Source organism: Solimonas variicoloris DSM 15731, assembly GCF_000382285.1.
Lineage (GTDB): Bacteria > Pseudomonadota > Gammaproteobacteria > Nevskiales > Nevskiaceae > Solimonas > Solimonas variicoloris.
In genome coordinates this window covers 1-54,174 of record NZ_KB907940.1, presented here as the reverse complement: position 1 = coordinate 54,174, position 54,174 = coordinate 1, and the positions used below count along the sequence as shown (strand labels likewise).

The 54,174-nt window shown below is 69.7% G+C and carries 54 protein-coding genes (1 of these 54 only partly in view); 29 read left to right on the top strand and 25 right to left on the bottom strand.

Features of this window, described 5'->3' with window-relative positions:
* Window positions 1-315 carry the 5' portion of an accessory factor UbiK family protein gene (locus H149_RS0115385; protein WP_245540540.1) on the bottom strand. It extends 93 nt beyond the left edge of the window, so the window shows 315 of its 408 coding nt (coding positions 1-315); the start codon lies at window positions 313-315; its stop codon lies beyond the left edge, outside the window.
* Window positions 316-400: 85 nt separating this feature from the next.
* Between H149_RS0115385 and glnK the strand changes: the two genes are divergently transcribed.
* The 4 genes from glnK (at window position 401) to H149_RS0115365 (ending at window position 3,290) form a co-directional block, all read left to right on the top strand.
* Window positions 401-739: a P-II family nitrogen regulator gene (glnK, locus tag H149_RS0115380; protein WP_020650661.1), complete on the top strand. Its 339-nt coding sequence runs from the start codon at window positions 401-403 to the stop codon at window positions 737-739.
* A 17-nt stretch (window positions 740-756) separates the two neighbouring features.
* Entirely contained in the window at window positions 757-2,301 is a 1,545-nt protein-coding gene (locus H149_RS0115375; RefSeq protein ID WP_026353216.1) for an ammonium transporter, read from the top strand.
* A gap of 177 nt (window positions 2,302-2,478) precedes the next feature.
* Window positions 2,479-2,817: a P-II family nitrogen regulator gene (locus H149_RS0115370; protein ID WP_020650659.1), complete on the top strand. Its 339-nt coding sequence runs from the start codon at window positions 2,479-2,481 to the stop codon at window positions 2,815-2,817.
* Window positions 2,818-2,942: 125 nt separating this feature from the next.
* On the top strand, window positions 2,943-3,290 hold the full coding sequence (locus H149_RS0115365; protein ID WP_020650658.1) for a DUF4124 domain-containing protein: 348 nt from the start codon (window positions 2,943-2,945) through the stop codon (window positions 3,288-3,290).
* A gap of 83 nt (window positions 3,291-3,373) precedes the next feature.
* Here the strand turns inward: H149_RS0115365 and speE are convergent, their stop codons facing one another.
* On the bottom strand, window positions 3,374-4,225 hold the full coding sequence (speE, locus tag H149_RS0115360) for a polyamine aminopropyltransferase (protein ID WP_020650657.1): 852 nt from the start codon (window positions 4,223-4,225) through the stop codon (window positions 3,374-3,376).
* A gap of 140 nt (window positions 4,226-4,365) precedes the next feature.
* Here speE and speA point away from each other — a divergent pair, with 140 nt between their 5' ends.
* The 3 genes from speA (at window position 4,366) to H149_RS0115345 (ending at window position 7,895) form a co-directional block, all read left to right on the top strand.
* Entirely contained in the window at window positions 4,366-6,270 is a 1,905-nt protein-coding gene (gene speA / locus H149_RS0115355) for a biosynthetic arginine decarboxylase (RefSeq protein ID WP_039749165.1), read from the top strand.
* A gap of 102 nt (window positions 6,271-6,372) precedes the next feature.
* Window positions 6,373-6,822 carry an SRPBCC family protein gene (locus tag H149_RS0115350; protein WP_020650655.1) on the top strand — a complete coding sequence of 150 codons (450 nt, stop codon included), beginning with the start codon at window positions 6,373-6,375 and terminating at the stop codon, window positions 6,820-6,822.
* Between the two features lie 44 nt (window positions 6,823-6,866).
* A complete protein-coding gene (locus H149_RS0115345; RefSeq protein ID WP_020650654.1) occupies window positions 6,867-7,895 on the top strand; it encodes a DUF72 domain-containing protein in 1,029 nt (342 codons plus the stop codon).
* Here the strand turns inward: H149_RS0115345 and argH are convergent.
* Entirely contained in the window at window positions 7,892-9,277 is a 1,386-nt protein-coding gene (argH, locus tag H149_RS0115340) for an argininosuccinate lyase (protein WP_020650653.1), read from the bottom strand. The genes H149_RS0115345 and argH overlap by 4 nt on opposite strands.
* 116 nt (window positions 9,278-9,393) lie before the next feature.
* Between argH and H149_RS0115335 the strand changes: the two genes are divergently transcribed.
* The 6 genes from H149_RS0115335 to H149_RS0115310 all read left to right on the top strand — a co-directional run bounded on the left by H149_RS0115335 (window position 9,394) and on the right by H149_RS0115310 (window position 15,268).
* Window positions 9,394-10,479, top strand: coding sequence for a sensor histidine kinase (locus tag H149_RS0115335; RefSeq protein WP_020650652.1), 1,086 nt, complete (start codon window positions 9,394-9,396; stop codon window positions 10,477-10,479).
* A gap of 41 nt (window positions 10,480-10,520) precedes the next feature.
* Entirely contained in the window at window positions 10,521-11,264 is a 744-nt protein-coding gene (locus H149_RS0115330; RefSeq protein ID WP_020650651.1) for a LytR/AlgR family response regulator transcription factor, read from the top strand.
* An 83-nt stretch (window positions 11,265-11,347) separates the two neighbouring features.
* A complete protein-coding gene (gene hemC, locus H149_RS0115325) occupies window positions 11,348-12,274 on the top strand; it encodes a hydroxymethylbilane synthase (protein WP_020650650.1) in 927 nt (308 codons plus the stop codon).
* A complete protein-coding gene (locus H149_RS0115320; protein ID WP_020650649.1) occupies window positions 12,271-13,041 on the top strand; it encodes a uroporphyrinogen-III synthase in 771 nt (256 codons plus the stop codon). The genes hemC and H149_RS0115320 overlap by 4 nt, the downstream gene beginning before the upstream one ends.
* Window positions 13,038-14,084, top strand: a complete 1,047-nt coding sequence (locus H149_RS0115315) for a uroporphyrinogen-III C-methyltransferase (protein WP_020650648.1) — start codon at window positions 13,038-13,040, stop codon at window positions 14,082-14,084. The genes H149_RS0115320 and H149_RS0115315 overlap by 4 nt, the downstream gene beginning before the upstream one ends.
* Complete coding sequence (locus tag H149_RS0115310; RefSeq protein WP_020650647.1) at window positions 14,081-15,268, top strand: heme biosynthesis HemY N-terminal domain-containing protein; 1,188 nt, start codon at window positions 14,081-14,083, stop codon at window positions 15,266-15,268. Before H149_RS0115315 ends, H149_RS0115310 begins: the two co-directional genes overlap by 4 nt.
* A 127-nt stretch (window positions 15,269-15,395) precedes the next feature.
* On the opposite strand, the gene H149_RS0115305 is transcribed toward H149_RS0115310, so the two are convergent.
* Together H149_RS0115305 and H149_RS0115300 are read right to left on the bottom strand one after the other, a co-directional pair.
* Window positions 15,396-16,289, bottom strand: a complete 894-nt coding sequence (locus tag H149_RS0115305; protein ID WP_211213616.1) for an alpha/beta fold hydrolase — start codon at window positions 16,287-16,289, stop codon at window positions 15,396-15,398.
* Complete coding sequence (locus H149_RS0115300; protein ID WP_020650645.1) at window positions 16,286-17,197, bottom strand: hypothetical protein; 912 nt, start codon at window positions 17,195-17,197, stop codon at window positions 16,286-16,288. The genes H149_RS0115305 and H149_RS0115300 overlap by 4 nt, the downstream gene beginning before the upstream one ends.
* 268 nt (window positions 17,198-17,465) lie before the next feature.
* On the opposite strand from H149_RS0115300, the gene H149_RS0115295 reads away from it, so the two are divergent.
* The 4 genes from H149_RS0115295 to H149_RS0115280 all read left to right on the top strand — a co-directional run bounded on the left by H149_RS0115295 (window position 17,466) and on the right by H149_RS0115280 (window position 20,574).
* The gene (locus tag H149_RS0115295) at window positions 17,466-17,867 is read left to right on the top strand and encodes a DoxX family membrane protein (protein ID WP_083931029.1); all 402 of its coding nucleotides are present in this window, start codon (window positions 17,466-17,468) and stop codon (window positions 17,865-17,867) included.
* Between the two features lie 69 nt (window positions 17,868-17,936).
* A complete protein-coding gene (locus H149_RS21255; protein WP_020650643.1) occupies window positions 17,937-19,022 on the top strand; it encodes a sensor histidine kinase in 1,086 nt (361 codons plus the stop codon).
* On the top strand, window positions 19,019-19,771 hold the full coding sequence (locus tag H149_RS23350) for a LytR/AlgR family response regulator transcription factor (RefSeq protein ID WP_020650642.1): 753 nt from the start codon (window positions 19,019-19,021) through the stop codon (window positions 19,769-19,771). Before H149_RS21255 ends, H149_RS23350 begins: the two co-directional genes overlap by 4 nt.
* Window positions 19,772-19,878: 107 nt before the next feature.
* Complete coding sequence (locus tag H149_RS0115280; RefSeq protein WP_020650641.1) at window positions 19,879-20,574, top strand: hypothetical protein; 696 nt, start codon at window positions 19,879-19,881, stop codon at window positions 20,572-20,574.
* Window positions 20,575-20,592: 18 nt separating this feature from the next.
* On the opposite strand, the gene H149_RS0115275 is transcribed toward H149_RS0115280, so the two are convergent.
* Complete coding sequence (locus H149_RS0115275) at window positions 20,593-21,612, bottom strand: 2Fe-2S iron-sulfur cluster-binding protein (protein WP_020650640.1); 1,020 nt, start codon at window positions 21,610-21,612, stop codon at window positions 20,593-20,595.
* Between H149_RS0115275 and H149_RS0115270 the strand changes: the two genes are divergently transcribed.
* Window positions 21,611-22,519, top strand: a complete 909-nt coding sequence (locus H149_RS0115270; protein WP_020650639.1) for an NAD-dependent epimerase/dehydratase family protein — start codon at window positions 21,611-21,613, stop codon at window positions 22,517-22,519. The genes H149_RS0115275 and H149_RS0115270 overlap by 2 nt on opposite strands.
* On the top strand, window positions 22,519-22,926 hold the full coding sequence (gene mscL / locus H149_RS0115265; protein WP_020650638.1) for a large-conductance mechanosensitive channel protein MscL: 408 nt from the start codon (window positions 22,519-22,521) through the stop codon (window positions 22,924-22,926). The genes H149_RS0115270 and mscL overlap by 1 nt, the downstream gene beginning before the upstream one ends.
* 20 nt (window positions 22,927-22,946) lie before the next feature.
* Here mscL and H149_RS0115260 read toward each other — a convergent pair whose 3' ends face one another.
* Window positions 22,947-24,185 (bottom strand): SGNH/GDSL hydrolase family protein, encoded by a 1,239-nt coding sequence (locus tag H149_RS0115260; RefSeq protein WP_020650637.1) that lies wholly within the window; start codon window positions 24,183-24,185, stop codon window positions 22,947-22,949.
* 136 nt (window positions 24,186-24,321) lie between these two features.
* Window positions 24,322-25,806 (bottom strand): DUF3336 domain-containing protein, encoded by a 1,485-nt coding sequence (locus H149_RS0115255; protein ID WP_020650636.1) that lies wholly within the window; start codon window positions 25,804-25,806, stop codon window positions 24,322-24,324.
* A 65-nt stretch (window positions 25,807-25,871) separates the two neighbouring features.
* Between H149_RS0115255 and H149_RS0115250 the strand changes: the two genes are divergently transcribed.
* Entirely contained in the window at window positions 25,872-26,363 is a 492-nt protein-coding gene (locus H149_RS0115250; RefSeq protein WP_020650635.1) for a DUF456 domain-containing protein, read from the top strand.
* Window positions 26,364-26,378: 15 nt separating this feature from the next.
* Here H149_RS0115250 and H149_RS0115245 read toward each other — a convergent pair whose 3' ends face one another.
* Window positions 26,379-28,127 carry a lytic transglycosylase domain-containing protein gene (locus H149_RS0115245; RefSeq protein WP_020650634.1) on the bottom strand — a complete coding sequence of 583 codons (1,749 nt, stop codon included), beginning with the start codon at window positions 28,125-28,127 and terminating at the stop codon, window positions 26,379-26,381.
* A gap of 172 nt (window positions 28,128-28,299) precedes the next feature.
* On the opposite strand from H149_RS0115245, the gene pip reads away from it, so the two are divergent.
* Window positions 28,300-29,247, top strand: a complete 948-nt coding sequence (gene pip / locus H149_RS0115240) for a prolyl aminopeptidase (RefSeq protein ID WP_020650633.1) — start codon at window positions 28,300-28,302, stop codon at window positions 29,245-29,247.
* A 10-nt stretch (window positions 29,248-29,257) separates the two neighbouring features.
* Entirely contained in the window at window positions 29,258-30,679 is a 1,422-nt protein-coding gene (locus tag H149_RS0115235) for an FAD/NAD(P)-binding protein (protein WP_020650632.1), read from the top strand.
* Window positions 30,680-30,740: 61 nt separating this feature from the next.
* Here the strand turns inward: H149_RS0115235 and H149_RS0115230 are convergent, their stop codons facing one another.
* From H149_RS0115230 to H149_RS0115215, 4 genes are all read right to left on the bottom strand, one after another.
* A complete protein-coding gene (locus tag H149_RS0115230; protein ID WP_020650631.1) occupies window positions 30,741-32,267 on the bottom strand; it encodes a DHA2 family efflux MFS transporter permease subunit in 1,527 nt (508 codons plus the stop codon).
* A 10-nt stretch (window positions 32,268-32,277) separates the two neighbouring features.
* Complete coding sequence (locus tag H149_RS21245; protein ID WP_169518363.1) at window positions 32,278-33,375, bottom strand: HlyD family secretion protein; 1,098 nt, start codon at window positions 33,373-33,375, stop codon at window positions 32,278-32,280.
* A gap of 4 nt (window positions 33,376-33,379) precedes the next feature.
* Window positions 33,380-33,835 (bottom strand): MarR family winged helix-turn-helix transcriptional regulator, encoded by a 456-nt coding sequence (locus H149_RS0115220; RefSeq protein ID WP_020650629.1) that lies wholly within the window; start codon window positions 33,833-33,835, stop codon window positions 33,380-33,382.
* Between the two features lie 124 nt (window positions 33,836-33,959).
* A complete protein-coding gene (locus tag H149_RS0115215) occupies window positions 33,960-34,427 on the bottom strand; it encodes an Lrp/AsnC family transcriptional regulator (protein ID WP_020650628.1) in 468 nt (155 codons plus the stop codon).
* 144 nt (window positions 34,428-34,571) lie between these two features.
* On the opposite strand from H149_RS0115215, the gene phhA reads away from it, so the two are divergent.
* From phhA to maiA, 3 genes are read left to right on the top strand one after another with little or no spacing between them, the layout of a single operon-like run.
* Window positions 34,572-35,429: a phenylalanine 4-monooxygenase gene (gene phhA / locus H149_RS0115210; protein ID WP_020650627.1), complete on the top strand. Its 858-nt coding sequence runs from the start codon at window positions 34,572-34,574 to the stop codon at window positions 35,427-35,429.
* Window positions 35,430-35,465: 36 nt separating this feature from the next.
* The gene (gene hppD, locus H149_RS0115205) at window positions 35,466-36,563 is read left to right on the top strand and encodes a 4-hydroxyphenylpyruvate dioxygenase (RefSeq protein ID WP_020650626.1); all 1,098 of its coding nucleotides are present in this window, start codon (window positions 35,466-35,468) and stop codon (window positions 36,561-36,563) included.
* Between the two features lie 44 nt (window positions 36,564-36,607).
* Window positions 36,608-37,252 carry a maleylacetoacetate isomerase gene (gene maiA, locus H149_RS0115200; RefSeq protein ID WP_020650625.1) on the top strand — a complete coding sequence of 215 codons (645 nt, stop codon included), beginning with the start codon at window positions 36,608-36,610 and terminating at the stop codon, window positions 37,250-37,252.
* Between the two features lie 173 nt (window positions 37,253-37,425).
* On the opposite strand, the gene H149_RS0115195 is transcribed toward maiA, so the two are convergent.
* Genes H149_RS0115195 through H149_RS0115185 form a run of 3 tightly spaced genes read right to left on the bottom strand, consistent with a single transcriptional unit; the run spans window position 37,426 to window position 39,827 of the window.
* Entirely contained in the window at window positions 37,426-37,968 is a 543-nt protein-coding gene (locus tag H149_RS0115195; protein ID WP_020650624.1) for an acyl-CoA thioesterase, read from the bottom strand.
* Window positions 37,969-37,976: 8 nt separating this feature from the next.
* A complete protein-coding gene (locus H149_RS0115190; RefSeq protein WP_020650623.1) occupies window positions 37,977-38,324 on the bottom strand; it encodes a carboxymuconolactone decarboxylase family protein in 348 nt (115 codons plus the stop codon).
* Window positions 38,325-38,360: 36 nt separating this feature from the next.
* Window positions 38,361-39,827 (bottom strand): WS/DGAT/MGAT family O-acyltransferase, encoded by a 1,467-nt coding sequence (locus tag H149_RS0115185; RefSeq protein ID WP_020650622.1) that lies wholly within the window; start codon window positions 39,825-39,827, stop codon window positions 38,361-38,363.
* A gap of 137 nt (window positions 39,828-39,964) precedes the next feature.
* On the opposite strand from H149_RS0115185, the gene H149_RS0115180 reads away from it, so the two are divergent.
* On the top strand, window positions 39,965-40,723 hold the full coding sequence (locus H149_RS0115180; RefSeq protein WP_154654844.1) for a hypothetical protein: 759 nt from the start codon (window positions 39,965-39,967) through the stop codon (window positions 40,721-40,723).
* Here the strand turns inward: H149_RS0115180 and H149_RS21240 are convergent.
* Complete coding sequence (locus H149_RS21240; RefSeq protein ID WP_020650620.1) at window positions 40,666-41,625, bottom strand: bile acid:sodium symporter; 960 nt, start codon at window positions 41,623-41,625, stop codon at window positions 40,666-40,668. The two genes, H149_RS0115180 and H149_RS21240, sit on opposite strands and share 58 nt — an antisense overlap.
* 131 nt (window positions 41,626-41,756) lie before the next feature.
* On the opposite strand from H149_RS21240, the gene H149_RS0115170 reads away from it, so the two are divergent.
* A complete protein-coding gene (locus H149_RS0115170) occupies window positions 41,757-42,554 on the top strand; it encodes an SDR family NAD(P)-dependent oxidoreductase (RefSeq protein WP_020650619.1) in 798 nt (265 codons plus the stop codon).
* Window positions 42,555-42,633: 79 nt separating this feature from the next.
* On the opposite strand, the gene H149_RS0115165 is transcribed toward H149_RS0115170, so the two are convergent.
* The 4 genes from H149_RS0115165 to H149_RS0115150 all read right to left on the bottom strand — a co-directional run bounded on the left by H149_RS0115165 (window position 42,634) and on the right by H149_RS0115150 (window position 48,309).
* Window positions 42,634-43,446 carry a phytanoyl-CoA dioxygenase family protein gene (locus H149_RS0115165; RefSeq protein ID WP_020650618.1) on the bottom strand — a complete coding sequence of 271 codons (813 nt, stop codon included), beginning with the start codon at window positions 43,444-43,446 and terminating at the stop codon, window positions 42,634-42,636.
* 19 nt (window positions 43,447-43,465) lie between these two features.
* Window positions 43,466-45,925: a TonB-dependent receptor gene (locus tag H149_RS0115160; protein ID WP_020650617.1), complete on the bottom strand. Its 2,460-nt coding sequence runs from the start codon at window positions 45,923-45,925 to the stop codon at window positions 43,466-43,468.
* A 183-nt stretch (window positions 45,926-46,108) separates the two neighbouring features.
* A complete protein-coding gene (locus H149_RS0115155; RefSeq protein WP_020650616.1) occupies window positions 46,109-47,821 on the bottom strand; it encodes a neutral/alkaline non-lysosomal ceramidase N-terminal domain-containing protein in 1,713 nt (570 codons plus the stop codon).
* Between the two features lie 224 nt (window positions 47,822-48,045).
* Window positions 48,046-48,309, bottom strand: a complete 264-nt coding sequence (locus tag H149_RS0115150) for a hypothetical protein (protein ID WP_020650615.1) — start codon at window positions 48,307-48,309, stop codon at window positions 48,046-48,048.
* A 114-nt stretch (window positions 48,310-48,423) separates the two neighbouring features.
* On the opposite strand from H149_RS0115150, the gene H149_RS0115145 reads away from it, so the two are divergent.
* On the top strand, window positions 48,424-49,446 hold the full coding sequence (locus H149_RS0115145) for a right-handed parallel beta-helix repeat-containing protein (RefSeq protein ID WP_020650614.1): 1,023 nt from the start codon (window positions 48,424-48,426) through the stop codon (window positions 49,444-49,446).
* A 31-nt stretch (window positions 49,447-49,477) separates the two neighbouring features.
* On the opposite strand, the gene arfB is transcribed toward H149_RS0115145, so the two are convergent.
* The 3 genes from arfB to H149_RS0115130 form a co-directional block, all read right to left on the bottom strand.
* Window positions 49,478-49,891, bottom strand: coding sequence for an alternative ribosome rescue aminoacyl-tRNA hydrolase ArfB (arfB, locus tag H149_RS0115140; RefSeq protein ID WP_020650613.1), 414 nt, complete (start codon window positions 49,889-49,891; stop codon window positions 49,478-49,480).
* Between the two features lie 213 nt (window positions 49,892-50,104).
* Window positions 50,105-50,695, bottom strand: a complete 591-nt coding sequence (gene yjgA, locus H149_RS21235) for a ribosome biogenesis factor YjgA (protein WP_020650612.1) — start codon at window positions 50,693-50,695, stop codon at window positions 50,105-50,107.
* Window positions 50,695-51,246, bottom strand: a complete 552-nt coding sequence (locus H149_RS0115130; protein ID WP_020650611.1) for a DUF1415 domain-containing protein — start codon at window positions 51,244-51,246, stop codon at window positions 50,695-50,697. Before H149_RS0115130 ends, yjgA begins: the two co-directional genes overlap by 1 nt.
* Window positions 51,247-51,368: 122 nt before the next feature.
* Here H149_RS0115130 and H149_RS0115125 point away from each other — a divergent pair, with 122 nt between their 5' ends.
* On the top strand, window positions 51,369-52,670 hold the full coding sequence (locus H149_RS0115125) for an acetamidase/formamidase family protein (protein WP_020650610.1): 1,302 nt from the start codon (window positions 51,369-51,371) through the stop codon (window positions 52,668-52,670).
* A gap of 121 nt (window positions 52,671-52,791) precedes the next feature.
* Here the strand turns inward: H149_RS0115125 and arr are convergent, their stop codons facing one another.
* Entirely contained in the window at window positions 52,792-53,262 is a 471-nt protein-coding gene (gene arr, locus H149_RS0115120; protein WP_020650609.1) for an NAD(+)--rifampin ADP-ribosyltransferase, read from the bottom strand.
* Window positions 53,263-54,174 lie beyond the last annotated feature (912 nt).

Here is a 54,174-nt window from a genome sequence, read left to right as displayed (position 1 = left end):
GAGCAATTCAGCCTGGGTATCGAAGCGCTCGCGCGACACCAGATCCCACTTCTCGAGATTGGCGCGCAGCACCGCCCGGAAATTGTCCTCCAGTTCGCTGCGCAGCACGCGCAGTCCAGGCGGCAGGATGCCGGCGAGCTTGGCGGCGAGGTCTTCGATGCGGCGACTTTCCATGGGGGAAGCGATTCCGGGGCGAAAGCGGGGCCGCTGATTATGCCTCGCCCCCGCAGGCCGGTTCCTCCGGCCGGCTCGATGCACCAAAATCGTGCTCGGCCGGATCATTTCGCGCACGTTCTGATGGCGATTCGCTGGCATGGTCCATGCTTTGAAGGCCGGGGCCGCCGGGGTGATGAGGCTCCCTCGGCGTCAGGACGCTTTCCGACTCAGGAGTGATTCGAACATGAAATTAATCGCAGCCATCATCAAGCCGTTCAAGCTGGACGAGGTGCGCGAAGCACTCTCGGATATCGGCGTGGCTGGCATCACGGTGACGGAGGTCAAAGGCTTCGGCCGCCAGAAAGGCCATACCGAGCTGTACCGGGGCGCCGAATACGTCGTCGACTTTCTGCCGAAGGTCAAGATCGAAGTCGCGGTGCCGGACGACAAGCTCGACGCCGCCATCGACTCGATCAGCAAGGCCGCGCATACCGGCAAGATCGGCGACGGCAAGATTTTCGTTTACAGCCTGGACCAGGCCATCCGCATCCGCACCGGCGAAACCGGCAAAGACGCTCTCTGAGGGGGAATCCGACAATGATGCGCAAATTACTGAGTGCCGCGATGCTCGCGGCGGTATGCGGCCTCGCGCCGGCCGCCTGGGCGCAGGACACCACGCCGGCCGCACCGGCTCCGACGGCGGAAGCCGCGCCGGCTCCCGAGGCAGCCGCGCCCGCGGAAGCGGCTGCCGAAGCGCCGGCTGAAGCGGCGACCGCCGCCGAGGCGCCGGCCGAAGAAGCCGCGCCGAGCGTCCCGCATTGCGGCGACCAGGGCTTCGACTGCAACAAGGGCGACACCGCCTGGATGATGGTGTCGGCCGCGCTGGTCCTGTTCATGACGGTGCCGGGCCTGGCGCTGTTCTATGCCGGCATGACGCGCAGCAAGAACGCGCTGTCGACGGTGATGCAGAGCTTCGCGATCTTCTGCGTGATCGCCGTGCTCTGGGTCGTCTACGGCTACAGCGTCGCGTTCACCGTGAACAACCCGTTCTTCGGCTCGCTCGACAAGCTGTTCCTGCACGGCGTCGATGCGAGCACCGTCGGCGCGACGTTCAGCAAGGGCCAGTACATCCCGGAAATCGTCTTCGTCGCCTTCCAGCTGACCTTCGCGGCGATCACCGTCGCGCTGATCACCGGCGGCTTTGCCGAACGCATGAAGTTCTCCGCGGTGATGATCTTCAGCGTCCTGTGGTTCACGATCTCGTACCTGCCGATGGCGCACATGGTGTGGCTGTGGGATGGTCCGGATGCGTACACCAGCGCCGAAGCGGCCACTGCCGCCGCCGAGCACGCCGGCTTCCTGTTCCAGAAGGGCGCGCTCGACTTCGCCGGCGGTACGGTGGTGCACATCAACGCCGGCATCGCGGCGCTGGTGGCGGCGATCATCGTCGGTCCGCGCAAGGGTCTGGGCAAGTCGCACTTCGCGCCGCACAGCCTGATGATGACGGCGATCGGCACCGGCATGCTGTGGATGGGCTGGTTCGGCTTCAACGCCGGTTCGAACCTCGAAGCGACCGGCACTGCGGGCATGGCGTTCTTCAACACCATGTTCGGCACCGCCGTCGCCGGCGTCGCCTGGGCTGGCACCGAGTGGATCCTCAAGGGCAAGCCGAGCCTGCTCGGCGTCTGCTCGGGCATCGTCGCGGGCCTCGTCGCGATCACCCCGGCTGCCGGCTTCGTCGGTCCGCTGGGCGCCTTCTGGATCTGCCTCGTCGCCGGTGTCGTCTGCCTGCTCGCCGCGACCAAGCTGAAGGCCATGCTCGGCTATGACGACGCGCTCGACGCGTTCGGCGTGCACGCGGTCGGCGGCATCATCGGCGCCATCGGCACGGGCATCTTCGTCGACCCGGCGCTCGGCGGCTCGGGCGTCTACGACTACGTGGCCAACGCGGTCGGCGCCTTCGACATGAAGGCCCAGGTCATCGCGCAGCTGTGGGGCGTCGGCACGGCGATCGTCTGGTCGGGCGTTTCGGCCGCGGTGATCCTGCTGGTTCTCAAGTTCACGATCGGCGTGCGCGCCAGCGACGAAGCCCAGGAAGAGGGCCTCGATCTCGCCGATCACGGCGAGAAGGCCTACAACCAGTAAGCCGTACTCGCGATTCATCTCCGGTGGGTTGGGGCGGGTCCTTCGGGACTCGCCCCTTTTCTTTGCCGCCCGCGCACACTCGCGTCGGCCTCGACCGATGCGCACGATTCTTGCGGAACTGCCGGCAGGCGCGACGCTGCGCTAAACTTCAACTCCGACACAGACGCGAGTTCCGCTATGAAAATGCTCATCGCCATCATCAAGCCGTTCAAGCTCGACGCCGTGCGCGAGGCCTTGGCCGACATCGGTGTGCAGGGCATGACGGTGACGGAAGTGCGCGGCTTCGGTCGCCAGAAGGGGCATACCGAGCTGTATCGCGGCGCCGAGTACACCGTCGACCTGCTGCCGAAGGTGAAGATCGAGGTTGCCGTCGCGCCGGAGATGGCCGAGAAGGCGACCGAGGCGATCCTCAAGGCCGCCAAGACCGGCCAGATCGGCGACGGCAAGATCTTCATCTATGACCTGGAGCAGGCGGTGCGCATCCGCACCGGTGAAGCCGGCGTCGACGCGGTCTGAAGCCTTCCGTCAGCCCGCGGTGCCCGTCGGCGCCGCGGGTTTTTTGCGTCCGCCGCGGCGAGCGGCGAGACTGTGCGTCATCGATCTTGCGGGGAGGCGGGGCAGTGCGCATAGCGGCAGTGGCGATGGGCATCCTGTTCAGCGCATCGGCGCTGGCGGGGCCGGTGTACAAGTGGGTCGACGCCGCAGGGCGCTTTCACTTCAGCGATACGCCGCAGCCGGGCTGGACGCGCGTCGAGGCCGGGCGCGTCAACACCGTCACTGCCGAGGTGCCGGCGGATGAGGGGCAGGGCGAGGCCGAGCGTGCCGCGCAATGCAGGCAAAAGCAGGACACGCTCGCGAGCTTCCGCAACTCGTCTAAGGTGATTGAGCGCGATGCGCTCGGCAACGAGCGCGAGTACACGCCGGAGCAGCGGCAGCAGCTGATCGAGCAGACCGAGCGGCAGGTGCGCGAGGCCTGCGGCGAACCCTGAGCCGGCGCCGGCGGGACGCTAGACGCTATAAAAAAGGCCGCCGTCTCCCCGGGAGACGGCGGCCTTTTTCCGTGCCGGCCGGCTCAGCGCTGCAGCGCGCGCCTGACGTAGGTCGGCAGCGCGAAGGCGCCGCGGTGCGTGTCGGCGTTGTAGAAGCGGCAGTCGAGCGCGTCGATCGCCTGGGCGTCGAGGCGGGTGGCGAGCGGGCCGGCCTTCTTGCAGGCGATCGAACCCGACCACCAGCCGGACGGATAGATCACCTGCGGGAAGTGCAGCAGATGCGTCTGCGCGAAGCCGGCCTCGCGCATCGCGGCGTGCATTTCCTGGATCAGTTCCAGATGCAGCAGCGGCGATTCCGACTGCTGGACCAGCATGCCGTCCGGCTTCAGGGCCTTGATGCAGTCGAGATAGAAGCGCTTGCCGAACAGGCCTTCGGCCGGGCCGACCGGGTCGGTCGAGTCGATGATGATCAGGTCGACCGAGCCCGGCGCCACATCCTTCATCCACTGGATGCCGTCGCCGAAGAACAGCGTCGCGCGCGGATCGTCATTGCGGTCGCACAGCTCCGGGAAATACTGCTCGGACAGGCGGGTGACACGCTCGTCGATCTCGACCTGCGTCGCCGATTTCACCTCGGGGTGCTTGAGCACCTCGCGCAGCGTGCCGCAGTCGCCGCCGCCGACGATGACGACGGTCTCGGGATTCGGGTGCGAGTTCAGCGCCGGGTGCGACATCATCTCGTGATAGAGGAAGTTGTCGCGGGTCGAGACCATGGTGCAGCCGTCGATCGTCATCAGCCAGCCGAAGGTCTCGGTCTTCCAGATCTCGATCTTCTGATACGGGGTCTGCTCCTCGTGGACTTTTTCGCCCTTCAGCGAAAATGCCGTGCCGGTGCTTTCCATCGGCTCGGTAAACCAGGTGCGATCCAGCGTCATGACGACCTCGTAGGCTGCAGATTCGGGAACAGGGTGAGCGGGCGCTCGCGGGTGGGGCCCGGCGCTCCTACAATGGCCGCCCTCCGCTGCGAGGCGGCGCGAGTATATCGAGTGAATGAGGCCGGTGGGTGACGCGCGAGATGAATGACGAACGGGTGGCCGGCACGCCGGCGTGGGACGCGGCACAGGCCGGCGAGCTGTACAACGTCCCGCAGTGGGGCGAAGGCTATTTCGACGTGGCGGCCGACGGCCGCATGCGCGTGCGCCCCTACCGCGACCGTTCGGGGGTCGAGATCGACCTCTACGAACTGGCCAGGCGCCTGCCCGGCGAAGGCCTGCCGCTGCCGGTGCTGGTCCGCTTCGTCGACATCCTGCACGACCGCGTCGACCAGCTGACCGGCGCCTTCGCCTCGGTCATCGAGGAACTCGGCTACCAAGGGCGCTACACCGCCGTCTATCCGATCAAGGTCAATCAGCAGGGCGATGTCGTCGAGGAGATCGTCCGCCACGGCGGCGCGCGCGTCGGCATCGAGGCCGGCAGCAAGCCCGAGCTCGCCGCCGTGCTCGGCCTGGCGCGGCCGGGCAGCATCATCGTCTGCAACGGCTACAAGGACCGCGCCTACATCCGCCGCGCCCTGATCGGCAGCAAGCTCGGCCACCGCGTCTACATCGTCGTCGAGAAGCTCTCCGAGCTGCCGATCGTGCTCGAGGAGGCGCAGGCGCTCGACGTGGCGCCGCTGATCGGTCTGCGCGTGCGCCTGTCGTCGAACTTCACCAGCACGCAGCAGAACACCGGCGGCGAGAAGGCCAAGTTCGGCCTGTCGGCGCCGCAGATCCTCGAGGCGGTCGAAATGCTGCGCGCCGCCGGCCGCCTCGACGCCGTGCAGATGATCCACTTCCACCTCGGCTCGCAGGTCGCCAACGTCCAGGACGTCGCGCGCGGCCTGCGCGAGGCCTCGCGTTTCTACGTCGAGCTGCGCCGGCTCGGCGCGCCGGTGGAGGTCGTCGACGTCGGCGGCGGCCTGGGTGTCGACTACGAGGGCACGCGCTCGCGCTCGTTCTGCTCGATGAACTACTCGCTGCGCGAGTACGCGCGCAACATCCTGCGCACGCTGCAGGAAGTCTGCCTCGCCGAAGGCCTGCCGCAGCCGAACGTGATTTCCGAGTCGGGGCGCGCGCTGACCGCGCACCACGCGGTGCTGATCGCCGACGTCGTCGAGCACGACGAAGCGCCGGCGCAGCGTGTCGAGGCGCCGGCCGTCGACGCTCCGGCGGTGCTGCGCGAACTGCACGCGCTGTTCCGCGAGATCGACGTGCAGGGCCCGATCGAGAGCCTGCACGACGCGGCGCAGTTCTTCGCCGATGCCCAGGCCCAGTACGCGCAGGGCCTGCTGACGCTGCCCGAGCGGGCCTACGCCGAGCGCGTCTACTACGCGCTGGCGCGGGCGGTGCTGCCGAAGCTCGATCCGACGATTCGCGCGCAGCGCGAGGCCTACGACGAACTGCGCGAGAAGCTCGCAGCGAAATATTTCTGCAACTTCTCGGTGTTCCAGTCGGTGCCGGACGCCTGGGCGATCGATCAGGTCTTCCCGATCATGCCGATCCACCGTCTCGACGAGCGGCCGCAGATCCGCGCGCGCCTCTGCGATCTCACCTGCGACTCCGACGGCAGGCTCGACCAGTACGTCGACCGCGAGGGCCTGATGCCGACGCTGGCGCTGCATCCGCTGCGCGCCGGCGAGCCGTACCTGATCGGCTTCTTCATGGTCGGCGCCTATCAGGAAATCCTCGGTGACATGCACAACCTGTTCGGCGATACCAATGCCGTCAACGTCGTGCTCGACGATGCCGGCGGCTGGCATCTCGAAGGCGCCGAGCAGGGCGACCGCACCGACGAGCTGCTGCGTTACGTCCATCTGGAGCCGGAGAAGCTGGCGGCCGCCTATCGCGCCAAGCTCGACGCGCTGGCCCTGCCGGACGCTCAGAAGGACGCGCTCTACGCCGAGCTCGAGGCCGGTCTCAGCGGCTATACCTATCTGTCCTGAGCGTCGCGTTCAGCGCAGCGTCGGTTGCAGTGTGGTGTAGTTCGCGGCGCTGTCGCGCCACTCGCGCGACACTGACGCCACGCTTGCGCTGCACTGCCGCCGATGATCACCGTTGCCTCCTCGATTTGCGTTCGCCGTCCGACGGACGAGGTCTTCGCCTACGCCGGCGACTACCGCAATGACGCGCACTGGCGTTCCGGCGTGACGGCGATGCGCTGCGAGCCGGACGTCGAGCCGGCGCTCGGTGTGCAGACGCACGAGACCATGCAGATGCTCGGCCTGCGCGCCGAAACGCTCGCCGAGATCATCGCCTGGGAGCCGGGCCGGCGCACCGCGTTCCGCTCGATCAGCGGGCCAGTGCCCTGCGAAGGCCGCCGCCTGTTCGAAGCCACGCCGGACGGCACGCGCGTGACGTATCAGCTGCATCTGCTTCCGCAGGGCCGCTGGCGCCTGCTCGCGCCACTGCTGGCACTGCTGTTCAGCGTGCAGGTCTTCGCCGATCTGCGCCGTCTGCGCCGTCGCATCGAGGCGCCGATCCTGCACGCGGCCTGAAGCGACGCTTTGCCGTCGCCCGGACGGCCCCGCACAATCCGGACATGCAGGACTCCCTGTTCCCCGACGCCGTGCCCGCGCCGCTTGCCAGCGTTCTGCCGTCGCGCCGCCGCGCCGGCGGCGTCGAAGCGGCGACCCCGTCGGCCCGGTTGCTCGCCCTGGGCGAGGCGCTGCCGGCGACGCTGCGTCTCGGGACCTCGTCGTGGAACTATCCGGGCTGGGTCGGCAGCGTCTGGGCGCAGGATTACGCCGAGGCGACGCTGTCGAAGAAGGGGCTGCGCGCCTATGTGCGCCATCCGCTGCTGCGCACGGTCAGTCTCGACCGCGCCTTCTACCGCCCGCTCGACGCCGGGCGCTACGCCGCCTACGCGGCGCAGGTCCCCGATGACTTCCGCTTCGTCGTCAAGGCACCGAGCGTGGTGGCCGACGCGCTGATCCGCGGCGAGGACGGTCGCGGACTGGAGCCCAATCCGAACTTTCTCGACCCGAAGCTCGCCGTGCACGCGTATGCCGCGCCGGCGCTCGAGGGCCTGGGCCGCAAGCTCGGTGCGCTGGTGTTTCAGCTGAGTCCGCTGCCGGAGGCGCTGCTGCATGATCGCGCGGCGCTGTTGCGGCGGCTGGCGGCGATGCTGCGAGCGCTGCCGGACCTGCGCGCGACGGCGCCGGACGCGGTCCTGGCCGTCGAAGTGCGCAACGCCGCCTGGCTCGGGCCCGATTTCGTCGCCGTGCTGCGCGAGTGCGGCGCGACCTACTGCCTCGGCCTGCACGCCAAGATGCCGCCGATCGCCGAGCAGCTGCCGATCCTGCGCGCGCTGTGGCCGGGGCCGCTGGTCTGCCGCTGGAACCTGCACCGGCGCCACGGCGCCTACGGCTACGAGGAAGCGAAGCGGCTCTACGGTGCCTTCGACCGCATCGTCGACGCCGATCCGCAGACACGCGCGACGCTGGCGCGCGTCATCAAGGGCACGGCCGCCGCCGGCTGGCCGGCGTACGTGACGATCGGCAACAAGGCCGAGGGCTCGGCGCCGCTGTCGGCGCTGGCGCTCGCCGAGGCGGTCGTGGCCTTGCCTTAAGCCTTCTTCGCGGCGCGCGCGCGGGCGATCGCGGCGCGCACCTGGGCCGGCGCGGTGGCGCCGTAGTGATCGCGCGCGTTCAGCGAGCCTTCGAGCGTGATGCGCGCGTAGACGTCCTCGCCGATCAGTTCCGAGAACTGGCGCAGCTCGGCGAGCGAGAGTTCCGCGATGTCGCAACCCTTCTGCTGCGCGTAGGCGACCGTGCTGCCGACGGCGTGGTGCGCGTCGCGGAACGGCAGGCCCTTCTTGACGAGGTAGTCGGCGAGATCGGTCGCCGTCGAGAAACCCTTGGCAGCGGCGGCGCGGCAGTTGTCGCGACGGACTTCGATCGCCGGAATCATCTCGGCGTAGACCGACAGGCAGATCGACACCGTGTCGACAGTGTCGAACAGCGGCGGCTTGTCTTCCTGATTGTCGCGGTTGTAGGCGAGCGGCTGGCCCTTCATCAGCACCAGCAGCGCGTTGAGATTGCCGATCACGCGGCCGGTCTTGCCGCGCACCAGTTCCGGCACGTCCGGATTCTTCTTCTGCGGCATGATCGAGCTGCCGGTGCAGAAGCGGTCCGGCAGGTTGACGAAGCCGAACATCGGCGTCGACCACAGGATCAGCTCCTCGCTCCAGCGCGACAGGTGCACGAGGATCAGGCTCGCGGCGGCGCAGAACTCGATCGCGAAGTCGCGATCGGAGACGGTGTCCAGCGAGTTCTCGGTCACGCCGTCGAAGCCGAGCAGCTCGGCGACGTAGTGACGGTCGATCGGATAGACCGTGCCGGCCAGCGCGGCGCTGCCGAGCGGCAGCAGGTTCATGCGGCGGCGGCAATCGACGAGCCGCGAGCGGTCGCGCAGCATCTGTTCGCGCCAGGCCAGCATGTGGTGGCCGAAGGTCACCGGCTGGGCGATCTGCAGATGCGTGAAGCCGGGCATCACGGTGTCGGCCTCGCGCTCTGCGAGGTCGAGCAGGCCGTCGGCAACGCGGTCGAGCAGCGTCAGCAGCTCGTCGATGACGTCGCGCACGTAAAGCCGCAGGTCGGTGGCGACCTGGTCGTTGCGCGAGCGGCCGGTGTGCAGGCGCTTGCCGGCGTCGCCGATCGCTTCGGTCAGCCGCGCCTCGATGTTCATGTGCACGTCTTCGAGCTTCTCGCTCCATTCGAAGCGGCCGGCTTCGATGTCGGCGAGGATGGCGTCGAGCCCGGCGACGATCTGGCCCACGTCGTCGGCCGACAGCACGCCGACCTTGCCGAGCATCTTCGCGTGCGCCTGCGAGCCGCGGATGTCCTGGCGATAGAGGCGCGCGTCGAAGCTGACGGATTCGGAGAACTTCTCGACGAGCGCGGACGTGGATTCGGCGAAGCGGCCGCCCCAGAGTTTCTGGTTCCCGGACATGGACGCAGGATCGGTGATGGAAAAGGGGGCCGATTATAGGCGCGGCGCTTGCCGGTAGCCCGCGCCGCACTGCAAAGTGGCGTCTGCCGGCAGGTGCCGGTGACCCGCCAAACCCCGTGCAGCAGATCGCGCCGTCGCCCCGCCATCGCCTTGACCTGATTCCCAACTTCTGTGAGGCGCGACCGGTCCTGTCGCTGGCCTTCATCATGGCGCTGGTGGCGGCCGTGCTGACGCTGGCCAACGGCGCCTCCGGGGAGCTGGCCCTGCAGCGCTGGCTGCTGATCACGCTGTACCTGCAATGGATCGGCTTCTGCGCGGCGGCGACGCTGTGCTGGGCGCGGCGCTGGCTGCGCTACGCGCGCCCCGGCGTGGTGTTCTTCGTCTGCTGGGGTCTGCTGGTCGTCATCGTCACGCTGATCTCGGACATCGCCTACCGGCTCAGCGCCTACATGCACTGGGAGTTCGCCGTCATCGGCGAGTCGAGGCTGCTCTTCATCCTGCGCCACGCGGTGATCGCCGCGATCGTCGCGCTGATGCTGCTGCGCTACTTCTGGGTCCGCCACCAGTGGACGATGCAGGTCCGCGCCGAGGGTGAGGCGCGCTACCAGGCGCTCAACGCGCGCATCCGGCCGCACTTCCTGTTCAACTCGCTGAACAGTCTCGCGGCGCTGATCCAGGTGCGTCCGGACGAGGCGGAAATGATGGTCGAGGATCTTTCCGACCTGTTCCGCGCCAGCCTGCAGAAGGGCCTGCAGATCGCCCAGCTGCTCGAGGAGATCGGCCTCTGCCACGCCTATCTGCGCATCGAGAAGCTGCGCCTCGGCGACAAGCTGGTGGTCGAGTGGGACATCCCGGAAGAGGTGCTCGAGTGGCCGGTGCCGAAGCTGATCCTGCAGCCGGTTATCGAGAACGCCATCCATCACGGCATCTCGCGACTGGCCGGACGCGGTACGATTCGCATCGCGGCGCGCGAGATTTTCGGACGGCTCGTCATCGAGGTCAGCAATCCGATGCCGCCGCAGGACGAACCGGCCGTGCACGGCAATCGCGTCGCCACCGACAATATTGCCCAACGCCTCAAGCTGATTTACGGTGCGGGTGCGCGGCTCGAACTGGGCCGCGACCTGCGCCTCGAAGGCGGTGTGTTCCGGGCGCGGCTGGTGCTGCCGCGCATCAGCATGCCGGAGCCGGGGCCGGTCTGAATTCGAATCAGGGAAGCGGGACAGGGGAGAGGCAAGGACCAATGCGCGTTGTAATCGTCGACGACGAACCGCTGGCGCGAGAGCGCCTGAAGCGGCTGCTGCAGGAATTTCCGGGCTACGAGGTGGTCGGCGAGGCCGACAACGGCGAGGCCGCCCTCGACGTCATCGACGACGAGGAGCCGGATCTGGTCCTGCTCGACATCCGCATGGGCGGCATCGACGGCCTGCAGGTCGGCCGCCAGCTCGCCGAGATGGACGTGCCGCCGGCGGTGATCTTCACGACCGCCTACTCGGAGCACGCGCTGTCGGCCTTCGACGCCAGCGCCCAGGCCTACCTGCTCAAGCCGATCCGCATCGAGAAGCTGCGCGAGGCACTGCAGCGCGTGCGCAAGCCGACGCGCGCGCACAAGCCGCAGGCGCAGCCCGGCGCCGAAGCCAAGTCGCTGAAGCGCGAGTTCATTCTGGCGACGACCCGCGACGGCCTGATCCGTGTGCCGACGCAGGAAGTCGTCTACTTCCTCGCCGACCAGAAATACACGACGGTCGCCCATCTGCACGGCGAGGTGCTGATCGAGGAATCGCTGAAGACCCTCGAGGAAGACCTGCAGCCGCAGTTCCTGCGCATCCACCGCAAGGCGCTGGTCAACACCAACTTCATCGCCAGCCTCGAACGGGACCGCCACGGCGAGCAGCACCACTGGCTGAAGATGAAGCACGCATCGCAGTCCCTGCCGGTGTCGCGGCGCCGTCTGGCCGAGGTGCGCCGCTTCCTCACCGAGACCTGAGCGGGCATCGGCGCGACCGCGGCTCCGCGGCGACGGAATCGTGTGACAATGCGCGCCCCGCATCGTCACGTTCCCCGAGCCCGATGAATCTCCGCATCGCGACCCGCGAATCGCCGCTGGCGCTCTGGCAGGCCCAGCACGTCAAGGCCCGTCTCGAAGCCGCCCATCCGGGGCTCGAGGTCAGCCTCGTGCCAATGACCACGCGCGGCGACCAGCTGCTCGGCAGTCCGCTCGCGGCGGTCGGCGGCAAGGGTCTGTTCGTCAAGGAACTCGAGCAGGCCATGCTCGAGGATCGTGCCGACATTGCCGTGCATTCGATGAAGGACGTGCCGGTGCAGCAGCCGGACGGCCTCGTGCTCGGCGCCTATCTCGACGGCGAGGATCCGCGCGATGCCTTCGTCTCGAACCGCTTCGCGACGCTCGACGCGCTGCCGCCGGGCGCGGTCGTCGGCACCTCCAGCCTGCGCCGGCAGGCGCAGCTGCGCGCCGAGCGGCCGGACCTCACGGTGCGCGATCTGCGTGGCAACGTCGGCACGCGCCTGCGCAAGCTCGACGAGAACCAGTACGACGCGATCCTGCTTGCGCACGCCGGCCTCGCCCGGCTCGGGCTCGGCGCGCGCATTCGCGAGAGCTTCGCAGTGACACGCTTCGTGCCGGCGATCGGCCAGGGCATCATCGGCGTCGAATGCCGCGACGGCGACGCCCGCACGCAGGCGCTGCTCGCGCCGCTCGCCAGCGCGGCTTCAGCGGTGCGCCTGGCCGCCGAGCGCGCGATGAACGCCAGGCTCGGCGGCGCCTGTCAGGTTCCGGTCGCCGGCCACGCCGTCGTCGACGGCGAGCGCCTGCGTCTGACCGGTCTGGTCGGCGCGCCCGACGGCTCGCAGCTGATCCGCGACGCCGTCGAAGGCCCGCGCGCCGATGCCGCCGCGCTCGGCGGCGAGCTGGCCGAACGCCTGCTGGCGCGCGGCGCACGCGGCATCCTCAGCGCGCTGGGCATCGCGCTGGCGTGAACGCGAGCGCGCCGCTGCAAGGCCTGCGCGTGCTGGTGACGCGACCGGCCGCGCAGGCGGACGCGCTGTGCCGTCTGCTCGAGGCACGCGGCGCGCAAGTGCAGCGCCTGCCGCTGCAGGCGATCGAGCCGGTGCGCCAGCCGGCGCTGGCGGCGCGCGCGCTGGCCGGCATGCGCGATGCCGCCGTCTGGATCTTCACCAGCGTCAACGCCGTGCACTACGCGCGGCAGCTCGATGCCGGCGTCTGGCCGGCGACGGCCGCGGTCGGCGCCGCGACCGCCGCAGCGCTCGAAAGACTCGGCCACGCGCCGCTGGCGCCGGCGCAGGCCTTCAGCAGCGAAGGTCTGCTCGACCTGCCGCAGCTGCAGGATCTTGCCGGCCGTCGCGTCGCCGTGATCAGCGGCGAGGGCGGCCGCGAGGCGCTGGCGCCGGCGCTGCGCGCGCGCGGCGCCGAGGTCGAACGGATCTCCGTCTATCGCCGTGTGCCGCTGCCGCACGCTGCCGAGGCCGTCGCCCGCGCGCTGGCGCAGGTCGACGCGCTGATCGTCACCGGCGGTGAGGCGCTGGCCCTGCTGCTGCAACTGGCGCCGGCTGTCGAACGGCCGCGCCTGCTCGGCCTGCAACTGGTTGTGCCGAGCCGGCGTGTGGTAGAACAGGCCCGGCAGCTCGGCTTCGTGCGCGAGCCGCTGGTGCCGGATCAGGTCGCCGACGCGGCTTTCGTGCGCTGCCTCGAAGCCTGGCGCGCTGACAACAAGTCCATGCAATGAGCGAACCGGAAATCTCCAAGCCGTTCTCCGTCGAACCCGTGCCCGCGGCGCGCGCATACGGCCGCTGGCTGCTGCTGATCATCGCCGCGGCGCTGCTCGCCGGCGGCGGTGCCTGGCTCTACGCGCGCGTCGACAGCCTGTTCGCTGCGCAGGACGAGGCGCTGCGCCGCACCGGGCGCGACCTCAACGCCCTCGAGGTGCAGGCCGACCGCCTCGAGTCGCGGCAGGCCGATCTCGCCGCCGCCAATCAGCGCAACGCCACCGAAATCGCCGAGTTCGCGAGCCGCATCGACGCGCACGACCAGATCGTCGGCCAGCTCAAGGAGCAGCTCGCCGGCGGGCGCGGTCACTTCCAGCTGGCGGCGGTCGAGCAGCTGCTGCTGCTCGCCAACGACCGCCTGCAGCTGGCGCGCGACGTGCCGGCGGCGATCGTCGCGATCGACGAGGCCGATGCGCGTCTGGTCGCACTCAAGGAGCCGCGCCTGTTCCCGGTGCGCCAGGCGCTGGCACAGGAGAAGGCGGCGCTGCAGGCGGTGCCGCTGCCGGACTACGCCGGCGCCGCGCTGACGCTGTCGAGCCTGATCGAGCGCGCGCCGCGTCTGCCGCTGGTCGCGCGCGTGCCCTCGCATTTCGAGGCGACGCCGGAGCACGTGCTGGTGCCGGACGATGCGCGCTGGTACCAGCGCGCTGCGGCCTCGATCCGCGAGGCGCTGTCCGGCGTCTTCAGCGTGCGCCGCGACGCCGGGCCGTCGCCGCGCCTGCTCGAGGCCGAGCAGGAGGTGCTGGTCGCGCAGGTCCTGGCGCTCAAGCTCGAAGGTGCGCGCGTGGCCCTGCTGCGCGGCGACACGACCAGCTTCCGCGATCTCTGCGAGTCGGCCGCCAGCTGGCTCGATACCTACTTCCAGCGCGACGACCCCGGCGTCGCCGCGGCGCGCGCCGAACTCGAGCGGCTGCGGCCGCTGGAGTTGTCGCCGCCGCTGCCCGACATCAGCCGCAGCCTGAGTCTGCTGCGCGCCTTCATGCGGCCGGCCGATACGCCATGATCCGCCTGTTGCTCGTTGCGCTCGCCGTGCTCGCCTGCGGCGCCGCCGCGGCGTTCTATCTGCGTGCCGAAACCGGCTACGTGCTGATCAGCTTCCACCACTGGATCGTCGAGACCTCGCTGCTCGGACTGCTGACGGCGATCGTCGCCGGCCTGTTCGGCGCCTATGCGCTGCTGCGCCTGCTGGTCGCCGGCGTCAGCCTGCCGCTCACCGTGCGGCGCATGCTGCAGCGCCGCCGCGAGGAAAAGGCGCAGGCTTCGTTCGAGACCGGCCTGCTGCGGCTGCTCGAAGGCAACTGGAAGCGCGCCGAGATCGAGCTCGTGCGCCGTGCCGCCGATCATCACGCCGGCCATCTCAACTACCTGGCCGCGGCCCGCGCCGCGCAGCGGCTCGGCGCCGGCGACCGTCGCGACCATTACCTGCGGCTGGCCGGCGAGATCGCGCCGGAGATGGAATTCGTGACGCTGCTGACGCAGACCGAGCTACAGATCGAGCGCGGCGAGTTCGCCGCCGCGCGCGACACGGCCCTGAAACTGCGCGGCATCAATGCGCACCACCCCTACGTGATCGCGCTGCTGGCGTCGAGCTACGACGGCCTGCAGGCCTGGGAGTCGTTGCGCCAGCTGCTGCTCGATGCCGGCACCCGCGAGGCGCTCGGCGAGGAACGCTACCGCGAGCTGATGACGCGCACCCTGCGCGAATGCCTGCTGGAAGCGCAGCGCCTGGCGCGCCTCGATCGCCTGAAGACGGTCTGGGAGGCGGCGCCCAAGGATTTCCGTCTCGTGCCGGAGGTCCGCAACGAGTACGTGCGCGGTCTGGCGCGCCTCAACGCGCATGCCGAGGCGCTGGCCTTCGTCGCCGACGTGCTCGCCAGGAACTGGGATCCGCTGCTGGCGGAGCTCTACGGCGAGCTGCATGCGAGCGATCCGCTGACGCAGCTGGCGGCGATCGAGGAGTGGCTCAAGCAATACGGTGAGCGGCCGGAGCTGCTGATCACCGCAGGTCGCGTCTGTCTGCGCAATCGCCTGTGGGGCAAGGCGCGCAGCTACCTCGACGCCGTCGTCCGCGTCGCGCCCTCGGCCGGTGCCTATCTGGAGCTGGCGCGGCTGTGCGAGATGACGCAGAACGGCGAGGAAGCGCAGCGCTTCTACAGGCAGGGCCTGGAGTTTTCCGCGGGCCTTTGACACTCGGCGGATGCCTCGCGATCAGCATTTCCCGCACGTCGCGCCGGCTATGACGTTCAGCGCGGCGTCGGCCCCGTCACGTCCAGCGCCGACGGGTGGCCTGGCGCAGCGGTTGATGACGCCGCGCTCATTCGCCCGGCGCGACAGCTGCTTCCGCCAGCGCTTCGCGTATCGCTGAAATCACCGCGTCGGGCCTTTCCAGCGGAATGCCGTGCCCGCTGTCCACCCATATCTGCCTGGCGCCCGGATAGAGCCGCTGGATGTCTTCACGCTTCGCGTTCGCATCGGCGGCTTGCCGCGATGTCTGTTGCATCGGCTTGGCCGCGCTCAGCACAAATACCGGCTTGCCGGCGAAGGTGGGGAGATCAAGAACCTGCTGCCCGGTTTGCGGCAGCAAGGCGAGCTCCTGTTCGGCGGCCCCCGTCAAAGAAACGTCCAGCAAGGCACGGACCAGGAACGACTGCTGGTTCAGGGCGCCGTCGCCCTCGAGCTGCCGGGGGTGCGTCGAGTCGACGAGAACGAGTGCGGCGACCTCGTCCGGATAACGGCGAGCATAAAGCTGCATGTAGAGACCGCCGAGCGAGTGTCCGACCAGAACGTACGGAGGCTTCAGCCCTTCGCTGCGCAGCAGCGCTCGAAGCTCGTCGACGATATGGACGCCGTCACGCGGCGACGAAACCGGATCGCTCTTGCCGTAGCCAGGGCGGTTGTAGGCGAAGGTCGTGGTGTCTTTCGAGAGCTCAGGGATGACTTTCTTCCACCATTCCATTCTGCCGCCAAGCCCGTTCTCGAAGACGACAGCGATGGCGGGGTAACGGGTCAGCGCGAACTCGACACGGCGATCGCCGACTTTCTCGGTCATCGCTTCCGGCAGCGATGCGCAACCGGACAGCAGGGCCACCAGAAAGACAGCGACATGGGCGACGGGAGATCTGTTTCTCATGGTTGCAGGCGGTTGCTGACGAAAGGCCGGCGCGGGAGTGTTCCCCCGGTCGCCGAGCGCCTGATCGCGGGTGCTCATGTGGCTTGCCGGCAATCGGCGAGCTTCATGCCCCCCGGTTGTATTGCGGTGACGGTGCCCATGAGCTTGATCCAGTTTCCGTCATTCAACGTCGCGAACAGTTTGGCCTGGTCTGCTGCGAGTACGCACGTGACGGCGAAATTGAGATCGTTGTAGGACGACTCCTGGCGAATGCCGAGCAAGCCCCTCGTTTTCGTCACCAGATAAGCGAGCTCCATCTCGCCGGTAATGCGATTTTGCGACACCGTATAAATCTGGCCGTCAATGCGATACTTCTTCCCGACGTACTTCGCGCGCATCGGCGCGAAAGCATCTTCGTAGTCCTTGCTGGTCGCCGATGGCCCGGTGCCGATCAGAAACTTGCTGAAACGGCCGATGCTCGCCACCGGCGCCAGCGTGTTCTTCACGTCGCGGCCGACGTCGGCCGAAAGTGTCTCGGCTTTGACGTCGATGAACTGGTCGGTGCGGGTTTTTGCGCGCGCTGCGGATGCAATCGCTTCGCCCTCACGTCCGGGATTCAGCTTGCCCAGTATCGAGCAGAATTCCGTCCGCACGGCTTCCTCTTTGACCGTTTGCCCGGCGGCCAGCTTCATGGACAGCGATATCTGGCCGTCGCTGCCGGCGGTCGCGCGCACGACGACGGCAGGATGGTTGCTGGTTTGCAGGAAGGACAGCTCCCCTGCGTTGCCCCTGATCAGCTCGCCGCCGACCTCGTAGCCGCCGTCGAGCGCGAGTTGCTGCAGCTGTCCGAGCGCGCTTTCGGCGCGCAGCCCCGGCAGTTGGACCTGTGCGACGAAGAGCAGGCCATTACGCGCGTCGCCGATCGTCTGAAAACCTTCCTCACACGTGCCGGCATTCGCGCAGACCGTTGCCGTCAGCAAGAAGAGCGTGCCAATCACTTTCCGCATTTTCCGACTCCTTGGGCTTTCGCAGGTTCCGAATCGGCCCGCAGCGAGGACGGCGACAGAGCGGCTTCGTCGCGGGCGCTTCGGGCGAGTCAGTCTGCCGCGGCCGCGCCGGCGCGCGGCCAGGCCGGGACGAACCGCACGCGGCGATGGGCGAACGTTCTGGGGTGCGGGGCGCCGGCATGCGCAAACGTGCTGTTGATCACGCCCGGCTTGCCGGCCGGGGCGTCGCCGCGTATTTGCTCGGTGCAGACCCTGTCCGGACCCGACGATGCCACTCCCCGTGCCGAGGCTGTCGCATGCGCTGTTGATGCTGCGCGGCACCGTTGCGCTGATGTTCCTCGCGCACGCCGTGGTGCGCGTCGTCAACGGCAGCATCGCCCAGTTCGGGGCCTTCATGGAGGCGCACGGTTTCGCGCAAGGCCTGGTCTGGGTGCTGCTGATCACGGCCTATGAAATCGGCGGCGGTCTGCTGCTCGCGCTCGGCCTTTGCGTGACCTGGGTTTGCGCCGGGCTGGCGTTCATCGTCCTGATGGGCATCGTCATCATTCACGTGCACCTCGGCTGGTTCGTCGGCGAGCACGGCGTCGGCGGCATGGAATACAGCGTGCTGCTGCTGGCCAGCCTGCTGGTCCTCGCCGCCGCCGACCGTGCCGGGCGGCCTGCGGCATGACCGGCGCCGCGATTTGGCGTTCGGCCACCGCTGCGGGATAGTGCGGTCTGCGCTCCAAGACCGACGCCGATGTCCAAACGCCTGCTGTTCGTGCTGGGAATCGTCCTCCTGTGGTGGACGGCATACGCGCTGATGTTCGCGAGTCAGGTCGTCGGCATGGGCGAGGAGCAGGGCGCGCCGGTGTCGTGGCGCGAGGCGCTGCGCTACAGCTTCGGCGGCTGGATGACCTGGGTGCCGCTGAGCCTGGGGCTGTACCTGGCCGTGCGCCGCTTTCCGCTCGAACGTGGTCGCCTGTTCGCGTCGGCCGCGGTGCTGACGCTGGCGGCGCTGCTGGTGGTCATGCTGCGCGCCGCGCACGTTTACTTCACGAATCCGATCTTCGGCTGGTACGCGCAGCTGCCCGATTTCAGCAGCGTGCTCGCGGCCAGTCTTAGCAAGAACTTCATGATGGCCTGGACCGTCATCGGCGCGGCGCACGCGCTGGTCTTCTACGAGCAGGCGCGCGAGCGCGAGCAGCGCGTCGTAGATCTCGAGCGCGGCCTAATCGCGGCGCGCCTCGAAGCCTTGCGTGCGCAATTGCATCCCCACTTCCTGTTCAACGCGCTGAACTCGGTCGCCGAGATGGTGCACGAGGATGTCGAGCTCGCTGATCGCATGCTGGTCTCGCTGTCGGCGATGCTGCGCGATGCGCTGTCACACGAACAGGCGCAGGAGCGGCCACTGCGCCGCGAGCTTGAGTTGCTGCGCCACTATCTGACGATCGAGAAGATCCGCCTCGGCGAGCGCCTGCGCATCGACTGGGCGGTGCCCGAGGAATGCCTCGACGTGCCGGTGCCGGCGCTGATCCTGCAGCCTCTGGTCGAGAACGCGATCGTCCACGCGCTCGCGCGCCGCCGCGAGCCGGGGGTACTGTCCTTATCGGCGGCGCGACGCGACGGCCTGCTGCAGCTGCATGTCGAGAACAGTCTGGCGCCCGGCGAGCCGCCGGCGCCGGGCTTCGGCGTCGGCTTGCGCAGCGTCGAGTCGCGGCTGCAATTGCTGTACGGCGGGCACGCCCGCTTCGAGCGACGGGATATCGGGCGCGAGCGTCATATCGTGGCGATCGGCATTCCGTTGCCAGCGGCCGCGCCGGGCGCGGCGGGGCTGGCGGCGTGAGCGCGCCGCTGCAGGTTGCGATCGTCGACGACGAGCCGCTGGCGCGCGCACGGCTGCGCCGCCTGCTGCAGAAGATCAGCGGCGAGCGGATTCGTATTGCGCTCGAATGTGTCGATGCCGAAGAGTTGCTGCATGAGGCCGGTCGCGTGCCGCTCGACGCCTTGTTCCTCGATATTGAGATGCCGGGCGGCGGCGGCTTCGGCGCGCTGCAGCGCTGGCCGGGGCCGCTGCCGGCGGTGGTCTTCGTGACCGCCTACTCGGAACACGCGGTGCGCGCCTTCGATGCACGCGCGCTCGACTATCTGGTCAAGCCGGTCGCCGAGGATCGCCTGCGCGACACCGTTGCGCGCTTGTACGCGCGGGACGGGCGCCCGCCGCCGGCGGAGCCGCCGCGCGCGCGTATCGCCCTGCCGCTCGGCCCCAGCACGCACCTGGTGGCGCTCGACGACATCGATCTGATCGTCGCGCGCGGAAACTATCTCGATATTCACGCGATCGACCGGACCTATGTCGTGCGCCGCACGCTGCGCGAGTTCCTCGCCGGCCTCGATCCGGCCTGCTTCGTGCAGCTGCACCGTTCGGCAGTGGTACGTGTTAGTGCGATCCGGGCGATCCGAGCGCAGGGCTCGGGACGCTTCCGCCTGGAGCTGCGTGGCGAGCGGCAGCTTCACACCGGGCGCAATTTCCGCGCGCGCGTGCAGGCGCTGCTAAGCGCGCCGGCCGTCGGTTCCGCCGCCGACACTGCCTGAGCGCCGTGCGGCGATCCGCACACTTGCACGACAACTGAGGACTGCCGCGCAATGCGGCTGGCGACGGCTGTCTAGACTGCGCTCCGCCATACACAGGGAGCGTGTTCATGTTCAGGGAAATCGTGCGCGTCGGGCTGCTGCTCGGCCTGGTCGCCACCGTCGCTTGCGGCAAGAAATCGCCGGACGCCGCGCCGGACGCGAGCGCGACGGCGCCCGCCGTCGAACCTGCGGCCGAGTCCGCCGCCGCCGGCGCGGAGGCCGCCGATCCGGCGGCGCTCGAAGCGGTGCAGAAGAAGCGCGCCGTGGAGCGCGCGCTCGCCGAGCAGGCGATACTCGACGAGGCCCACGGCCAGTGGGCGGTCGCCGCGAGCGCCAGCTCGACTTATTCCGCCGAGAAGGATGCGGCGTCGACCGACGGCTACGCGCCGATGCAGGCGACCGGCAAGCCGGACGTGGAGCACTACGGCGACGATGCGCACGCCTGGGCCGCCGAGCGCGCCGACGGCGGCATCGAGTGGCTGGAGACGTCGTTCGCGACGCCGGTCCGCGCGCGCGAACTGCGCGTGCGCCAGAACTCGATGCCGGGCGCGATCATCAAGGTCGAGCTGATCGATGAAGCCGGTGGCCGTCACACGATCTGGGAAGGCACCGACGACACCGTCTACGAGAGCGGCGAGATCCAGTGGTTCGTGCGCAGCTTCGCGCCGACCGCATACAAGACCAGGGGCGCGCGACTGACGCTGGCGACCAATGCGGTCGATGGCTGGAACGAAATCGACGCGGTGCAGCTGGTCGGTGAGTGAACGAAGCGCCGGCCGCGCTCAGCCGAGCTGCGGCCAGGTCTCGAAGGCGTAATCGAAGGAATCGTAGTAGAGGTGGTCGGCATCGAGGCCGGCACGCACGAAGGCCTCCTTGCCGGCGCGCACCATGACCGGCGGTCCGGACAGGTAGGCTTCATGGCCGCTCAGCACCGGATACGCGGCGAGCACGGCTTCGTGCACCAGGCCGCGCGCGCCGCGCCAAGCGGCGTCGGCATCCGACAGCACCGGCGTGTAGCGGAACTGCGGGTGCGCCGCCGCCCAGCCGCGCAGGCGCGCGTCGAGGTAGAGATCGCGCTCGCCGCGCACACCCCAGAACAGGTGCACGCTGCGCGGCAGGCCGCCCGACAGCAGCTCGTCGAGCATGGCGTGGATCGGCGCGATGCCGGTGCCGCCGGCGACCATGACGATCGGCCGTGACGAATCCTCGCGCAGATAGAACGCGCCGAGCGGGCCTTCGAGGCGCAGGATCGCGCGTTCCGGCATTTCGTTGGCCGCCCAGTTCGCGAAGCGGCCGTTCGGCGTCACGCGCACGTGCAATTCCAGGGTCTCGCCGTTCGGCCGGTTGGCGACCGAGAAGCTGCGCCGGCGGCCGTCGTCGAGCAGCAGGTCGATGTACTGGCCGGGCAAATACTGGAAGCCGTCGCCCTTCGGCAGCTTCAGCGTCAGGCCGAGCACGTCGTGCGCGAGCCATTCCTTCTTCGCGGCGCGCACCGGCAGCTGGCGCGGCCGCAGGCTGTCGATCTGCGGCGGCTGGTGCAGAGCGATCGTCAGGTCCGACGTGGCGCGCGCCAGGCACATCAGAATGTAGCCGGCGTCGCGTTCCGCCTGCGACAGCGCCGGCGGCGGAAACGGATAGTCGATCGCGCCGGACACGAGCCGCACGCGGCAGGAGCCGCAGCCGCCCGACTGACAGCCGAACGGCAGCGCGAAGCCATGACGCAGGCCCGCGGCCAGCAGGGTTTCGCCTTCGGCGACGTCGAAATGCTGCGGCCGATCGGCCAGGTAAACTCTGTGACTCATGGATACCCTGCAAGCGAAGCTGCCGCCGTCGGCGCTGATTGCCGGATGCGGCGACATCGGTCTGCGCGTCGCCCGGCGGCTGCGCGCGCTGGGCCGCGAGGTTACGGCAATCGTCCGCGACCGGCAAAAGGCGGCGCCGCTCGCCGCGCTCGGCGCGTGGCTGCGCATCGAGGATCTCGATGCGCCGGCCGATGTCGGCGATGTGCCGCTGCTGTTCTGGTTCGCGCCGCCGCCCGACAGCGGCGAACGGGACGCGCGTTTGCGCGGCTGGCTCGCCGCGCAGCGCGGTCGCATCGACCGCGTCGTCTATATCTCGACCTCGGCGGTCTACGGCGATTGCGGCGGTCGCTGGATCGACGAGGATGAGCCGCTGGCGCCGCGCAGTGCGCGCGGCCAGCGCCGCGCTGATGCCGAGCGCGCGCTGCTCGAAGCGCAGGCGCAGGGCGGCGCCGCGGCCGTGATTCTGCGCGTGCCGGGCATCTATGGTCCCGGCCGCCTGCCGCTCGAGCGCCTGCGCCGCGGTCTGCCGGTGCTGCGCGCGGCGGAGTCTCCGTACAGCAATCGCATTCACGCCGACGATCTCGCCGAAGCGGCGCTGCACGCCGCCGCGTTCGGCCGCGGCGGCCGCGCGTACCACGTCGCCGACGGTGCGCCGACGACGATGGCCGACTACTTCATGCGCTGCGCGCGTCTGCTCGATCTGCCGGAACCACCGCAGCTCGCATTCGAGGACGCACGCCGGGCGCTGACTCCCGCGATGTGGTCGTTTATGGAAGAATCGAAGCGGTTGCGGACGGAGCGCCTGCGCGAGGAACTGCATTTTTCGCCGCGTTACCCCGATCTCGAGAGCGGATTGCCGGCCTGCCTGGCAGCCGAAGACACAGTACGCACGAAAGGAGTGGCGTGATGGGCATGATCCAGGAGTTCAAGGATTTCGCGATGCGCGGCAACGTCGTCGACCTCGCGGTCGGTGTCGTGATCGGCGCCGCGTTCGGCAAGATCGTGTCGTCGCTGGTCGCCGATGTCATCACGCCGGTGATCGGCCTGATCGTTGGCGGCGTGGATTTTTCCGATCTGGCGATCACGCTCAAGGCCGCGCAGGGCGATCAGGCGGCCGTGCTGCTCAGCTACGGCAAGTTCATCCAGACGATCTTCGATTTCGTCATCATCGCCTTCGCGATCTTCGTCGTCATCAAGCTGATCAATCGCCTGCAGCGGCAGAAGGCCGCCGAACCGGCGCCGCCGGCACCGCCGCCGGCGCAGGAAGTGCTGCTGACGGAAATCCGCGACCTGCTCAAGCAGCAGCGCGGCTGATGCGCCGCGGCGGCAAGGGCTCAGCCGCCGCCGAACAGTCGGCCGGCATCGAGCGCGTCGGCCATCGCCCGATAGCCTGCATCGCCCGGATGCAGATGATCGCCGGAGTCGTAGCGCGGCAGCATCCGCTGCGGGCGCTGCGGATCGCGCAGCAGCGCATCGAAATCGACGACCGCATCGAACTCGCCGCTGTCGCGTATCCAGCGATTGACGTTCTGGCGTAGCGCATCGCGATCGGTGCGGTAATAGCCGGCGAACGGCGTGCCGGCGAGCGCGCCTTCGAACGGCGTCAGGGTCGCGCCGACGATGCGAACGCCGCGCAGATGCGCGCGGGCGATCAGCTGGCGGTAGGCGTCGATGATCGCGTCGGCAGTGACCGGCACGTCCGTCGGTGCGAACACATGGCCGGGCCAGGCGATGTCATTGATGCCCATCAGCACGATGACCGTGCGCAGATGCGGCTGGCTCAGCACGTCGCGATCGAAGCGTGCGAGCGCGCTGACACCCATGCGGTCACGCAGCAGACGCGCGCCCGAGATGCCGGCATTGAGCACGGCGACATCGTCGCCGGCGAGCCTTGCCGCGAGAAAATCCGGCCAGCGCTGATGGGCATCCGGCGTCGAGCCGTTGCCGTCGGTGATCGAATCGCCGAACGCGACGACGGTACGCGCGGTGTCCGGCGCTTCGACGATGATGTCGCGCACGAACAGGTGCGACTGCAGCTGCGCGTCGGCGACCAGCGACGCTGCGGCGGTCTGGTCGCCGCTGCCGACAAAGGCGGTCTGTCGCGCGTCCCAGTGGAAAGTCGATACGGGCGTCGGCTGCGGCAGGTAGAGGCTGACGCTGACGGTCGCAAGCGCGTCGACGTCGAGATCGACCGCGTCGCTGAGCAGCGGTGCACCCGGCGGGATGAGCGCCGTCGGTTTGCCGCCGAAGGTCAGCACGCGGTCGCTGCCGGCGACGATCGCCGCGCCGGGGCCGGCGAGCGCCAGATGCGCGGCGCCGATCTGCAGCGGCAGCGTGCCGTACTCGTTCGACAGCAGCACGCGGACGCGATGGCCGCCGATGCTGAGGCTGGCCTTCTGGCGGATCGTCTGCTGCCAGAGCCGTTCGGGCACGCCGAGCGGCAGCGGAAAATCGCCGCCCCACGGCGCTTGCGGGCTGGCGGTCCAGCTCACCAGCCAGGACGTGTCGCCGGCGACGGCGCGCAGGGGCAGCAGCAGGCAGGCGAGCAGCACGACGAGCAGCTGGCGCGGCACGGGGTTTCTCCACGGCGGATGGCGGGCGGCAGCATGCCGTTGCCATCACGCGGCGGACAGTCGCTGCGGCGGCAAAACCTTCGTGCCGTGAATGCAACAATCGCCGCGCGGTGAAGGCAGCCGCGGTCGGTCGCGCTCAGCCGGCCGTGCGCAGCGGCTTGCGCGGTCGCGGCTTGCCCAGCGCGTGCTCGCGCTGCTTGAGCAGCACGAGGCAGTCCTCGAAGGTGCGCGAGATCCGCGTTTGCAGGCGGATGCGCTCCAGCTTCGGCCAGGTCGCGCGCTCGCCTTCGACGATGTAGTGCTGGATATCGTCGTGGCTGGGGTTGCTGAACAGGCGCAGGATGCGGCGGTGCGACGGCGCCGGGAAGATGTTGACGTCGCCCGAATAGCGCTGCTGCAGGATGTTGTCGACCTTGCCGAGCAGCCGCCCGCTGGCATACGGGTCGAGGTGCTTGCGCGCCAGGCGCAGGGCGCCGCTACCGCCCTGCTTGATCAGATCCGCCGCCAGCGGCGCGAGGCCGCGGCGCTCGAGTTCGGCCTTCGCCAGCAGCGGCACGATGTGCGGATTGGTCTGGCTGGCGATGTAGTGATTGACGTTGTGCAGGCGCGCCAGGCGCAGCATCGGCAGGTCCGAGGACAGCGTGCCGTCGATCCAGCGCTTGCTCGGCAGGTACGGCACGACGCGCCGCTCGTAGTCGCGCGCCTCGAGCTGCACCGGCGGAAAGATGCCCGGCACGGCGCAGGACGCGAGCACCGCCTTGCGCATCAGCACGTGCGGTGCCGTCAGGTAATTCAGCAGGCGGCCCTGCTGGTGCGCCTCGGCCGGCGAGACGGTGATGCTGACGATGCGGCGCGTGCGCTCGAAGGCGTCGACGAAGGTGTCGTCGCCGATGTTGGCGGCGAGGCAGCGTTCGAGCTGGGCGCCGTCCATCACGAAGCCCTTGCGCATCATTTCGCGCCAGCCGAGCGCCTGGAAGGCTTCGAGGTTGAGGCCGCCCGGCGCGAACATCGCGCTGATCTCGTCGTCGCTGCGCACCGCGACCGCGCTGGCAATGATCGAACCGGCCGAAGCGCCGGACAGCACGCGCGGCAGCAGGCGCTCGCTGTGCAGGGCCTTGATGACGCCGAGGTGGAACATGCCGAGCGTGCCCCCGCCGGACAGCATCAGCGCCGAGCGGCCGAACGTCGTCGCCGTGCGCTTGAAGAACTGGATCTTGTCGTCGAAGCCGAAGTCCGGAAAGTCGCCGGCGCAGAGGAAATCGAGGCAGCGCGCGACCTCGGCGATGTACTCCTCGATCAGGCGCTTGGTGCCGAGGCGGGCGACGCCGTACAGCGTCGGATTGGAGATGTTGCCGAGATTGCCGTGCAGGCCCTCGTACAGGTCGAAGGCGAGCTGGCGCGCGTCGCCGCGCTTGCGCAGCGCACGCATCTGCCGCAGGCGTTCCTGGATCAGCAGGTAGTCGTAGTCGTCGCTGGTGTCGTCCTGCTTCCAGGCATCGCCGCCCTCGAGGTGATCCAGCTCGGTGGCGATCTCCCGCCAGCTGCGATAGTCCGGGGCGGCGGCCAGATCGCGCAGGCGATCGCGAACGATGCGGCGGGCGAGGCGGGGCGGGTTCTTCATTTGGCTTGAGTGTAGGACCAAAGCCGCGCACAGTGCAGCGCCGTTCAACTGGGAAAATCGCACCGATGGAAAGCTTGTGGCCGATCCTCGGCTGGACCCTCGCGCTCGTGCTCATCGTCGCCGGCCTGGTCGGCACGCTGCTGCCGATCCTGCCTGGCGCGCCGCTGGTGTTCTTCGGCCTGTGGCTGATCGCGCTGATCGACGGCTACCGCCATGTCGGCTGGCTGACGCTGACCCTGCTCGGGCTGATCGTCGTGCTGACCGTGGTGATCGACTTCGCCGCCTCGGCGCTCGGCGCCCGCAAGGTCGGCGCCAGCCGGCAGGCGGTGAGCGGCGCGCTGCTCGGCAGCATCGTCGGCGTGTTCTTCGGGCTGCCCGGCCTGCTGCTCGGGCCCTTCGTCGGCGCCGTGATCGGCGAACTGGTCGCGCAGAGCCGCGTCGAGCATGCGGCGCGCGTCGGCATCGCGACCTGGCTCGGCCTGCTCGCCGGCAGCATCGCCAAGCTCGCGCTGTGCCTGACGATGCTGCTGGTGTTCGGGTTTGCCTGGTGGCTGTGAGCGCGCGGCCGCGCTTCAGCTGTCGAGCGGCACGCGCAGCTTCTGACCGACGCGGATCGTCGAGCCCTTCAGATTGTTGGCGGCGCGCAGGTCGGCGACGCTGACGTTGTAACGGTCGGCGATGCCGCTGAGCGTCTGTCCGGAGCGGACCTGATGCGTGCGGTACGACGGCTTGCTGCGGCTGCGGGCCTTGGTGCGCGCACGGTCATTGTCGCTCTGTTCCTTGCGCGCCTCGTTCAGCTTCTGCTGCAGCGTCTGCTGCGGCGTCGACTCGCCGACGGCGACGGTGATCGGGCCGGGCCGGGCTTCGGTCTTCGGCGGGATCTTCAGCACCTCGCCGACGCGCAGCTTGTGCGCCGACTTGAGGTCGTTGACCTTGAGGATCGCGCTCTGCGCGATGCCGTAGCGGCGCGCGATCTTGCCGAGGCTGTCGCCGCTGGCGACGCGATGCAGCAGGAACATCGCGCGCTGGCTGTCGAAGCGCTCGTGGTTGCCGAGCTTTGCGTAGCCGACTTCGAAGGTGCGCGCGCTGCCGTACGGGACGCGGATCAGATGGCCGGGCGGCACGTAGAGCTTGCCTTCGATCACTTCCGGCCGGTAAGCCGGGTTGAGGCGCTGGAAGGTTTCGTCGCTGGCGCCGCAGAGCCGCCGCAGCGTTTCGTACGGGACGTAGTGCTGGGTTTCGACGGTCTCGAACTCCAGCGGATTGGCGTTGCGCGCCTGGCCGGCGCGCTCGCGGTAGGCGCGCTCGACGTCGACCGCGGCGAGAAACTCCGCATAGTAGTTGCGCGACGCGAAGCCGAAGCGCGGCCCGTCGTAGCGCTCGATCAGGTCGACCAGCGTGCGGCCGTTGACCGCGTCGAGCGCGCGCGCGATGCCGTTGCGGCCGTGGTTGTACGCGGTGATCGCCAGCGGCCAGTCCTGCAGGCGGGCGTAGTCGTCGCGCAGATGGCGCGCGGCGCCGTCGGTCGAGGTCCACGGATCGCGGCGGTCGTCGACGACGTCATTGAGGCGCATGTAGATGCGCGCCGACGACGGGATGAACTGCCAGATGCCGGCGGCGCCGGACTTCGAGTAGGCGTCGAGATTGAAGCTCGATTCGACCAGCGGCAGGCGCGTCAGCTGGGCCGGCAGGTTGTAGCCGCGGAAGGTCTGTTCCATCGACGGCAGGTAGCGGTTGGAAACCTCGAGCGCGTTCTCGGTGCGTTCCTTGAGGCCGCGCTGCACGCGCGCCGTGCCGATCTGCTGCTTGAACTTGTCGGCGCCCGGCACGTCGGCGAACAGGTCGTAGAGGCGCCGCTCCTCGATCGTCATCGTCTCGGGCGCGTACTGCTTGGCCTGCACCTGCTTGAGCAGTTCGTCGACGCGATCCTTGGCGGCCTGTTCTTCGGCGCGCCGGCGCTTGTCGAGCACGAAGCGGTCGGTGACGGTCGCGGCGTCACGGTAGTCGAGCACCGTGAAGACCTTGTTCGGATAGACCGACGAGTGCACGACGCTCTGCAGCTCGGAGTACTGGCTGAAGACCTTGGTCCAGAACTGCACCGCCGGCTTGAGCGCGTCGTAGCGCGGAAAGTCGCGGCCGATCGCCGGTGTGCCGAGTCCGGGCGTCGCGAAGCCGGGCACCGAGCTCGGCAAGGCGGTGGCGGCAGCGGTCGCGGCGGGTGCGGCGGGCGCCGTGGCCTCGCTGCGCAAGGGGGCGGCCGGTTCCGCCGCCGTGTTGGCGTCGTCCTGCGTGGCGGCGACCGCGACGCCGGCTGTGAGCATGCCGAACGCGACCCAAGCGGTCCTGAATCTGTACACCTGCACTCCGAGAAACTGGTCGTCTGGACGCGACGTGGCCCTGGCCGCGATGTTACTGCCGGCGCCTACAGGCAGCAATCGACGGAGACGCTAAGCTATGCGTACCCCCGCGTAACGCAATGCAAGAAGCGCCGCCATGCCGCAGCCGTATCCGCCGATCGAGCCGTACCAGACCCATCGCCTGCGCGTCTCGGATCTGCACGAGATCTACTTCGAGGAAAGCGGCAACCGCGCCGGCACGCCGGTCGTCTTCGTGCACGGCGGGCCCGGCGGCGGTTCGGAGCCCTGGCACCGGCAGTTCTTCAACCCGAAGAAATACCGCATCGTGCTGTTCGATCAGCGCGGCTGCGGCCGCTCGACGCCGCACGCCGAACTGCGCGAGAACACAACCTGGGATCTGGTCGCCGACATGGAGCGCATCCGCCAGCAGCTCGGCATCGAGCGCTGGGTCGTGTTCGGCGGCTCCTGGGGCTCGACGCTGGCGCTTGCCTACGCCCAGGCGCATCCGCAGGCGGTGCGCGCACTGGTGCTGCGCGGCATCTTCCTGCTGCGCCGCGCCGAGATCGACTGGTTCTACCAGCAGGGCGCGAGCTGGATCTATCCCGACGCCTGGGAAGCCTACGAGGCGGCGATTCCGGCGGCGGAGCGCGGCGATTACCTGTCCGCCTTCCACCGCCGCCTGACCAGCGACGATCCGGCGGTGCGCTCGGCCGCGGCGCGAGCCTGGAGCGTCTGGGAGGGTTCGACGAGCAAGCTGTTCCCGAACACCGACATGGTGACGCGCTTCGGCGAAAGCCGCTTCGCCGAGGCGTTCGCGCGCATCGAGTGTCATTACTTCACCAACCGCGGCTTCTTCGAGCGCGACGACCAGCTGCTCGCCAACATCGACCGCATCCGCCATATCCCGGGCGTGATCGTGCAGGGGCGCTACGACGTCGTCTGTCCGATGCGCTCGGCCTGGGACCTGCATCGGGCCTGGCCGGAAGCGGCGTTCGAGGTCGTCGGCGACGCCGGCCACGCCGCCAGCGAGCCCGGCATCCTGTCGAAGCTGGTCGAGTGGACCGACCGCTTCGCTTCAGCCTGAGGATTTTTCGATGACCACGATCGTCATCATCGGCGCCGGCTTCTGCGGCACCACACTGGCCGTGCAGCTGCTGCGCCGGCCGCCGGTCACGCCGCTCGACGTGGTGCTGGTCAATCGTTCCGGCCTGCTCGCGCGCGGCGTCGCCTACGGCACGCGCACCGCGAGCCACGTGCTCAACGTGCCGGCCGGCCGCATGGGCGCGCTGCCCGGCGAGGAGGACGGCTTCCTGCGCTTCGCGCAGCGGCACGACCCGAAGGTCGGCGCCGGCAGCTTCGTCGCGCGCCGTACCTACGGCGATTACCTCGAAAGCCTGCTCGCCGATGCCGCGGTGCACGCGCCGAGCGGCTGCCGCTTCCGCGCCGTGGTCGGCGACGTCAATCGCATCCAGCCGCTGGCTTCCGGCGGCGCCCGCGTGATGCTGAACAACGGCGATGCGTTGCTGGCCGACAAAGTTGTGCTGAGCATGGGCAACTACGCGCCGGCCGATCCGCCGCTCGCCGACGAGCAGCGCGCGTTCTATTCGAGCCCGCGCTACGTGCGCAATCCCTGGCATCCGGACGCGCTGTGGGTCGTCAAGCCGGACCAGCCGGTGCTGCTGGTCGGCACCGGCCTGACCATGCTCGACGTCGTGCTCGACCTGCGCGATCGCGGCCATACGGCGCCGATCTACGCGCTGTCGCGCCGCGGCCTGATGCCGCAGGCGCACCGCGATCTGGAAACGCCGCCGGTCTACGACGAGCAGCTGCCGCGGCGCATGTTCGCGCGGCCGACGGCGCGCAACTATCTGCGCGCGGTGCGCACGGCGGTCGCCGTGCACGCGCGCGCCGGCGGCGACTGGCGCGACGTGATCGGCGCGCTGCGCGCGCTGACGCCGCAGCTCTGGCAGGCGCTGCCGCTCGCCGAGCGCCAGCGCTTCCTGCGCCATGTGCGGCCGTACTGGGAAATCCACCGCCATCGCTGCGCGCCGGAGCTGGGCCGGCGCCTGCAGGCCGAAGTCGACAGCGGCGGCCTGACGCTGATCGCCGGCCGCCTCGGCGGCTACGACGAGCGGCCCGAGGCGGTGCGCGTGCGTTTCCGCCGTCGCGGCCGTGCCGCGAGCGAAGCGTTGAGCGTCGGCACCGTCATCAACTGCACCGGTCCGGACGGCGACACGCGCCGCCTGCGCGATCCGCTGATCGCCGGCCTGCGCGACGACGGCCTGGTGCGCGCCGACCGCCTCGGTCTCGGCTTCGAGGTCGACGAGCACTACGCGCTGCGCGACCACGACGGCGTCGCCGCGTCGTGGCTGCACTACGTCGGCCCGTTCCTGAAGTACCGCGACTGGGAAGCGACCGCGGTGCCCGAGCTGCGCCAGCACGTCGCCGCGCTGGCCGAGGTGCTGCACCGCGAGCTTGCGCAGCAGGCGCCGGCGATCAGCGGCTTCGCGTCCTGATCGTGTTCGCGGCGCGCGGCGCGCGGCGCGGTCGCGCCTCGCGCCGCGCGCCTTGCCGGCGTCAGTCCAGCGCCGCCGGTTCGCGCGACGTCGTCAGCTCCAGCGGCCGGCGGAACAGGAACAGCAGCGGCGCGGCGATCAGCACGCCCCACATCATCACCTTGAAGTCGGCGATGGTGCCGAGCATGCCGGCCTGGCGCTGCAGCTCGGCGGCGACGTCGACCAGCCCGAGCGACGACTCGATCCCGCCGCTGGCGTTGACGTATTGCGCCAGTGCCGGATTGAACGGCGTGACGTGCTCGGCGAGATAGGCGTGGTTGGTCGTCGTCATCCGCGTCTGGTACGCGAACGCCGCGGCGATGCCGATGCTGCTGCCGACGTTGCGCACCAGGCTGAACAGCGCGGCGCCGTCGGCGCGGTCCTGCGCGATCAGCGTCGCGAAGGTGATCGTCGACAGCGGCACGAACACCAGGCCGATGCCGAGCCCCTGCAGCACGCAGGCGCCGACCAGGCCGGAGATCGGCACGTCGAGCGTGTAGCCGGCCATCCAGTGCAGCGAGTAGGCGGTCAGCAGCATGCCGACGAACATCAGCCAGCGTGAATCGACGTGGCGGATCAGGCGGCCGACGGCGAACATCGCCAGCATCGTGCCGGCGCCGCGCGGCGCGACCGCGAGGCCGGTGGTGATGACCGGAAAGCCGCGCAGGTTCTGCAGGAACGGCGGCAGCAGCGCCGAGGTCGCGAACAGCACCACGCCCATCACCGCGACCATGACCAGGCCGGAGACGAAGTTGCGATCGGCGAACAGGCGCAGCGGCACGAACGGATGCGGCGTCGTCACCGTGTGCACGAGGAACAGATACAGCGCCAGCAGGGTCAGGCCGGCGTAGATCAGGATCTCGGTCGATTCGAACCAGTCCTTGGTCTCGCCGCGGTCGAGCATCAGCTGCAGCGCGGCGATCGTCAGCGACAGCAGCGCGAAGCCGAACAGATCCAGCCTCGGCTGCGGCGCTTCCTGGTCGTTCGGCAGTCCGGCCGACAGGCCGAGGAAGGCGAGGACGCCGAACGGCACGTTGATGTAGAACACCCAGCGCCAGTTGTAGACCTCGGTCAGCCAGCCGCCGAGCGTCGGGCCGAGGATCGGGCCGAGCATCACGCCCATGCCCCACAGCGCCATCGCCGAGCCGTGCTGCTCCTTGGGATAGCTGTTGAGCAGCACGACCTGCGACAGCGGCACCAGCGCCGCGCCGCACAGGCCCTGCAGCAGGCGGAACAGCACCATCTGCGGCAGCGTCGCGGCGACGCCGCACAGCATCGAGGTGATCGTGAAGCCGGTGATCGCGACCAGGAACAGGCGCTTGAGGCCGAAGCGCGCGGCGAGGTAGCCGGTCGGCGCGGTGGCGATCGCCGCCGCCACCATGTACGAGGTCAGCACCCAGGAGATCTGGTCGGACGCCGCGCCGAGCGAGCCCTGCATGTGCGGCAGTGCGACGTTGGCGATCGTCGAATCGAGCGCCTGCATCAGCGTCGCCGCCATCACCGAGACGGTCAGCAGGCCGCGCTGCGCAGCCGACATCGTCGTGCTCATGAGCGGCCGCTCACTGTCCCGCCTGCGCGTCCTCGAGGCCGAGCCACGACAGCATGCGATGCACGCCGCCGGCGCGCGCGCTGCCGGTATCGATGCTGATCTCGGTGCTCATGCCGGCGCGCAGCAGCGGCTCGCCGTCCTGGTGCTCGATGCGGATGCGCACCGGCACGCGCTGCACGACCTTGACCCAGTTGCCGCTGGCGTTCTGCGGCGGCAGCAGCGAGAACTCGGCGCCGGTCGCCTGGCCGATGCTGTCGACGGTGCCGTGCCAGCGCGTCTGCGAATAGGCGTCGACGTCGATCTCCACCTTCTGGCCCGCGCGCACGCGTTCGAGCTGCGATTCCTTGAGGTTGGCCTCGACCCACGGTCCCTGCGCGTCGACCACGCTCAGCACCGGCAGGCCCGGCAGCACGTAGCCGCCGACTTCGGGGACCTTGCTGGCGATGCCGTCGATCGGCGCGCGCACTTCGGTGCGCGCCAGATCGAGGCGTGCCTTGTCGAGTGCCGCGAGCGCGGCCTTGTACGCGGGATGATCCTCGACGGCGATGTCCGGATTGCCGTCGAGCTGCGCGCGCACTTCGCCGACTTCGTGCTCGGATTCGTTGATGCTGCTCTGCGCGACCTGCAGCGCGTGCGTGGCCGCGTCGAGCGTCGAGGTCGAGCTGGCGCCGAGCGCCTGCAGTTCCCTGGCGCGCTGGTAGTCGACTTCGCGGAAGCGCAGATCGGCCTGCGCCGAGTGCAGCGCCGCCTGCTTCTGCGCGTAGGTCGCCTTCAGCGCGCCGATCTGCAGCCGCGTCTGCGTCAGCGCCGCCTCGGCCTGCTGCACGGCGACGGCGTACGGCGCCGGGTCGATGCGGAACAGCGGCGCGCCGTGCTTGACCGGCTCGTTCTCGTGTACGTAGATCGTGTCGACCTTGCCGCTGACGTCGGCGCTGACGTTGACGAGGTTGGCCTTCACGTAGGCGTTGTCGGTCGACACGTAGCGGCCGCCGAACACGTAGGCGTAGACGGCGACGGCCGCGGCCGCGGCGAGGCCGGCGCCGAACAGCACGCGCCGCGTGCGCTCGCGACGCGGCGCGCCGGTGGAAGTTTCGGAATCGGGGCTCATCGGTTCATCCACGGTGGCCGGCCGCATCGGGGCCGGCGAGGTTGCTCTTGACCTGATTCAGCAGCGCGTGCAGCTGTTCGCGCTCGTCGACGCTGAGGCCGCGGAACGCGTGCTCGCGCGCTTCGGCGGCGATCTTCCAGACTTCCGACAGGATCGGGTCGGCCTTGTCGGTGACGTAGAGGCGGAACGCGCGGCGGTCGTCCTCGTGCACTTCGCGGCGCACCCAGCCGGCGCGCTGCAGGCGGTCGATCAGCTGCGTGACCGTGACCGGATGGATTTCCATCTTGGCGGCGAGGCCGATCTGGGTCAGGCCCGGCTGCTTGGCGAGGCAGGCCAGCGCCGCGGTCTGCGACTGCGTCAGCTTCAGATGCTTGGCGCGGCGGCGGAAATCCTCGCGATACAGACGCCCGACTTCGAGCAGCAGGCCGCTGGTCGTGTTCCACGGGGGCGGAGTCTTCATCGATAAAGAACCTGAAGGAAACGAAAACGGATCGACGACGGTCCCCCGACCTCCCGCGTCCGGATTTGATAAGTCTACTTACTATTAGCGGGCATAGTAAAGCCGGGCCCAGTGCCGCCCGGGCTCACGGCAGACGCACGCCCTCGTCCTTCTTGATCGCATCGAGCACCAGACTCGAGCGCACGTCCTTGACGCCGGGCAGGGCGATCAGCACCTGCATCGAGAACTCGGCGAAGGCCTGCAGGTCGGCGACGGCGACGTGCAGCAGGTAATCGAGTTCGCCGGTCATCACGTAGCAGGCGCGCACTTCCGGCCGCTGCCGCACGGCGTCCTGGAACGCCAGCGTGGTGTCCTTGGACTGGCGCTCGATGTTGACGCGCACGAAGGCCTGCACCTGCTGGCCGAGTGCGGCCGGATCGAGCACCGCGGCGTAGCGGGCGATGACGCCGCTGTCTTCGAGCTTGCGCACGCGGCGCTGGCAGGCCGTGGCCGACAGCGAGACCCGCTCGGCGAGCTCGACGATCGGCAGGCGCCCGTCCTTCTGCAGCTCGCGCAGGATGCGCAGGTCGGTGCGGTCGAGGTCATTGCGCATGAATTCACCATTATTGTCTGAATTTGTGGTGATTATGTGCTTCGGAGGAATCGAAGTGCGCACAGATCGCAGCCAATCCCGCCGAGGTGCCGCGTAAAGTGACCGGCAGCGGCGAGGGCGAAAACGCCCGCCGGAGGAGACCCCATGTACGGCGCCCATACCGACAACGAACTGCGCGGCGATTACACGAAAGCGAAGGCCGACTTCACGGTCGAGCAGCGCGATCACGTCTACGGCGAGGCCGACCACGCGCTCTGGCGGCGGCTGTACGCACGCCAGGCGCAGCTGCTGCAGAGCTATGCCTGCCGCGAATTTCGCGACGGGCTCGCGCGCATGGCCGCCGCCGACGGCGTGCCCGATCTGGACGCCGTCAACGCGCGCCTGGTGCCGGCCAGCGGCTGGCGGCTGGTCGCGGTGCCGGGCTTCATTCCGGACGAACAGTTCTTCCGCCATCTGGCGGCGCGCCGCTTTCCGGTCACCGTCTGGCTGCGCCGGCCGGAGGAGTTCGACTACCTCGTCGAGCCGGACATCTTTCACGACTTCTTCGGCCACGTGCCGATGCTGTTCGATCGCCGCTTCGGCGACTACGTGCAGCGCTACGGCGAGCAGGCACTGCGCCTGCTGCCGCACGGCGCGCTGCCGCTGCTGGCGCGCCTGTACTGGTACACGGTCGAGTTCGGCCTGATCGACGGCGACGAGGGCCTGCGCGTCTACGGCGCCGGCATTCTGTCGTCGGGCGGAGAGACGCCGTACGCGGTCGACAGCGACGAGCCGCGGCGCCTGCGCTTCGAGCTGTCGCGCTGCCTGCGCACGGCGTATCGCATCGACAGCTACCAGAAGACCTACTTCGTGATCCGCTCGCTCGCCGCGCTGGCCGACGTCATGACGCGCGATCTGTCGACGCTCGTCGAGACGCTGCAGGCGCAGCCGACGCTGAGCCCGGATCGCCTCTACGACGGCGACGAGCCGGTGCCGCCGCGCGGCCGGCGCCTCGCCGCCTGAGTGTCCCTTTCTCTTTCACCTGCCCGAGCGCCCGCCATGAACGACGCAACGCCCGCCGCCGCCAACCCGCTCGCGACCGACGGTTTCGAGTTCGTCGAATTCACCGCGCCGACCGCCGACGGCATCCGCCAGTTGCATGCCCTGTTCGAGATGATGGGCTTCACCGCGGTCGCCCGGCATCGCCGCAAGGACGTGACCCTGTTCCGTCAGGGCGACATCAACTTTCTCGTCAACGGCACGCCGTACACGCACTTCGAGCAGTTCGCGCGCACGCACGGGCCTTCGGCCTGTGCGATGGGCTGGCGCGTGCGCGATGCCGCGGCCGCGCAGGACTACGCGCTGGCGCACGGCGCGGTCGCCTTCGACACGCGGCCGGGGCCGATGGAGCTGAACCTGCCGGCGGTCTACGGCATCGGCAACAGCGTGCTCTACCTCGTCGACCGCTACGAAGCCGGCGGCGCGCGCGGCGACGGCGAGCACACGATCTACGACGTCGACTTCCGCTTCTTCGACGGCGTCGCGCGCTGGCCGCAAGGCGTCGGCCTCACCGGCATCGACCATCTGACGCACAACGTCTCGCGCGGCAACATGAACACCTGGGCCGGCTTCTACGAACGCATCGCCAACTTCCGCGAGATCCGCTACTTCGACATCGAGGGCAAGCAGACCGGCCTGGTGTCGCGGGCGATGACCTCGCCCTGCGGCAAGATCCGCATCCCGATCAACGAGTCGTCCGACGACAAGTCGCAGATCGAGGAATTCATCCGCGAGTACCGCGGCGAGGGCATCCAGCACATCGCGCTGGCGACCGACGACATCTACGCCACGGTCGCCGCGCTGCGCGCGCGCGGCGTGCAGTTCATGGACACGCCGGATACCTACTACGCGCGCGTCGACGCACGCGTGCCGGGGCACGGCGAGCCGCTGGCGCGTCTGCGCGAGCTCAGCATCCTCATCGACGGCGCGCCGGTCGACGGCATCCTGCTGCAGATCTTCACGAGCACGGTGATCGGCCCGATCTTCTTCGAGATCATCCAGCGCAAGGGCAACGAGGGCTTCGGCGAAGGCAACTTCAAGGCGCTGTTCGAGAGCATCGAGGAAGACCAGATCCGCCGCGGTGTGCTCGCGGCGTAAACCATCTTTAAGCTGGCGCGCCCGCCACTGACCGGATCGGCCCGATGCTGACGCTTTACTCGTACTGGCGCTCGTCGGCGAGCTACCGCGTGCGCATCGCCCTCAACCTCAAGGGCCTCGACTACCGCATCGTGCCGATTCATCTGCTGCGCGACGGCGGCGAGCAGAACGCGCCGGCCTATCGCGCGCTGAACCCGCAGGGCCGCGTGCCGCTGCTGGTCGACGGCGAGCTGCGCTGCGCGCAGTCGCTGGCGATCATCGACTACCTCGACGCGCGCTACCCGGCGCCGCGCCTGATTCCGGCCGAGCCCGTGCAGCGCGCGCCGGTGCTGGCCTTTGCGCAGGCGATCGTTGCCGATATCCAGCCGCTGCAGAACACCGGCACGCTGAACTACCTGCGTGACACGCTCGGCCTCGACGACGCCGGCCGCGGGGCCTGGCTGCGCCACTTCATCGACCGCGTGCTGGCCGGGCTCGAAGCCGAGGCCGCGGCGCGGCCGCGCATGCCGTTCCTGTTCGGCGACGCGCCGACGCTCGCCGACTGCGTGCTGGTGCCGCAGCTGTATGCGGCGGCGCGCTTCGGCTGCGACCTGGCGCGCTACCCGGTGCTGGCCCGCGTCGCCGCGCACTGCGGGACGCTGCCAGCCTTTCAGCGCGCGCATCCGGCGCAGCAGCCGGACGCCGAGTAGCGCGCCGGCGCGCGCCGCCGCTGCGTTCCGGGGAAGCTCCGAAAAAATCCTTCGTGTCGCTTCGCGCAGCAGCGGCGGCGGTCCGGTTGCGCCGTTGAAGTCGCACGCCGCCGGATTGCTTCGTCGCCGGCGGCGCCTCGCAATGACGGCGTCTGGACCGGATCGAATCGTCCTTAGCGCTCGGTATCGGGCAGCGCGCGCGCCGGGCGCTGGCCGCGCAGCTTCTTCAGCGCTTCGGCGTGCTGCAGGCGCATTTCGCGGCGCAGCTGCGCTTCCTCGTAGCGGTAGTGCTCGGTGTCGGTCTCCGGCCGCAGCGGCGGCACCGGGCGCGGCTTGCCGCTGCTGTCGAGCGCGACGAAGGTCAGGTACGCGGACAGGATGTGGCGGCGGTTGTTGCCGTCGTAGCTCTGCGCCTCGACCTTCACGCCGACTTCCATCGAGGTATGCCAGGCGCGGTTCACCGAGGCGTTGAACAGCAGCACGTCGCCGCGCCCGGCCGGGGCGATGAAGTGCACGGCGTCGACGCTGGCGGTGACGCAGACGCCGCCGGCGTGGCGGTCGGCGACGACCGCCGCGAAGCGGTCCATCTGCGCCATGATCAGGCCGCCGAACACCGTGTCGTTCGAGTTCAGGTCGTTCGGAAACACCATGTAGACCTGCTCGCGCACGGCCGAGTACGAGACGCTGCGCGCCGGCAGCAGAGAGGTTTCGCTCATCGGTGTGCTCACGCGCCCGGCGCGGCGTCGTCGCCGTAGAGCTTCATCGCCATGGCGCCGTGCGTGGCCGCGGCGCCGGCGCGCAGCGCGGCGGCGATGAACGAGGTCTCGGCGAGTTCGGTTGCGGTGGCGCCGGCGCGCTTGGCGGCGCGCGTGTGCACCTCGATGCAGTACGGGCACTGCGTGGTCAGCGCCACGGCGATCGCCATCAGCTCGCGGTACTTCTGCGGGATCGCGCCGTCGCTGCGGCCGACGATCCGGTCGAGGCCGAGCCAGGCGTCGTGTTCGACGGGGGCCAGTTCGCGCATGCGGCGCAGCTGGGCGAGATCGCCCGGATCGTGATAGTGGCTGCTCATCGGTGAGAAAGCTCCGGTCAGAGAAGTGCGAAAGCGTCAGGGCTGCGGATGCGCCGGCGCGCGGCGGCGCGGCCGGCGTGCCGGCGCTTCCGGGACGCTGGCAGCAGCGCCGGGCTCGTCGCTCGCCTCCGGCACCGCCGCCGGCGTGTCCTCGAGTTCGGCCAGCCCCTCCTCGAAATAGTCGAGCAGGCGCTGCACGCGCGGCAGGGTACGCCGGCAGGCGATGACGCCGAACTCGACGCGGTCGACGTAGCTGGTCAGCGTGATGTTCAGCGCCAGGCCGTCGGTGACGACCGACACCGGATACATGCCGTCGAGCGGCGCGCCGCTCCAGTACAGCGGGCGCTTCGGGCCCGGCACGTTGGAAATGATGACGTTGAACGACTGCCAGCGCGGCGCCAGTCCGGTCGCGATGTTGAGCCCGGCCGGCGCCATCACCGCGGCGACGTAGTTCAGCATCGCCGTCGCGCCCATGCGCGCATAGCGGCGCTTGGCGTCGAGCACCGAGCCCTGGATGGTCGCCAGCCGCGCCAGCGGGTCGGCGAGGTGCGTGCCGAGGTTGGCGAGGATCAGGGCGATGCGATTGCCTTCCTCGGATTCGTCGCGGCGCAGCGACAGCGGCACCATCGCGATCAGCGGCCGTGCCGGCAGCGCGTCGAGTTCGAGCAGATAGCGGCGCAGCGCCGAGGCGCACATCGCCAGCACGATGTCGTTGACCGTGGCGTGATGGCGGCGCACGACGGCGCGGATGCGGGCCAGCGGGTACGACTGCGCGGCGAAGCGGCGCGAGCCGCTGATGCGCTGGTTGAGGATGCTGCGCGGCGCCTGGAACGCGGACACGTGATCGGGGTTGTCGCGCGCTTCGCGAATCGAGCGGATCAGCTCGCGCGCCACCGCCGGCAGGCTCGACGCCTGCTCGCGCACGCTGGCGAGCAGCTGCGCGGTATTCGACAGCGCGCCCGGCGGGTATGGCGCACCGTCGCGGCCGGCGCGGCGCTGCATGGTCCACGGCGGGATCGCCTCGATCTGCGCGTCCTCGCTCATCGAGCGGCGCAGCAGGCGCATCGCCGCGACGCCGTCGACCATCGCGTGGTGGACCTTGGCGTAGATCGCGAAACGGCCGTCCTCGAGGCCGCTGATGATGTAGAACTCCCACAGCGGGCGGGCGCGATCGAGATGCGCGGCGTGCAGCTGCGAGACCAGCGCCAGCAGTTCGCGGATGCGGCCGGGCGCCGGCAGCGCCAGATACCGGAAATGCGCTTCGAGGTCGAAGTCGCTGTCCTCGGTCCAGAACCAGCTGCCGAGGCGGCGCACCAGGCGCTGGTTGAACGGCGGCTGCGCGACGACCGCCTGACGCAGGCGCTCGACCTGCGTGGCGATCCACTCCGGGCCCTGGCCCGGCGGCAGCTTCAGCAGTTCCAGTCCGCCGACGTGCATCGGCTGCGTGCGACGCTCCAGCCACAGGAACATCTGGTCGACCGGGCTCAGCGGCTTCAGGTACATCGGGCCTCCGGGGGCAGGCGCGTGACGTCGCGGCCACTGTAAGCGCTGGGCCCCGCGAACGCCATCGGCGTCGCGATGCTTGCGACGGCGGCGCCGGGCGGGCGACCATCGCCGCTCGATCACGGGGAGCGGGTGCGATGCGGCGGATGGCGGGCTGGGCGCTGATGATGCTGGCGGCGACGCTGCCGTCGTGGCCGGCGCGCGCCGCCGAAGACACGGTGCGCCGCTTCTACGGCTACGCCTACGACATGGACAGCGGCCGCTACGCGTATACCGAGGTGCATGCGCAGCGCATCGTCGACGGCCGCTGGCGCAGCGGCCGCATCGACTACTACGCGCCGGACGGCCGCAAGCTCGGCGACAAGCGCATCGAGTTCGGCGCCGATCCGTACGTGGCGCGCTATCGCATGGAGATGGCCGGCGGCTACGGCTCGGCGATCGCCGAGGACGGCGACGGCATCGTCGCGTCGCGGACCGAGAACGGCCGCACCGAGAGCGGCCGCATCGACAAGCCGGCGACGACCTGCGCCGACGCCGGCTTCCACGTCTATCTGCGCGATCATTTCGACGCGCTGCTTGGCGGTCAGACGCTGCGATTCAACCTGGTCGCCGCCGCGCGGCTGCAGCGCTACCGCTTTCGCGCCAGCAAGGTTGCCGACACGCAGTTCGACGGCCGGCCGGCGGTGGTGATCCGCTTCGAACCGGATTCGCTGCTGCGCCTGCTCGCCGGGCCAGTGGAGATGGTCTACGAGCCGCGCGAGCGCGAGCTGGTCGAATTCCGCGGCCCGTCCAACGTCGTCGACCCCGGCACCGGCAAGCCGTACACGGTGCGCGTGATCTATCCGGCGCGGCCGCCGGCCGACGCGCCGGCCGCGCTGCCGCCGCTCGGCGCCTGAGCCGCGGCCGGCGCCCGCCACGCCCATCCCAGCGTCAGCGCGCCGCACGCCAGCAGGCGCCAGACGCCCCACCAGGCGACCAGCGCCGCCATCGCGCCGTTGCCGCCGAAGAAGCTGAACACCAGCAGCAGCGACAGGCCGGCGTTGCTGATGCCGGCCGACAGCGTGATCGCACGCCGTTCCGGCGCCGGCAGGCGCAGCGCCGCGGCGAGCAGCCAGCTGCCGAGCAGCACGGCGCCGTGAAAGCCGCCGACCAGCGGCGTCAGCGTCAGCACCAGGGTCTGCAGCGAGCGGGCGTTGGCCTGCACGGCGCCGAGCAGGAACACGCCGAGCGTGACGCCGAGCGCCAGCTTCAGCGGACCGCGCAGGCGCGTGGCCAGGCGCGGTCGCCAGCGCTGCAGTGCGAGGCCGGCGCCGAGCGGCAGCAGCAGATAGACGAGCGCCGTGCGCACCACCATCGCGGTGTCGAGTTCGAGGCCGGTGGCGGCGCCGTCGAGCCCGGCCAGCGCGCGCGTCAGCGCGAACAGCAGCGGCGTCAGCAGCGCGGTCGCCAGCGTCGAGACGGTGGTCGCCGCGACCGCGACCGCGGCGTGACCGCGTGCGAACAGGCTCAGGAACGCCGCCGCGCTGCCGCCCGGACAGCAGGCGATCAGCAACAGGCCGAGCGCCGGTGCGCTCGGCAGGCGCAGCAGCACGATCGCCAGCAGCGCGAGCACTGGCACCAGCAGCCATTGCGCGGCGAGCGCCGCCAGCACCGCGCGCGGATGTTCGCCGACGCGGCGCAGGCCGCCGAGATCGAGATGCAGGCTGACGACGAACATCATCAGCGCCTGAGCGATGTTCATCAGCCGCAGCTGCGCCGGACTGAACAGCACGACGGCCTGATCGAGCGCTTCGAACATCAGGCGCGCCCGGCCGTCATCGCCGCGTCAGCGACGGCGGCGAAGCTGGGAGTGAATTTCCCAGTGTCGCGGCGTCGCGCCTCGACTACCCTTCGCATCCGGCGTCCCCGCTTCGAGTCCAAGGAAGAACCATGCTTCGCTATACCCTGATCACCGGCGCCAGCAGCGGCATCGGTCTGGCACTGGCCGAGGCCTTCGCCGCGCGCGGCGACGCGCTGCTGCTGGTCGCCCGCCGCGCCGATGCGCTGGCCCGCGTCGCCGAGGATCTGCAGCGCCGCTACGACGCCGTCGTCGAGTTGCGGGCCTGCGACCTCGCCGACGCCGCGCAGCTCGACGCCTTCTGCGAGGAGATCGCCGGCGGCGCCTACGAGATCGGCACGCTGGTCAACAACGCCGGCTTCGCGACCAGCGGCGCCTTCGTCGACAACGAGTGGGACGATGAGCGCGAGATGATCCGCGTCAACATCACCGCGCTCGCGCAGCTGTGCCACGTCGTCGGCCGGCGCATGGCGGCGGCCGGCCACGGCCAGATCCTCAACGTCTCGTCGATCTCGGGGATGATGCCCGGCCCGTGGATGGCCAACTACGCCGCCGCCAAGGCCTATGTGCTGAGCCTGTCCGAAGGCCTGCGCGAGGAACTGGCGCCGCGCGGCGTGAAGGTGTCGGTGCTGTGCCCGGGCACCACGCGCAGCCCGTTCTTCGAGCGCGCCGGCATCGACCTCGCCAAGCTGGAGAAGGAAGCGCTGGTGATGACGCCGGAAGCGGTCGCCCGCATCACCGTCGGCGCGCTCGAGCGCGACGTCGCGATCATCGTGCCGCGCTGGTACAACAAGCTGCTGGCGATCAGCCCGCGCCTCGGGCCGCGCTGGCTGCTGCGCAAGGTCGTCGGCTCGCTCTACAAGGGCGTCGCCCGGCCGGCGGCGCACTAGCGCGCCGCGAGCGCGCCGCCGCGAGACGCCGCCCATCAGCCGCGCCGGCGCGGCGCGTACCGCAGCCCGATGGTCGCGTTCACTTGTTGGTGATGCTGGCGAAGCGCTGGTACAGCGGCGTCGGACTCTTGTCGGTCTTCGGCGCGTACTTGCCGGAAATCACCGGGATGTAAATGACGCGGCGGCGGCTGGCTTCGCCGCTGACCGTCGACTGCGCGACGCGGTGCCAGAGGCGGCCGTCGTGCACGGTGAGGTCGCCTGCCTTCGGCACGATCGCGATCTCGTCCGGATCGGTGTCGTGGTCGAGGAAGTAGCGCTTGCGGAACAGCATCTTCCACAGTCCCTGCCGGTGCGTGCCCGGCAGCAGGCGCAGGCCGCCGTGCTCGGGCCCGAGGTTCGACAGGTGCACGCCGACGTTCAGCAGCGGGTTCAGGCGTGTGCCGAGGAAGATGTCGCGCAGGCCGTCGGTGTGCCAGCCGAGGCGGCTGTACGCGCTGCCCGGCGCGTGCACGTAGTGGTTCAGCACCATGCCGTCCTTCTCGTGATGGCCGATGCGGGTGTCCGCCGAGCCGATCAGCGGGAACAGCACCTTGAAGCGCGGCTCGTCGAGGAAGCGCGCCAGCTCCGGGTGATGGAGATTGGCGAACGCGAAGCGCTGCACGAGCGGGCTGCCGTCGAGATCCTTGCCGTACTTGATCGGCACGCCGTTGACCTTGTCGACGCCGTCGGCGACCCAGCGCCGCTGCACCTCGATGGAGGCGTCGATCAGCGCCTGCACGCGGGCGGCGTCGATGAAGTTGCGGAAGTGCAGGAAGCCGAAGGTCTCGAAATGCTCGATCTGCTCGCGCGTCAGCGCGTCGCTGAGTTCGAAGGTCTGGTAGGGCGGGTTCATGGCAGCCTCCGGGAAGGCATCAGCGGAAATTCAGGCGCAGGGTCACGCCGTAGGTACGCGGATCGGCGGCGGTGGCGCCGTAGTCGCCGACACCATACAGCGCGTAGACGGCGGCGAGGTAGTCCTCGTCGAACACGTTGCGGACCCAGGCCGAGACGTCCCAGACCTGTGCGGCGTCGCGCACGCCGAGACGCAGGTTGGTCAGATCGTAGCTGTGGATGTAGCTGCCCTTGCCGTGCTCGACGGTGGCCCAGTAGCCGCTGCGGAACGAGTAGTCGACGCCGCCGTAGCCTTCGAGCGGGCCGATCGGCCGGCTGTATTCGAGGCCGGCGGTCGCGGTCCAGCGCGGCGCGTTGTAGAGATCCTCGCCGCTGAGATCCTTGGTGTTCTGGCCGGTGTCCTCGTTCGGCGCGTCCGGAAAGTCCTCGGCGATCGCCTGGTTGTAGGCGACGCCGGCGCGCGCCGCGAGTCCGCGTGCGAGCAGGGCCTGGGCTTCGAGCTCGGCGCCGCGCAGGCGCACCTTGCCGACGTTGAGCAGGTTGATCTGGCGCGGGTTGGGAATCAGCGTCTGCTCCTCGTCGAAGGTCAGCGCCTGGTAGTCGTGCACGTCGGTCTGGTAGAGCGCCAGCGAGACCTGCGCGCGGCGGCCGAGCATGGCCTTGGCGCCGATCTCGTACGAGGTCGCCTCTTCCGGATCGAAGGTCGGTTGCACCGAGTCGCCGGTGACGCCGAGATTGATGCCGCCGCTCTTGTAGCCGCGCGCCGCCGAGGCGTAGGCGAGCAGGTTCGGCGTCCAGCGGTAGCTGAGCGCGAGCTGCCCGGACCAGTTGCCCTCGTCGTAACGCGTCGTGCGCTGGTACTCGCCGCCGGCGACCGCGTCGAGCAGGCCGTCGACCGTCAGGTCTTCGAGGCCGAGCGCCGCGAAGATCGGGCTGACCAGCGACAGCACCGTGCAGTTCGGGCAGCCGCCGCTGCGATGGCGCGCGACGGCGGCGTCCTTCCACTCGTGCGTGTAGCGCAGGCCGGTGGTGAGGTCGAGCTTGTCGGTGAGATGCCAGTCGACCGAGCCGAACGCCGCGGCGCTGTCCGAGACCTGATGTGCCTTGGTGCGGATCGTCATGCCGTCGAGCGTCGCCGGCGGCACCGCGAGGTACAGCACCGGGCCGAAGTTCGATTCGGTGGCGAACGGCAGCAGGTTCTCGCGGATCAGGCCGCCGAAAGTCCAGCCGACCATGTCGCGGCCGAGGATGTTGCGCTCGAAGGAATTGATGCGCTGGCGCAGGTAGTAGAGGCCGAACACCGAATCGAAGAGGTCGGTCTTCGAGCTCAGGCGCAGCTCCTCGCTGAACTGGTGCTGGGCGTTGCTGGTGCCGGTCTCGGGCACCAGCTTGAGCGAGGTCGCATCGTCGCTGTACGGCGTGAACCACCAGTCGCGGTAGGCGGTGATGCTGGTCAGGCGGTGGCGCTCGCCGAGGTCCCAGTTGAACTCGGCGGATACCGCACTCTGCTCGACGAGGCTGTCGGTGCGCGTGTCGGTGTCGGTCTTGCGCTGGTACGGATCGATCGGCGCGCGCGTGTACTCCATGAACTCGTCGCGGGCACGGACCTTGTCGCGGTAGATCACCAGCGGATACACGCAGCAGTTCTCGTGGGCATGCGCGTATTCGGCGATGAAGCGGCCGCTGAGCGATGCGGCCGGCGTCCACAGCAGCTGGCCGCGCAGGCCGTACTTGTTGCGGTTGTTGAGATCCTTGCCGTCGTAGAGATTCTCGATGGTGCCGTCGCGGCCGGTGTAGTAGCCGGTCAGGCGGCCGGCGAGCGTCTCGTCGCCGAAGATCTCGCCGGTGACGGTGCCGCGCAGCTGGCGCAGCTCATCGTTGCCGTACGTGCCTTCGAGCGTCGAGTCGTAGGCGTGCTGCGGCGCCTTGGTGACGACGCTGACGGCGCCGGCCGTGGTGTTCTTGCCGAACAGCGTGCCCTGCGGACCGCGCAGCACTTCGACGCGGTCGAGATCGACGAGGTCGAACATCGACAGACCCTGGCGGCCGAGATAGACGCCGTCGAGGAACAGGCCGACGCTGCTTTCCATGCCGTCGTTCTGCGAGGTCGAGCCGAGGCCGCGGATCGTGTACTGCGTCAGGCGCGCGCTCGCCGACATCACCACCAGCGCCGGCACGCGCTCCTGGATGTCGGTCGGCAGCGTCAGGCCGGCTTCGCCGAGCGCGCCGCCATCGAGCACCGACATCGAGATCGGCACGTCGAGCGCGCGCTCCTCGCGGCGGCGCGCGGTGACGACCACGCTCGGCAGTTGCACGTCGTCGGTCGCGGGGTCGGCGGCCGGCAGTGGCGCGGCGGCCTGCGGCAGCGGGATCGTCGGCAACGGCGCGCTGCTCTCGTCCGCGGCCTGCGCGGCGGCAAGCGTCGGCCACGGCAACAGACCGAGCAGGCAGACGCCCGCCCTCTGGCGAAAACTCATCATTCCCCGATTCCCCATTGTTCGTTGTGTGCCACTGCCGGCGGCTGGCGAGCCCGCGGCCGGTGCGGCGCGCGGGTGGTGCGGCCCGGCGCCGTTCAGGCCGAAGCATGACGCAGGCTGCCGGCGCTGGCCAGAAGGCATCCGCATTTGTTTCATGCTTATGCCGCGGCCGGGCAGCGCCGCGTGTCAGCTGCCGACGGTGCGCAGCGCCAGCGTCGCCGCCGAGAAGGTCTGCTCCGCGGTATCCGCCGGCCGCCGCTCGGCCGGCGCGCGCGCGAACTCGCGCAGCAGGCGGCGATACTCGGTGCGGAAGGCGTCGTGCGTGCGGCTGCCGAAAGTGGTGTGGCCGCCCTCGTACTGCTGGGCCTGGTATTCGTGCCAGGTCGTGCAGTAGCCGAAATAGGAGTTCGCGTACGACGAGACCACGACGTCGGCGACGCCGAGCGGCGCCAGCAGCTCGCGGCACAGCGTGCGCAGCTGGCGTCCGGCCTCGGTGGTGATCTCGCCGGGAAAGCCGATCAGTGCCAGCGGGCCGAGCCGCCAGACCTGCAGCGGCAGCACGCTCGGCACCCAGGGCTTTTCGTCGAGCGCGCCGCTTTCCTCCTGGCGGCGCAGTTCGGCGACCATCTTGTCGAGAAAGCCGGGCAGGCGGCGCAGCCGCGTGATGCCGACGACCTTGCCGAGCGCGGTTTCGGCGACGATCAGCTTCGGCGCCTGCGCGCGGTACTTGGCCTCGACCGCGGCGAGCGTCGCGCCGCCGGCCTGGCGCGCGGCGCGCAGCTCGCGCCAGCGCGCCAGCCGTGCGAACTGGCCGAGCAGCGCGACTACCGGCGCCGGCGCGCCGGGGCCGTCGATCGGCGAGCCGGCGAAGAAGGCGAGACCGTGGCATGGCGCCGAGGTGCGCTCGCCGCGCACGCCGCCGGCGAAATCGGCATCGACCTCGACGTCGGCGAAGTCGCGGCGCGCCAGCAGCGCGTCGGTCGCGCCGGGCGCCAGCGGCGCCGCCGTCTGCAGCGCGGCGAGGATGCGCTGCGCCTGCTCGCACTGCAGGCGGCCGTTGAACTGGGCGCTCTCGACATCGTCCGCGTAGCGCCCGTGCGGCCAGCCCTTGTCCGGGCTTTGCGCGTTCGGCGACACGTCGCCGGCGAACTGCTGCGCGAAGATCGCGATCGCGCCGTGGCCGAGCGCGGCTTCGAGGTATTCGGCCGCGTAGCCCTTGTTGTCGTAGGAGACGAAGCGGTTCTTGTTGCTGATGCTGGTCGGGTGCACGCCGAACCAGTTGATCTGCCCGATCGGCCGGCCGTCCGGGGTCTGCGCCGACAGCAGCCACATCGTGCGCTCGATCGCCAGATGCGCATCGCGCGCGGCGCGGCGGGCGACGCCGGGGTTGCGGTTGTAGGCGAGGATCGAGCGGTTGAAGGCAACGTCGGCGTCGTCCGGAAAATCGCCGTGGCCGAACTTCAGCAGCGCCGGCTGGCGCCGCAGCCAGGCGTCTTCGAGCGCGCCGGCGAGGCTGGCGACGATGCCTTCGAAGACCTGCGGCCGGAAGCCCGGGATCGAGATGTTGTAGAACGGAAAATGCGAGTAGCCGCCGGGTGCCGAGTGCGTGTGCTGCGAGCACAGCAGCAGGCGCTCGTCGCGGAACACGCCGGGATAGCTCGCGCCGAGCCGTTCGAGCAGCGCGCGCTTGAGCTCCGGGAACACCATGCAGATCTCGGCCTGCGCGAACAACAGCGGCGCGCCGTCGCGGCCGATGAAGCAGAACGCGCGGCTGTAGAGCGGCGTCGAGCGGGCGCGGATCACGTGTTCGGCGCGGCCGTAGCCCATCATGCCGAAGCCTTCGCCCTCGAACACGATCTCGCGCTTGCCGGCGCCGGCCTGCCAGTGGTCCGCTTCCATGCCGCCCTTCTCCTTGGATCAGCGCGCAGCATCGCCAAGCGCGCCGGCAGCGGCAAGCGAGAAATCCGCCCCACGCGTCGCCTTGCGCGCCGCCGCGAGCCGCGGCGACCCTGTCGACGCTCGACGCTCGACGCTCGACGCTCGACGCTCGACGCTCGACGCTCGACGCTCGACGATCGACGCGTCGCTCGGTCGGGCCGCTTCGTCGCGGCGCCGCGCGGCGCTCAGCGCCGGTCGGGCTTCGGGAAGTGCTGCGGGTCGTCGTCGTCGGGCCGTGTCGGCGGCGGCAGCAGCGGCGCGTCCGGATCGTTCAGCGCCCGCCGCGCGAGCGCCAGCGATTCGAACTCGTCGGCAACCGCTTCGGCCGTGTCGCCGTGCCGGCGCCGGCGCAGGGCTTCGGCCTGATGGCCCGGGCCGAGCGTCCAGCCCAGGCGTTCCTCGACTGCCTTCAGGAAGCGTTCATCGTCGTCTGCGGAGCGTATCGGCATCGCTGTACTCCGTTGCGGTCGCGGCGCAGAATCCGCGCCCTCGCCGGAGCGCGGCCCGCGCCGCGGATGGACCGGCGACGACTGTAACGCGGATTGACGAATCCCATGACTCCGATGATGCGATGCACCCTGCGCGGCCTGGCCGCGCTGTCGCTGCTGGCCGGCGCGCTCGCCGCCGTGCCGGCGTACGCCGCCTGCGACGCGCGGCCGCGGCCCGGCGACGATCTGCAGCAGGCGCTCGATGCGCTGCCGGCCGACGGCGCGGCCAGGACGGTGTGCCTGTCCGCCGGCGAGTATCGCCTGCACGGTCTGGTCGCGATCCGCCGCGACGGCGTCACCCTGCGCGGCGCCGGCCCGCGCACGGTGCTGCGCATGCAGGACGGCGTCGCCCAGCCGCTGCTCGTCGTCGGCGAGCCGGCCGAGGAAGTGCCGTCGCGCGCGATCCGCGACGTGACGATCGAGCAGATGCGGTTGATCGGCGCGCCGGCGCCGCAGGAATTCATGCCCGAGCATCCGTACCTCAGCAACAGCGGCGTCGTCGTGCGCCGCGGCGAGCGCGTCACGCTGCGCCGCCTGGAACTGGACCGGTGCCGCAGCGCCTGCATCCTCACCGAGCGTGATACGCGCGACGTCACCATCGAGGACAGCCGCGTGATCGGCGCGGTCTGGGACGGCGTCTCGTTCAACCGTACCGCCGGCGTGAAGATGATCGGCAACGAGGTGCGCGGCAACGTCGCCGCCGGCATCACCGCCGAGCATCTGGAAGACAGCGAGATCCGCGACAACACCATCGCCGCCAACGGCTCGCACGGCATCTACCTGTCGGATTCGCTGCGCAACCGTTTCGAAGGCAACCGCTTCGAGCGCAACCGCCACGCCGGCGTGTTCCTGACCTGTGCGGTGCGCTTCCGCGATCCGGGGCCGGTGCTGTGCTGGGACAACAGCATGAGCCAGGCCAACGTCTTCGAGGACAACCGCTTCGAGCGCAACCAGTACGGCTATGACGTCGGCGCCGACCGCGCCGCCAACTGCGCGCTGCCGCAGTGGCAGCCGAACCTCTGGCGTGGCAACCGCAGCGACACGCCGAACCGCGATCCTCAGCCGGGCCAGCTCGGCCGCTGCACGCGCGACGCCTAGCGCGCGCCGGCGCGGCGCGAAACGCGCCGCCTCAGTCCTCGACGCGGGTGCGCAGCGCCTTGACGCGGCCGCGCCGGGTCTTGTCGTCGGTGCGCTGCCGTTTCGCGGCTCGGCTCGGTTTGGTCGCGCGGCGCACACGCGGCACGACCGCGGCGGCGGCGAGCAGTTCGCGCAGCCGTTCGAGCGCGGCCGCGCGGTTCTGGTCCTGGCGGCGGAACTGCTGGGCCTTGATGACGACCACGCCGTCCTCGGTCAGGCGCCGGTCGCGGCGCGCCAGCAGGCGCTCCTTGACGGCCTCCGGCAGCGACGAGGCGCGCACGTCGAAACGCAGCTGCACCGCGCTCTCCGTCTTGTTGACGTGCTGGCCGCCGGCGCCCTGCGAGCGCATCGCGGCGAACTCGATCTCGGCGAGCGGAACGGCGAGCGTGGGCGTGATGGTCAGCATGGGCGGGTCTCGTCGCGCGATGATGACCGAAGCCGCCGCCGCGGCGCGAGCGGGCGTCGGACTGGCCGTCGGGTTCCGGCGGCGTCGGGCCGTGCCGCGGAGCCGGCGGGATGGTTGCGTTGCCGGCCAGCAGCAGGCGGCCGAAGGCCGCGGCCTTCGCAGCGACGCCTGACCCGATGCGGCGCCGCATCGGTCGTGGCGGCGCAGGCCGCTCTATCCGGCGTCTTCGCTGCTGTCCGCCGCGGCCTTCGCCGCGCGCAGGGCCTCGCGCACCAGCACCAGCAGTTCCTTCGCAAACCGCGCGTTCGGCTTCGGCGGCGGCGTGTCCGGGTGCTCGGCGGCGTGCTTCGCGGCGGCTTCGGCGAGCTGTGCCTGCTCGCGGCGCGCGTTGCGGATCAGCGTGCGTAGCGGCTGCACTTCGAGGCCCGGATGCGCGGCGATCCATTCGGTAACGGCGGCGTCGTCCGCGAGCAGGCGCTCGCGCCAGCGCTCGGCGTTCTGCTGCACGCGCTCGCGGCCGCGCCAGTAGGTGGCGATGCCGTCGCGCAGCGGCTGCACCTCGGCGACGCGCAACAGCTTGCCGACGTACTGGCCGTGGCGGCGGCGGGCCTCGTGCGAGCGGATCGTGCGCAGGGTGCGCAGCGCTTCCAGCAGGCGCTCGTCGGCGACGATGCGCGCCATCACGTCGTCCGGCAGTTCGAGCAGCGCGTTGCCGACGTCCTGCAGCTCGTGCGCCTCGCGCTTGAGCTGCGATTTGCTCGGGCCGTCGAACTCGAATTCCAGCGGCGGCGGACGCTTGGCCATCAGTGCGCTCCGCGGGCGAGGTAGGCGAACAGGCGCGCGCGCGTGGCGTCGTCCATCTCGCGCAGCTTGCGGATGTTGGCGTCGGGGATGCCGTCGACGTCCGGATGGCTGGCGATCGCCGCCTCGACGCTGTCCTCGCGCAGCAGGTGCAGCAGCGGGTAGGGGGCGCGGTTCGTCAGGTTCTCCGGATCGTCCGGCAGCGTGCCCTCGAACTGGTAGTCCGGATGGAAGCTGGCGACCTGATAGAGCCCGCTCCATTCGAACTGGTCGAGCAGGCCGTCGACCTGATCGAAGAAATCGTTGTACTCGGCGAAGTCGGCGAGCATGTGCGGCACCGCGATCAGCGTCGTCTCGATCTCGGCGGCCGGCGTGTCATCGAGCTTGGCCAGCTCCAGCTGCAGCTCGGCGAGCAGGTCCAGCTCCTCGCGCGCCTCGCTGACGACCACGCGCACGCGGCCGGCGCGGGCCGGACGGGCGGCGAACGGACAGAGGTTGAGGCCGATGACGATGTCATCGAGCCACTGGCGGACTTCGGCTTCGATCGGGTGCACGGCTGCGCTACGGCGGTTGCGGGCGCGTAGCGTAATGGCTTTGCCGGGCGCGTGCCCGGCGCGCGTTGCCGCGACCGCCCGGCGCGGGCAAGCTCCGGGCTCCATCCGATCGGGAATCCGCCATGCGCCTGCATGCCCTGCTGCTGTGCCTGCTGCCGCTGCCCGCCGTCGCCGCTGCGACGGACTGGCTCGTCGTCAGCGACTACTGGGGCAACCCCGTCTACCAGCCGCTGCATCTGGAAGAGCAGGACGGCAAGCTGGGCGGCGTTTTCGACGGCGACCTGCTGAGCGGCGAGCGCCACGGGCGCACGCTGCGCTATAGCGTCACCGACACGCGCGGCGCCCGCTACAGCTTCGAGGCCCGGCTGCAGGGCGACACGCTCAGCGGCCGCGCCGACGTGCCGGACCCGAACGACGCGCAGCGCCGCGTGACGCATGCCTTCACCGCGCGTCGCCTGCCGGAGCGGCCGGCCGGCCCGCCGAGAACGGTCGACTACGCGCCGACGAGCTGGTCCAATGAATTCTCCCCGCACCGCGCGCCGGTGCTGACGGTATGGCCGGGCGACACCATCCGCACCAAGACCATCGACTCAGGCGGCGTCGACGAGCGCGGCGTCACCGTCGCGCTGTTCGGTAATCCGCAGACCGGGCCGTTCTATATCGCCGGTGCCGCGCCGGGCGACACGTTGGCGGTGACGATCCGGCGCCTGCACCTCAACCGCGACTACGCCGACAGCCTCGACATGATCGTCGGCCGCGCGCAAAGCGTGCGCCTTGCCGCCAAGGCGACCGAACTCGGCAAGCCGGTGCGCTGGACGCTCGACCGCGAGCGCGGGGTCGGCTATCCGCAAAAGGCTGACGGCAAGCTCAAGCACTTCGAAGTGCCGCTGAGGCCGATGCTCGGCGGACTCGCCGTCGCGCCCGGCTTCGGCTCCGCGCCGATCTCGACCGGTGACACCGGCAACTTCGGCGGCAACATGGACTTCAACGAGATCGTCGAAGGCAACACCGTCTACCTGCCGGTGCAACAGCCCGGCGCGCTGCTCTACGTCGGCGACGCGCACGCGCTGCAGGGCGACGGCGAAACGACGCAATACGCGCTGGAGACGTCGATGGACGTCGAGCTGACGGTCGACCTCATCAAGGGCAAACCGATCCCGATGCCGCGCGTCGAATCGCCGACGCAGATCATGACGCTCGGCCAGGCCGGCTCGCTCGACGAAGCGCTGCGCCAGGCCACCGCCGGCCTCGTGCTGTGGCTGCAGCAGGACTACGGCCTCAGCCTGTCCGAATGCGCGCAGGTGCTCGGCACCTCCGTGCAGTACAGCGTGCCGAATCTGGCGGGGCGCAGCGTGGGCGTGGCGGCGAAGATCGACAAGGCAAGGCTCACCGGGATCCCCGACGCGAGTCCGCCGGCATCGTAAGGATCGATGCGTCACCGGCGTAATGGCGTAGGGCGGGGGCAGCGCGGTGTATCCCGCCTTGCGCCAGCGGCGGGTCACGCTGCGCTAAATCCCCTACGCACGCTTCGCGTGGCAGGCGGCATCAGTCGTCGATCAGATCCTGCAGCCCTTGTTGCCGCATCCTCTCCAGATTTGCCAGCATCGTCGCGATCCGTTCGGGATCGCTGCGCGGCCAGTCGCGGAGCTCTTCGACGATGCGCAGCGGATGGATGCTGCGATAGGATTTCGTCGGATTGCCGGCAAAGCGCCTGTTGGTGACGTTCGGGTCATCCTCGAACGGTCCGGTCGGCTCCACCACGTAGATGTGCCCCGGTGGCTCGGCGCCGGTCAGCACTACGGCCAGTTCCGCCGCGAGCCCCGCCGCCGGCATCGGCAAGGCGGTGAAGTAGACGTTCCTCGACACTCGGCCTTTCTGGTAATTGGATTCGAAACCGGGGACAAGCAGCGTCCCGGGCGCCAGTGCCACGGCCGTGCCGTGATAGAACGGCCCGCTGATGTGTACGTAGTTTTCGTAAGTGCACGGAATCCAGTCGAGGTCCGGTCCGATCTCCATAAGCAAGTGCCTCGTGCGTTGAAAGCTCGTGAGTGTGTCGCAAATTTTTGATCGATTCATCCATCGGAGCGGTCGCGCGATGCTGTCCAGAACCGCCGCAGCTCCGCAGGCGGGCTGCGCTGCGCGATTCCGCCCTGCGGACTCCGGGCGCGCGACAGTGCGGGTCTAGGTGACAAGCGCCCTGTTGAATGGGCATCTCTCGTCAAGTATGGCGATGCTCCGACTTCGGCCGGTCCGCGGCCTTAACCTGAGCGTTGAGCCGAAAGGGGAGGATAGTAAATCGTGAGTGACATGGACCAGGCTCGTAGGCGCATCAAGCGAGGCATCAACGCAATTGATGACGCTGTTACGGCGCTTAAACGAGCAAGAAGCAAAGTCGATGCAGACCGACCAGACATTGATAGAGCGCATGCGCGAGCATCGATGATGCTGAGAGCGATCTGCGCCGGGCGCTAAGAGAGTTGCCAGATGATTGATGGAACTATCAGGTCAGGTTCGGCCCATCAGGCACTTCAGCCGATACCCTTGCTGCCGCTTCGCGCCGGCATGGCCGCGTCTGAGTTTGGGCGCTGATATGACTTCCGCCGTCAAGAACGAGAGATGAGGTTTTCGCTGTTTTCAGTTCATCTCGGTTTGCGAATCCTCTGAAGGCGGCGCAGCCAGCACGCTCGACGGTTGCTCACGCTGATATACGCGGGTTGGATACCGCAGTGCTGTGATCCGTCCATGCGCCTGCCGCGGTCTAGGCTCGCGAGTCGGCGATGCTCTGCCGTCGCCCAACGCCAACGCGGATTGCGCATATTCACCGGGCTGCGCCGCCGTCAGAAGACTCGCCCTCCTGGGTTTGGGTGGATGGGAAGTGCGAGGTGCCGCTACGCCGTCGCCGATGCGATCCGTGCAAGGTCCCAGATG

Coding starts and splice junctions, on each gene's coding strand:
- speE (WP_020650657.1), bottom strand. CDS start 4,225: ATGACGCTGGATCGCACCTGGTTTACCGAGCCGATGGAAAGCACCGGC.
- H149_RS0115295 (WP_083931029.1), top strand. CDS start 17,466: ATGCCACTCCCCGTGCCGAGGCTGTCGCATGCGCTGTTGATGCTGCGC.
- H149_RS21245 (WP_169518363.1), bottom strand. CDS start 33,375: ATGAGCCCCGATTCCGAAACTTCCACCGGCGCGCCGCGTCGCGAGCGC.
- argH (WP_020650653.1), bottom strand. CDS start 9,277: ATGTCCGGGAACCAGAAACTCTGGGGCGGCCGCTTCGCCGAATCCACG.
- H149_RS0115185 (WP_020650622.1), bottom strand. CDS start 39,827: ATGTACCTGAAGCCGCTGAGCCCGGTCGACCAGATGTTCCTGTGGCTG.
- H149_RS0115235 (WP_020650632.1), top strand. CDS start 29,258: ATGACCACGATCGTCATCATCGGCGCCGGCTTCTGCGGCACCACACTG.
- phhA (WP_020650627.1), top strand. CDS start 34,572: ATGTACGGCGCCCATACCGACAACGAACTGCGCGGCGATTACACGAAA.
- H149_RS0115160 (WP_020650617.1), bottom strand. CDS start 45,925: ATGATGAGTTTTCGCCAGAGGGCGGGCGTCTGCCTGCTCGGTCTGTTG.
- H149_RS0115315 (WP_020650648.1), top strand. CDS start 13,038: ATGAGCGAACCGGAAATCTCCAAGCCGTTCTCCGTCGAACCCGTGCCC.
- hppD (WP_020650626.1), top strand. CDS start 35,466: ATGAACGACGCAACGCCCGCCGCCGCCAACCCGCTCGCGACCGACGGT.
- yjgA (WP_020650612.1), bottom strand. CDS start 50,695: ATGGCCAAGCGTCCGCCGCCGCTGGAATTCGAGTTCGACGGCCCGAGC.
- H149_RS21240 (WP_020650620.1), bottom strand. CDS start 41,625: ATGTTCGAAGCGCTCGATCAGGCCGTCGTGCTGTTCAGTCCGGCGCAG.
- H149_RS0115300 (WP_020650645.1), bottom strand. CDS start 17,197: ATGCGGAAAGTGATTGGCACGCTCTTCTTGCTGACGGCAACGGTCTGC.
- H149_RS0115230 (WP_020650631.1), bottom strand. CDS start 32,267: ATGAGCACGACGATGTCGGCTGCGCAGCGCGGCCTGCTGACCGTCTCG.
- H149_RS0115220 (WP_020650629.1), bottom strand. CDS start 33,835: ATGAAGACTCCGCCCCCGTGGAACACGACCAGCGGCCTGCTGCTCGAA.
- H149_RS0115255 (WP_020650636.1), bottom strand. CDS start 25,806: ATGAAGAACCCGCCCCGCCTCGCCCGCCGCATCGTTCGCGATCGCCTG.
- H149_RS0115330 (WP_020650651.1), top strand. CDS start 10,521: ATGCGCGTTGTAATCGTCGACGACGAACCGCTGGCGCGAGAGCGCCTG.
- H149_RS0115145 (WP_020650614.1), top strand. CDS start 48,424: ATGATGCGATGCACCCTGCGCGGCCTGGCCGCGCTGTCGCTGCTGGCC.
- H149_RS0115125 (WP_020650610.1), top strand. CDS start 51,369: ATGCGCCTGCATGCCCTGCTGCTGTGCCTGCTGCCGCTGCCCGCCGTC.
- H149_RS0115280 (WP_020650641.1), top strand. CDS start 19,879: ATGTTCAGGGAAATCGTGCGCGTCGGGCTGCTGCTCGGCCTGGTCGCC.
- H149_RS0115345 (WP_020650654.1), top strand. CDS start 6,867: ATGCAGGACTCCCTGTTCCCCGACGCCGTGCCCGCGCCGCTTGCCAGC.
- H149_RS0115365 (WP_020650658.1), top strand. CDS start 2,943: ATGGGCATCCTGTTCAGCGCATCGGCGCTGGCGGGGCCGGTGTACAAG.
- mscL (WP_020650638.1), top strand. CDS start 22,519: ATGGGCATGATCCAGGAGTTCAAGGATTTCGCGATGCGCGGCAACGTC.
- H149_RS0115195 (WP_020650624.1), bottom strand. CDS start 37,968: ATGAGCGAAACCTCTCTGCTGCCGGCGCGCAGCGTCTCGTACTCGGCC.
- H149_RS0115375 (WP_026353216.1), top strand. CDS start 757: ATGCGCAAATTACTGAGTGCCGCGATGCTCGCGGCGGTATGCGGCCTC.
- H149_RS0115275 (WP_020650640.1), bottom strand. CDS start 21,612: ATGAGTCACAGAGTTTACCTGGCCGATCGGCCGCAGCATTTCGACGTC.
- H149_RS0115155 (WP_020650616.1), bottom strand. CDS start 47,821: ATGGAAGCGGACCACTGGCAGGCCGGCGCCGGCAAGCGCGAGATCGTG.
- H149_RS0115270 (WP_020650639.1), top strand. CDS start 21,611: ATGGATACCCTGCAAGCGAAGCTGCCGCCGTCGGCGCTGATTGCCGGA.
- H149_RS0115170 (WP_020650619.1), top strand. CDS start 41,757: ATGCTTCGCTATACCCTGATCACCGGCGCCAGCAGCGGCATCGGTCTG.
- H149_RS0115370 (WP_020650659.1), top strand. CDS start 2,479: ATGAAAATGCTCATCGCCATCATCAAGCCGTTCAAGCTCGACGCCGTG.
- H149_RS0115250 (WP_020650635.1), top strand. CDS start 25,872: ATGGAAAGCTTGTGGCCGATCCTCGGCTGGACCCTCGCGCTCGTGCTC.
- speA (WP_039749165.1), top strand. CDS start 4,366: ATGAATGACGAACGGGTGGCCGGCACGCCGGCGTGGGACGCGGCACAG.
- H149_RS0115310 (WP_020650647.1), top strand. CDS start 14,081: ATGATCCGCCTGTTGCTCGTTGCGCTCGCCGTGCTCGCCTGCGGCGCC.
- maiA (WP_020650625.1), top strand. CDS start 36,608: ATGCTGACGCTTTACTCGTACTGGCGCTCGTCGGCGAGCTACCGCGTG.
- H149_RS0115190 (WP_020650623.1), bottom strand. CDS start 38,324: ATGAGCAGCCACTATCACGATCCGGGCGATCTCGCCCAGCTGCGCCGC.
- hemC (WP_020650650.1), top strand. CDS start 11,348: ATGAATCTCCGCATCGCGACCCGCGAATCGCCGCTGGCGCTCTGGCAG.
- pip (WP_020650633.1), top strand. CDS start 28,300: ATGCCGCAGCCGTATCCGCCGATCGAGCCGTACCAGACCCATCGCCTG.
- H149_RS21255 (WP_020650643.1), top strand. CDS start 17,937: ATGTCCAAACGCCTGCTGTTCGTGCTGGGAATCGTCCTCCTGTGGTGG.
- arr (WP_020650609.1), bottom strand. CDS start 53,262: ATGGAGATCGGACCGGACCTCGACTGGATTCCGTGCACTTACGAAAAC.
- glnK (WP_020650661.1), top strand. CDS start 401: ATGAAATTAATCGCAGCCATCATCAAGCCGTTCAAGCTGGACGAGGTG.
- H149_RS0115215 (WP_020650628.1), bottom strand. CDS start 34,427: ATGCGCAATGACCTCGACCGCACCGACCTGCGCATCCTGCGCGAGCTG.
- H149_RS0115245 (WP_020650634.1), bottom strand. CDS start 28,127: ATGCTCACAGCCGGCGTCGCGGTCGCCGCCACGCAGGACGACGCCAAC.
- H149_RS0115305 (WP_211213616.1), bottom strand. CDS start 16,289: ATGAGCACCCGCGATCAGGCGCTCGGCGACCGGGGGAACACTCCCGCG.
- H149_RS0115180 (WP_154654844.1), top strand. CDS start 39,965: ATGCGGCGGATGGCGGGCTGGGCGCTGATGATGCTGGCGGCGACGCTG.
- H149_RS0115350 (WP_020650655.1), top strand. CDS start 6,373: ATGATCACCGTTGCCTCCTCGATTTGCGTTCGCCGTCCGACGGACGAG.
- arfB (WP_020650613.1), bottom strand. CDS start 49,891: ATGCTGACCATCACGCCCACGCTCGCCGTTCCGCTCGCCGAGATCGAG.
- H149_RS0115165 (WP_020650618.1), bottom strand. CDS start 43,446: ATGAACCCGCCCTACCAGACCTTCGAACTCAGCGACGCGCTGACGCGC.
- H149_RS0115150 (WP_020650615.1), bottom strand. CDS start 48,309: ATGCCGATACGCTCCGCAGACGACGATGAACGCTTCCTGAAGGCAGTC.